At 48.3% G+C, this 55,906-nt stretch carries 60 protein-coding genes and 1 pseudogene; 34 read left to right on the forward strand and 27 right to left on the reverse strand.

What is annotated here, in order from left to right; all coding sequences use genetic code 11:
• Positions 1-190: 190 nt before the first annotated feature.
• The gene (locus tag ACKFKH_RS24070) at positions 191-442 is read right to left on the reverse strand and encodes a helix-turn-helix domain-containing protein (RefSeq protein WP_446860905.1); all 252 of its coding nucleotides are present in this window, start codon (positions 440-442) and stop codon (positions 191-193) included.
• Positions 443-532: 90 nt separating this feature from the next.
• On the opposite strand from ACKFKH_RS24070, the gene ACKFKH_RS24075 reads away from it, so the two are divergent.
• Both ACKFKH_RS24075 and ACKFKH_RS24080 read left to right on the forward strand, forming a co-directional pair.
• Positions 533-757 (forward strand): hypothetical protein, encoded by a 225-nt coding sequence (locus ACKFKH_RS24075; RefSeq protein ID WP_446860906.1) that lies wholly within the window; start codon positions 533-535, stop codon positions 755-757.
• A gap of 163 nt (positions 758-920) precedes the next feature.
• A pseudogene (locus tag ACKFKH_RS24080) lies at positions 921-1,032 on the forward strand (S-layer homology domain-containing protein); the annotation flags it as partial.
• A 295-nt stretch (positions 1,033-1,327) separates the two neighbouring features.
• Here the strand turns inward: ACKFKH_RS24080 and ACKFKH_RS24085 are convergent.
• On the reverse strand, positions 1,328-1,669 hold the full coding sequence (locus ACKFKH_RS24085; protein ID WP_446860907.1) for a hypothetical protein: 342 nt from the start codon (positions 1,667-1,669) through the stop codon (positions 1,328-1,330).
• A 3-nt stretch (positions 1,670-1,672) separates the two neighbouring features.
• On the reverse strand, positions 1,673-3,217 hold the full coding sequence (locus ACKFKH_RS24090; protein WP_446860908.1) for a cryptochrome/photolyase family protein: 1,545 nt from the start codon (positions 3,215-3,217) through the stop codon (positions 1,673-1,675).
• A gap of 254 nt (positions 3,218-3,471) precedes the next feature.
• Between ACKFKH_RS24090 and ACKFKH_RS24095 the strand changes: the two genes are divergently transcribed.
• Positions 3,472-3,789, forward strand: a complete 318-nt coding sequence (locus tag ACKFKH_RS24095; protein ID WP_446860909.1) for a hypothetical protein — start codon at positions 3,472-3,474, stop codon at positions 3,787-3,789.
• Between the two features lie 175 nt (positions 3,790-3,964).
• Here ACKFKH_RS24095 and ACKFKH_RS24100 read toward each other — a convergent pair whose 3' ends face one another.
• A complete protein-coding gene (locus ACKFKH_RS24100; protein ID WP_446860910.1) occupies positions 3,965-4,792 on the reverse strand; it encodes an SWIM zinc finger family protein in 828 nt (275 codons plus the stop codon).
• A gap of 222 nt (positions 4,793-5,014) precedes the next feature.
• Between ACKFKH_RS24100 and ACKFKH_RS24105 the strand changes: the two genes are divergently transcribed.
• The 3 genes from ACKFKH_RS24105 to ACKFKH_RS24115 all read left to right on the forward strand — a co-directional run bounded on the left by ACKFKH_RS24105 (position 5,015) and on the right by ACKFKH_RS24115 (position 7,277).
• The gene (locus ACKFKH_RS24105; protein ID WP_446860911.1) at positions 5,015-5,719 is read left to right on the forward strand and encodes a response regulator transcription factor; all 705 of its coding nucleotides are present in this window, start codon (positions 5,015-5,017) and stop codon (positions 5,717-5,719) included.
• A gap of 84 nt (positions 5,720-5,803) precedes the next feature.
• Positions 5,804-6,637 (forward strand): cyanoexosortase A, encoded by an 834-nt coding sequence (gene crtA, locus ACKFKH_RS24110; RefSeq protein WP_446860912.1) that lies wholly within the window; start codon positions 5,804-5,806, stop codon positions 6,635-6,637.
• Positions 6,621-7,277, forward strand: a complete 657-nt coding sequence (locus ACKFKH_RS24115; RefSeq protein WP_446860913.1) for a cyanoexosortase A system-associated protein — start codon at positions 6,621-6,623, stop codon at positions 7,275-7,277. Before crtA ends, ACKFKH_RS24115 begins: the two co-directional genes overlap by 17 nt.
• A 129-nt stretch (positions 7,278-7,406) precedes the next feature.
• Here the strand turns inward: ACKFKH_RS24115 and ACKFKH_RS24120 are convergent, their stop codons facing one another.
• The 5 genes from ACKFKH_RS24120 to ACKFKH_RS24140 all read right to left on the reverse strand — a co-directional run bounded on the left by ACKFKH_RS24120 (position 7,407) and on the right by ACKFKH_RS24140 (position 14,290).
• Entirely contained in the window at positions 7,407-8,447 is a 1,041-nt protein-coding gene (locus ACKFKH_RS24120; RefSeq protein WP_446860914.1) for a PEP-CTERM sorting domain-containing protein, read from the reverse strand.
• Between the two features lie 703 nt (positions 8,448-9,150).
• A complete protein-coding gene (locus tag ACKFKH_RS24125; RefSeq protein WP_446860915.1) occupies positions 9,151-10,158 on the reverse strand; it encodes a zinc-dependent alcohol dehydrogenase family protein in 1,008 nt (335 codons plus the stop codon).
• Between the two features lie 503 nt (positions 10,159-10,661).
• Positions 10,662-11,867, reverse strand: coding sequence for an ABC transporter substrate-binding protein (locus tag ACKFKH_RS24130; protein ID WP_446860916.1), 1,206 nt, complete (start codon positions 11,865-11,867; stop codon positions 10,662-10,664).
• Between the two features lie 524 nt (positions 11,868-12,391).
• Positions 12,392-13,348 (reverse strand): sugar-binding transcriptional regulator, encoded by a 957-nt coding sequence (locus tag ACKFKH_RS24135; RefSeq protein WP_446860917.1) that lies wholly within the window; start codon positions 13,346-13,348, stop codon positions 12,392-12,394.
• Positions 13,349-13,486: 138 nt separating this feature from the next.
• On the reverse strand, positions 13,487-14,290 hold the full coding sequence (locus ACKFKH_RS24140) for an SDR family NAD(P)-dependent oxidoreductase (RefSeq protein WP_446860918.1): 804 nt from the start codon (positions 14,288-14,290) through the stop codon (positions 13,487-13,489).
• A 165-nt stretch (positions 14,291-14,455) separates the two neighbouring features.
• Between ACKFKH_RS24140 and ACKFKH_RS24145 the strand changes: the two genes are divergently transcribed.
• The 6 genes from ACKFKH_RS24145 (at position 14,456) to ACKFKH_RS24170 (ending at position 21,020) form a co-directional block, all read left to right on the forward strand.
• Positions 14,456-15,814, forward strand: a complete 1,359-nt coding sequence (locus ACKFKH_RS24145; protein ID WP_446860919.1) for an ABC transporter substrate-binding protein — start codon at positions 14,456-14,458, stop codon at positions 15,812-15,814.
• 377 nt (positions 15,815-16,191) lie between these two features.
• Positions 16,192-17,100, forward strand: a complete 909-nt coding sequence (locus ACKFKH_RS24150) for a carbohydrate ABC transporter permease (RefSeq protein WP_446860920.1) — start codon at positions 16,192-16,194, stop codon at positions 17,098-17,100.
• 31 nt (positions 17,101-17,131) lie between these two features.
• A complete protein-coding gene (locus ACKFKH_RS24155; RefSeq protein WP_446860921.1) occupies positions 17,132-17,953 on the forward strand; it encodes a carbohydrate ABC transporter permease in 822 nt (273 codons plus the stop codon).
• A 122-nt stretch (positions 17,954-18,075) separates the two neighbouring features.
• Positions 18,076-19,179: an ABC transporter ATP-binding protein gene (locus ACKFKH_RS24160; protein ID WP_446860922.1), complete on the forward strand. Its 1,104-nt coding sequence runs from the start codon at positions 18,076-18,078 to the stop codon at positions 19,177-19,179.
• A gap of 8 nt (positions 19,180-19,187) precedes the next feature.
• Positions 19,188-20,708 carry a mannitol dehydrogenase family protein gene (locus tag ACKFKH_RS24165; RefSeq protein ID WP_446860923.1) on the forward strand — a complete coding sequence of 507 codons (1,521 nt, stop codon included), beginning with the start codon at positions 19,188-19,190 and terminating at the stop codon, positions 20,706-20,708.
• Positions 20,709-20,720: 12 nt separating this feature from the next.
• A complete protein-coding gene (locus ACKFKH_RS24170; protein ID WP_446860924.1) occupies positions 20,721-21,020 on the forward strand; it encodes an FGGY family carbohydrate kinase in 300 nt (99 codons plus the stop codon).
• A 190-nt stretch (positions 21,021-21,210) separates the two neighbouring features.
• Here ACKFKH_RS24170 and ACKFKH_RS24175 read toward each other — a convergent pair whose 3' ends face one another.
• Positions 21,211-22,431, reverse strand: a complete 1,221-nt coding sequence (locus ACKFKH_RS24175; RefSeq protein WP_446860925.1) for a saccharopine dehydrogenase family protein — start codon at positions 22,429-22,431, stop codon at positions 21,211-21,213.
• Positions 22,432-22,960: 529 nt separating this feature from the next.
• On the opposite strand from ACKFKH_RS24175, the gene ACKFKH_RS24180 reads away from it, so the two are divergent.
• From ACKFKH_RS24180 to ACKFKH_RS24190, 3 genes are all read left to right on the forward strand, one after another.
• A complete protein-coding gene (locus ACKFKH_RS24180; RefSeq protein ID WP_446860926.1) occupies positions 22,961-23,311 on the forward strand; it encodes a YkgJ family cysteine cluster protein in 351 nt (116 codons plus the stop codon).
• Between the two features lie 65 nt (positions 23,312-23,376).
• Positions 23,377-23,772, forward strand: coding sequence for a TMEM165/GDT1 family protein (locus ACKFKH_RS24185; protein WP_446860927.1), 396 nt, complete (start codon positions 23,377-23,379; stop codon positions 23,770-23,772).
• A 24-nt stretch (positions 23,773-23,796) separates the two neighbouring features.
• Positions 23,797-24,090 carry a TMEM165/GDT1 family protein gene (locus tag ACKFKH_RS24190; protein WP_446860928.1) on the forward strand — a complete coding sequence of 98 codons (294 nt, stop codon included), beginning with the start codon at positions 23,797-23,799 and terminating at the stop codon, positions 24,088-24,090.
• An 83-nt stretch (positions 24,091-24,173) separates the two neighbouring features.
• Here ACKFKH_RS24190 and ACKFKH_RS24195 read toward each other — a convergent pair whose 3' ends face one another.
• On the reverse strand, positions 24,174-24,692 hold the full coding sequence (locus ACKFKH_RS24195; RefSeq protein WP_446860929.1) for a DUF4149 domain-containing protein: 519 nt from the start codon (positions 24,690-24,692) through the stop codon (positions 24,174-24,176).
• Positions 24,693-25,256: 564 nt separating this feature from the next.
• On the opposite strand from ACKFKH_RS24195, the gene ACKFKH_RS24200 reads away from it, so the two are divergent.
• Positions 25,257-25,841 (forward strand): DUF2808 domain-containing protein, encoded by a 585-nt coding sequence (locus ACKFKH_RS24200; protein ID WP_446860930.1) that lies wholly within the window; start codon positions 25,257-25,259, stop codon positions 25,839-25,841.
• A 13-nt stretch (positions 25,842-25,854) separates the two neighbouring features.
• Here ACKFKH_RS24200 and ACKFKH_RS24205 read toward each other — a convergent pair whose 3' ends face one another.
• From ACKFKH_RS24205 to ACKFKH_RS24220, 4 genes are all read right to left on the reverse strand, one after another.
• Complete coding sequence (locus ACKFKH_RS24205; protein ID WP_446860931.1) at positions 25,855-26,208, reverse strand: phenylpyruvate tautomerase MIF-related protein; 354 nt, start codon at positions 26,206-26,208, stop codon at positions 25,855-25,857.
• Between the two features lie 75 nt (positions 26,209-26,283).
• Entirely contained in the window at positions 26,284-26,763 is a 480-nt protein-coding gene (locus tag ACKFKH_RS24210) for a flavin reductase family protein (RefSeq protein ID WP_446860932.1), read from the reverse strand.
• 197 nt (positions 26,764-26,960) lie between these two features.
• The gene (locus ACKFKH_RS24215; protein WP_446860933.1) at positions 26,961-27,080 is read right to left on the reverse strand and encodes a photosystem II protein Y; all 120 of its coding nucleotides are present in this window, start codon (positions 27,078-27,080) and stop codon (positions 26,961-26,963) included.
• 70 nt (positions 27,081-27,150) lie between these two features.
• Positions 27,151-27,714, reverse strand: coding sequence for a gamma carbonic anhydrase family protein (locus ACKFKH_RS24220; protein ID WP_446860934.1), 564 nt, complete (start codon positions 27,712-27,714; stop codon positions 27,151-27,153).
• A 91-nt stretch (positions 27,715-27,805) separates the two neighbouring features.
• On the opposite strand from ACKFKH_RS24220, the gene ACKFKH_RS24225 reads away from it, so the two are divergent.
• The 3 genes from ACKFKH_RS24225 (at position 27,806) to ACKFKH_RS24235 (ending at position 30,226) form a co-directional block, all read left to right on the forward strand.
• Complete coding sequence (locus tag ACKFKH_RS24225) at positions 27,806-28,315, forward strand: TIGR02652 family protein (RefSeq protein WP_446860935.1); 510 nt, start codon at positions 27,806-27,808, stop codon at positions 28,313-28,315.
• Between the two features lie 95 nt (positions 28,316-28,410).
• A complete protein-coding gene (locus ACKFKH_RS24230; RefSeq protein ID WP_446860936.1) occupies positions 28,411-28,815 on the forward strand; it encodes a VOC family protein in 405 nt (134 codons plus the stop codon).
• Between the two features lie 22 nt (positions 28,816-28,837).
• Positions 28,838-30,226, forward strand: coding sequence for an AAA family ATPase (locus ACKFKH_RS24235; protein WP_446860937.1), 1,389 nt, complete (start codon positions 28,838-28,840; stop codon positions 30,224-30,226).
• 8 nt (positions 30,227-30,234) lie between these two features.
• Here the strand turns inward: ACKFKH_RS24235 and ACKFKH_RS24240 are convergent, their stop codons facing one another.
• Positions 30,235-30,591, reverse strand: a complete 357-nt coding sequence (locus tag ACKFKH_RS24240) for a hypothetical protein (RefSeq protein ID WP_446860938.1) — start codon at positions 30,589-30,591, stop codon at positions 30,235-30,237.
• A gap of 104 nt (positions 30,592-30,695) precedes the next feature.
• On the opposite strand from ACKFKH_RS24240, the gene ACKFKH_RS24245 reads away from it, so the two are divergent.
• Complete coding sequence (locus ACKFKH_RS24245; protein WP_446860939.1) at positions 30,696-31,871, forward strand: AI-2E family transporter; 1,176 nt, start codon at positions 30,696-30,698, stop codon at positions 31,869-31,871.
• Between the two features lie 43 nt (positions 31,872-31,914).
• Here ACKFKH_RS24245 and ACKFKH_RS24250 read toward each other — a convergent pair whose 3' ends face one another.
• From ACKFKH_RS24250 to ACKFKH_RS24265, 4 genes are all read right to left on the reverse strand, one after another.
• Positions 31,915-32,574 (reverse strand): peptidase, encoded by a 660-nt coding sequence (locus tag ACKFKH_RS24250; protein WP_446860940.1) that lies wholly within the window; start codon positions 32,572-32,574, stop codon positions 31,915-31,917.
• A 92-nt stretch (positions 32,575-32,666) separates the two neighbouring features.
• Positions 32,667-32,900 (reverse strand): preprotein translocase subunit SecG, encoded by a 234-nt coding sequence (secG, locus tag ACKFKH_RS24255; protein ID WP_446860941.1) that lies wholly within the window; start codon positions 32,898-32,900, stop codon positions 32,667-32,669.
• A gap of 35 nt (positions 32,901-32,935) precedes the next feature.
• Complete coding sequence (gpmI, locus tag ACKFKH_RS24260) at positions 32,936-34,534, reverse strand: 2,3-bisphosphoglycerate-independent phosphoglycerate mutase (protein WP_446860942.1); 1,599 nt, start codon at positions 34,532-34,534, stop codon at positions 32,936-32,938.
• A 225-nt stretch (positions 34,535-34,759) separates the two neighbouring features.
• On the reverse strand, positions 34,760-36,478 hold the full coding sequence (locus ACKFKH_RS24265; protein WP_446860943.1) for an ABC-F family ATP-binding cassette domain-containing protein: 1,719 nt from the start codon (positions 36,476-36,478) through the stop codon (positions 34,760-34,762).
• 171 nt (positions 36,479-36,649) lie between these two features.
• On the opposite strand from ACKFKH_RS24265, the gene hisIE reads away from it, so the two are divergent.
• Positions 36,650-37,297, forward strand: coding sequence for a bifunctional phosphoribosyl-AMP cyclohydrolase/phosphoribosyl-ATP diphosphatase HisIE (gene hisIE, locus ACKFKH_RS24270; RefSeq protein ID WP_446860944.1), 648 nt, complete (start codon positions 36,650-36,652; stop codon positions 37,295-37,297).
• A 283-nt stretch (positions 37,298-37,580) separates the two neighbouring features.
• On the opposite strand, the gene ACKFKH_RS24275 is transcribed toward hisIE, so the two are convergent.
• Together ACKFKH_RS24275 and ACKFKH_RS24280 are read right to left on the reverse strand one after the other, a co-directional pair.
• The gene (locus ACKFKH_RS24275) at positions 37,581-38,357 is read right to left on the reverse strand and encodes a hypothetical protein (RefSeq protein WP_446860945.1); all 777 of its coding nucleotides are present in this window, start codon (positions 38,355-38,357) and stop codon (positions 37,581-37,583) included.
• Between the two features lie 195 nt (positions 38,358-38,552).
• Positions 38,553-39,092, reverse strand: coding sequence for a DUF1415 family protein (locus tag ACKFKH_RS24280; RefSeq protein WP_446860946.1), 540 nt, complete (start codon positions 39,090-39,092; stop codon positions 38,553-38,555).
• A 360-nt stretch (positions 39,093-39,452) separates the two neighbouring features.
• On the opposite strand from ACKFKH_RS24280, the gene polA reads away from it, so the two are divergent.
• Together polA and ACKFKH_RS24290 are read left to right on the forward strand one after the other, a co-directional pair.
• On the forward strand, positions 39,453-42,356 hold the full coding sequence (gene polA, locus ACKFKH_RS24285; RefSeq protein WP_446860947.1) for a DNA polymerase I: 2,904 nt from the start codon (positions 39,453-39,455) through the stop codon (positions 42,354-42,356).
• 93 nt (positions 42,357-42,449) lie between these two features.
• Positions 42,450-43,277 (forward strand): class I SAM-dependent methyltransferase, encoded by an 828-nt coding sequence (locus ACKFKH_RS24290; RefSeq protein WP_446860948.1) that lies wholly within the window; start codon positions 42,450-42,452, stop codon positions 43,275-43,277.
• Here the strand turns inward: ACKFKH_RS24290 and ACKFKH_RS24295 are convergent, their stop codons facing one another.
• Positions 43,278-43,622 (reverse strand): hypothetical protein, encoded by a 345-nt coding sequence (locus ACKFKH_RS24295; RefSeq protein WP_446860949.1) that lies wholly within the window; start codon positions 43,620-43,622, stop codon positions 43,278-43,280.
• A gap of 24 nt (positions 43,623-43,646) precedes the next feature.
• Between ACKFKH_RS24295 and ACKFKH_RS24300 the strand changes: the two genes are divergently transcribed.
• Together ACKFKH_RS24300 and ACKFKH_RS24305 are read left to right on the forward strand one after the other, a co-directional pair.
• Positions 43,647-44,435, forward strand: a complete 789-nt coding sequence (locus tag ACKFKH_RS24300) for an ABC transporter ATP-binding protein (protein WP_446860950.1) — start codon at positions 43,647-43,649, stop codon at positions 44,433-44,435.
• Between the two features lie 4 nt (positions 44,436-44,439).
• A complete protein-coding gene (locus ACKFKH_RS24305; RefSeq protein WP_446860951.1) occupies positions 44,440-45,156 on the forward strand; it encodes an ABC transporter ATP-binding protein in 717 nt (238 codons plus the stop codon).
• Positions 45,157-45,246: 90 nt separating this feature from the next.
• Here ACKFKH_RS24305 and ACKFKH_RS24310 read toward each other — a convergent pair whose 3' ends face one another.
• Positions 45,247-45,405, reverse strand: coding sequence for a hypothetical protein (locus ACKFKH_RS24310; protein WP_446860952.1), 159 nt, complete (start codon positions 45,403-45,405; stop codon positions 45,247-45,249).
• Between the two features lie 336 nt (positions 45,406-45,741).
• Here ACKFKH_RS24310 and ACKFKH_RS24315 point away from each other — a divergent pair, with 336 nt between their 5' ends.
• Both ACKFKH_RS24315 and ACKFKH_RS24320 read left to right on the forward strand, forming a co-directional pair.
• Positions 45,742-46,224: a hypothetical protein gene (locus ACKFKH_RS24315; RefSeq protein ID WP_446860953.1), complete on the forward strand. Its 483-nt coding sequence runs from the start codon at positions 45,742-45,744 to the stop codon at positions 46,222-46,224.
• A gap of 291 nt (positions 46,225-46,515) precedes the next feature.
• Positions 46,516-47,250 carry a hypothetical protein gene (locus ACKFKH_RS24320; RefSeq protein ID WP_446860954.1) on the forward strand — a complete coding sequence of 245 codons (735 nt, stop codon included), beginning with the start codon at positions 46,516-46,518 and terminating at the stop codon, positions 47,248-47,250.
• Between the two features lie 193 nt (positions 47,251-47,443).
• Here ACKFKH_RS24320 and ACKFKH_RS24325 read toward each other — a convergent pair whose 3' ends face one another.
• Positions 47,444-48,898 carry a hypothetical protein gene (locus tag ACKFKH_RS24325; RefSeq protein ID WP_446860955.1) on the reverse strand — a complete coding sequence of 485 codons (1,455 nt, stop codon included), beginning with the start codon at positions 48,896-48,898 and terminating at the stop codon, positions 47,444-47,446.
• A gap of 213 nt (positions 48,899-49,111) precedes the next feature.
• On the opposite strand from ACKFKH_RS24325, the gene ACKFKH_RS24330 reads away from it, so the two are divergent.
• The 3 genes from ACKFKH_RS24330 to ACKFKH_RS24340 all read left to right on the forward strand — a co-directional run bounded on the left by ACKFKH_RS24330 (position 49,112) and on the right by ACKFKH_RS24340 (position 51,639).
• Positions 49,112-50,122, forward strand: coding sequence for a WD40 repeat domain-containing protein (locus ACKFKH_RS24330; protein WP_446860956.1), 1,011 nt, complete (start codon positions 49,112-49,114; stop codon positions 50,120-50,122).
• 194 nt (positions 50,123-50,316) lie between these two features.
• On the forward strand, positions 50,317-51,018 hold the full coding sequence (locus ACKFKH_RS24335; protein ID WP_446860957.1) for a DUF4230 domain-containing protein: 702 nt from the start codon (positions 50,317-50,319) through the stop codon (positions 51,016-51,018).
• Between the two features lie 441 nt (positions 51,019-51,459).
• Positions 51,460-51,639: a replication restart DNA helicase PriA gene (locus ACKFKH_RS24340; RefSeq protein ID WP_446860958.1), complete on the forward strand. Its 180-nt coding sequence runs from the start codon at positions 51,460-51,462 to the stop codon at positions 51,637-51,639.
• A gap of 81 nt (positions 51,640-51,720) precedes the next feature.
• Here ACKFKH_RS24340 and ACKFKH_RS24345 read toward each other — a convergent pair whose 3' ends face one another.
• The gene (locus ACKFKH_RS24345; protein ID WP_446860959.1) at positions 51,721-52,356 is read right to left on the reverse strand and encodes a 2OG-Fe(II) oxygenase; all 636 of its coding nucleotides are present in this window, start codon (positions 52,354-52,356) and stop codon (positions 51,721-51,723) included.
• A 187-nt stretch (positions 52,357-52,543) separates the two neighbouring features.
• On the opposite strand from ACKFKH_RS24345, the gene ACKFKH_RS24350 reads away from it, so the two are divergent.
• From ACKFKH_RS24350 to ACKFKH_RS24360, 3 genes are all read left to right on the forward strand, one after another.
• Positions 52,544-52,849 (forward strand): RNA recognition motif domain-containing protein, encoded by a 306-nt coding sequence (locus tag ACKFKH_RS24350; RefSeq protein ID WP_446860960.1) that lies wholly within the window; start codon positions 52,544-52,546, stop codon positions 52,847-52,849.
• Between the two features lie 144 nt (positions 52,850-52,993).
• Complete coding sequence (gene rpsU / locus ACKFKH_RS24355; protein WP_446860961.1) at positions 52,994-53,182, forward strand: 30S ribosomal protein S21; 189 nt, start codon at positions 52,994-52,996, stop codon at positions 53,180-53,182.
• Between the two features lie 77 nt (positions 53,183-53,259).
• Positions 53,260-53,634 (forward strand): pentapeptide repeat-containing protein, encoded by a 375-nt coding sequence (locus tag ACKFKH_RS24360; protein ID WP_446860962.1) that lies wholly within the window; start codon positions 53,260-53,262, stop codon positions 53,632-53,634.
• 84 nt (positions 53,635-53,718) lie between these two features.
• Here ACKFKH_RS24360 and rlmN read toward each other — a convergent pair whose 3' ends face one another.
• Positions 53,719-54,765 carry a 23S rRNA (adenine(2503)-C(2))-methyltransferase RlmN gene (gene rlmN / locus ACKFKH_RS24365; protein WP_446860963.1) on the reverse strand — a complete coding sequence of 349 codons (1,047 nt, stop codon included), beginning with the start codon at positions 54,763-54,765 and terminating at the stop codon, positions 53,719-53,721.
• Positions 54,766-54,909: 144 nt separating this feature from the next.
• Between rlmN and ACKFKH_RS24370 the strand changes: the two genes are divergently transcribed.
• A complete protein-coding gene (locus ACKFKH_RS24370; protein ID WP_446860964.1) occupies positions 54,910-55,656 on the forward strand; it encodes an ABC transporter ATP-binding protein in 747 nt (248 codons plus the stop codon).
• Positions 55,657-55,906: the final 250 nt, after the last annotated feature.

Below are 55,906 nucleotides of genomic sequence, written 5' to 3' on the forward strand. Positions count from 1 at the left end.
GACTTCAAACGAAGCGAGAGAATGACTCGTGCATCACCCTCTCAACTTACCTTGATATAGTAAAGATAATAGGCGGAACCACATTCATCTTCGTGGGAGTTACGATCGCCAAATTAAAATATGAGATTATAACTGCAAAAACTTGAGCGATCGTCCCCTTGAGATGAAGAGCATCCCCTCTTCAAAACCATCACTCTTCTTCATCTTCCACAATCTCGCCTAAGTAAAGCCTGACAAATTCTTTTGCTGCGGTAGGATTCATTGCTTTGAGAGCTTTAACAATTTCTACGATCGTGTCTGAAGTCGGTTCTCTCTGCTCATGAAACCATTTGAATACAGCAGAACGATCGATTCCTAGAGCAACTGCCAGCCGATTTTGACTGATGTTGTAAGTTGCTAATACTTTCTTTAGCGCCTGACTTGCCCTTCCCATGCACTTCATCGTGTCAGAGGATGATCCGGCAGTAAATGTTGTCTGATCAGACCACGACGTGACATGTTGTCCATATCAACCACATCTAAGGTAAATCATATGGCTGAAGAATTTATTGACGATCGCATTCCTTCCCCCATTCGTCAGCGCGATCGTGAGACGGTCAGAATTATCATTGTGGGGTCTCGTCGGGGCATTACCAATGTGATTCACACGCTGTATGCACACGAGTTTGCTCAGATTCATGAATGGAGCAACCCGGAGCCTGAAATCAATAGTGGCAAGCTGATGAGCGTGATGACTCGATATTTGCATCTGGAGTAGACGACGATCGCTCAAATCCCTCGATACAATGGCAAAACAGATGGCAAAAAAGGTGAGGGAATTTGAGATGAAGAATCTACTGCATAGCTCAATTTTGGTGGCGATCGTCACCCTTTTCAATCCGTTGGGAGCCTCTGCACAAAACTTGCCCAAACCTGAATCAGGCTGTCTGAGCGGCTACCCGGATGGCACTTATCGGGGCGATCGTCCCCTGACTCGGAATGAGTTTGCTGCTGGAATGAATGCTTGTCTCGATCGCGTCGATCGTTTGATCCAAATTAATCGAGAAGGCTTGGCAACGAGAGCAGATTTTGAGGCGTTGATCCAACGTCAGCGACAATTGAATGAAGAATTGAAAGTGTTGAACGATCGTGTCTTAGAGCAACCATCTCCAGCAAAGTAACAAGTTGTCTACACGGGGAGAGATTTGATCAAGATTGTTTTCCGTCTGTAGACTCATCAGGAGTTCACTCTTCAGAACAGGACTTTCACAGTTTAGGATTGTTAACTTATAAGTATACAAAGCGCGTCCGGGTGGCGTTCTTGATATCTCCTCTTTCTAAAATGCGTCTAGCTAAACCCTGAGTCTTGTGGTGATGACTTGGGGTTTTTAATTTTGCCTCGCCATTTTAAGCTGTTTTGATTGAGTTGTTGAAGGTATTCGTCGGGTTGAGAAATGATCGATTCAGCAAGAGCGATCGCTCCTTCCAACTGTTTTTGAGTGAGTTGTTTGTAGGCTGGCTCTTTGCCTTGCTTAAGAACTTCATACCAACAGCAACCCAGCAGATTATCTAACACAATGCGCTGAAAACAATGGTTAAACTTTACAGGAAATTGTCGGGTTTTGGCGAGTTCTGGAAGCGTTTGATTGGTTAATTGTAGATAGCGATGTCGCAGGTGATCAAGATTCATCTCTTAAGGTGTGGAAGGCAGACGATATTCAGTTTGTTGATGCTCTCTGCGCCATTGGTCGGCTTTTTGACGAATTAATTCTCGTTCTTCATCTGACAGCTTGGTTAGATTAAAAAGGATTTGCCCCATGCGGTTGTTGTGCTTGAGCTTGTCATGGTGACGATCGAGAAAGTCCCAGTAAAAGAAGTTGAAGGGGCAGGCGTTTTCCCCGGTGCGATCGCGGCGATCGTAGCTGCATTTTTTACAGTAGTCGCTCATATTATTAATGTAGTTTGCAGAAGCAGCGTAAGGCTTAGAGGCCATCATCCCGCCGTCGGCAAACTGGCCCATTCCGATTACATTGGTCTGCATGACCCAATCGTAGCCATCGATAAAAGCAGTGTGAAACCAATCCTGCACTTCTTGAGGAGAAATCCCGGCAATCATCGCAAAATTGCTCAACACCATCAATCTCTGAATGTGATGCGCGTAGCCAATTTCTTTGACCTGATTGATGACTTGATGGAGACAATTCATCTTCGTTTCGCCCGTCCAATAAAAGGCAGGTAAAGGCTGATTATGATTGAAGAAATTGCGGCTTGGGTAATCTTCTCCCATGTGCAGATAGATGCCATGCATGTATTCTCGCCAGCCTAGAATTTGCCGCACAAATCCTTCGATGCTGTTCAATTCCCAGACATCTTGATTTTGATAAAATGCTTTCTCTGCGGCTTCCAAAACTTCCAAAGGATGCAGCAATCCAATGTTTAGATAAGGAGACAGCATCGCGTGCCACATGGTTTGTTCTCCTGTGACCATTGCATCTTGATAAGGGCCAAAAGCCGACAAGCGAGTTTGAATAAAAAACTCCAGCACTTGAAGCGCTTGCTTACGAGTCACGCCCCAACGAAACGGCTCGATCGACCAATAGTTTTGGCTCTCTTTTAGCTCAGGAGACTGCTTAACCCAATCGATCACTTCTTGAGTGATGGCATCTGGCTCAAACCAAATCGCTTCGGGTAAATTGAGTTTTCCTTTGGGTGGCTTGCGGTTTTCTTTGTCAAAGTTCCATCGACCGCCGATCGGCTGATCCCCCTCCATCAATACGTTGAATCTGCGCCGTCCCTCGCGATAAAAATCCTCCATAATTAGCCGTTTGCGCGATTTTGCCCAATCGAGAAAGTCCTGATCTTGCCAGATAAATCGATTGCTGGGGGTCAGCGTCACTTCACAGGGCAGATCAAGCTGTTGAATGAGATTGGCGAACGGGCGATCGGTAGGAGTCATCACCCGCAATTCTGTAATCTGATGCTGCTCAATCCAGGCTAAAAGCGGCGTTTTGAAGTCTACAGAGGTTTTGTAGGTGACATCCCAGCCTGTTTCGCGCAGTTCTTGAGCAAAATGGCGCATTGCTGACCAGACCAACACCAATTTTTGCAAATGATAAGGCAATTCTTGACCGTGGTTGAGCGATTCAATGAAAATTACCCGCTCTGGACGATCGCAGCTTTTTAGCGCCGACTGCCCTGCCCAAAGCTGATCCCCCAAAACCCAAACGCCGATCGTCATAGTCACGCTTTCCCTATACGAATCTGAACTATAGTGTCATTGTTGTAATCTCACAAGCTGAAATACGTCTGTCTGGAGATGCAAACTGTTCCCGATTGATCATGACAGAGCAATGATTTTTTACTAACCTTGACAACAAAGATGGATACGGGCAGCGACAAAAACAGAATTGGTAAGTTAACCAGCTTTTAAACGGATAAAACATGATTCATTGATTAGAATGAAACTGTTATGTCACATCAGTCAGTCAAATTATGGTGGTCGCAAAAAGTAGAAGATCGAACGCAGCGATTAAAGTTGAAACAACAGAAATCGATCAAGTTGGCGCACTGTTAGCCGATTTGCCAGAGCGCGAAAAAACAGAGGTTCCTCTACGTGATGCGATCGAGGAACTGCAAGACTCCCTACGAGCCTCTCTGAACAAAGGCTACAGTTATGAAGAACTTACCAAAATTCTTAATGACAGTGGAATTTCCATTAGCGCCTCAACGCTGAAGCGCTATTTGTCGATCGTTCAGAAGAAGCCCGCCACAGGAGGAAAAACCAGAGCCAAACGGACTCCTAAATCTTAGATTAAGTTTAGACGACTAATATCAGACACAAAATTTTGTGAGGGCAGGTTTCGTCAGGGTTGCTGTCAATTTAGCCAATTCTGAGCAAGCTTGCCTTTTTTATTAAAGCCCTTGGTCATCGCGGCAGAGGCGCTACCTCTCTAACAAAGGCGGTGGGCAGAATTCTCTCAAGATTCTATTCCTCGTCGTCTGTCGTCATGGCAATTTGCACCGCTTTTTGGCTGACCGTCTCATAAACCGTCGTGAGATACTCCATTGCAGTTTTAGTCGAAGCTTGATTAGGCGGATCAGACTTGAGGGGAATTGTTCCCAAAACGGTCAACACCGTCTCGCTGGTGGGCGGAGGCGTAATCACGATCAGAGAAGGTTCGAGTTGTTCGTGGTATTGCCAAAAGCGATCGAGGTTCAGAGGGGTCGCTGCTCGAAGGGTTGGTGTGTCTGACGGCTCGATCGCAATGGGATCACTCCCCATGCCGCGAATTTGACGTAAGGCTTCGATAATTTGCTCTTTGGTGCGGCCGCGTAGCTGAAACAGAACAAACGGATCTTCACTAAAGCGATCGCCCAGCAGGTAGTAAACGGCTCCAATATGCTTACAGGGATTGGCAGGATCAGGGCAAGAACAGCGACTGTGAATATCAAATTTATTAAATGGAAACAAACTCAGCCCATTTGCAGTGAAGACTTCTTCAATATTTTGGGGCATTTCTCCAGCCAGCAGCTTTGCCGAGAAGATTGCCCGTTCTGCCATCGACTCAACCACATAGCTCCATTGTTCATCGCTAAACGGGTCGAGAGAGAGAGAAACTTTGTAGGGTTCTGGGGCCGTCCCCTGCACGTTGGCAGACACTTTTGCGCCCTGGAAGTCAATCCCCAAAACGTTTCCTTCTCTGGCGTAGGTGCGGGCGCGAGCTAATCGACGAGTCCACCCAAAGGATTCGAGTACATCAATCCAGCGCTGGGCCCACCATTCGCGACTCGGTTGAGAATAAGCGTCTGTCATGAGACTGGAGTGTGTAGAGGATGAATTGTATTATAGGTGTGAATGATGGGTGTGAACTTAAAGGGGCTGGCGAGTACAGTTCGCTTCGCAAGTGCATTCGGCAATGCGGCTAACAGAACAAACCCTGCCTTAGCAGGTTAAGACGCTTTCAAAGGAACTTACATTCACGCTATAGCTGTCTTAATTGAGTCGTGAGATGATTGGGCAAGTCGAGATAGCTGGGTGGGCTACTCGATCATTGCTAACCGTCTTGTTGCTTGGGTTATGGTGCAAATTTTGCTGGCTGAGGATGATGAGTTGTTTCGTCTGGGGTTGCGAATGCGGCTACAACAAGAGAATGGATTGGAAATTGTCGCCGAGGCAGAAGATGGAGAGACGGCGGTTGAGTTGACCCGATCGCAAAAGATTGACCTTGTATTATTAGATGTTGGCTTGCCAGGAATTGGCGGCATCGAAGCCTGTCGTCAAATCAAACAGCAGCAGCCTCAATTGCCAATTTTGGTGCTAACGTCTCGCTCCGAAAAGGATTTGATTGCTCGATTGATTACGGCTGGCGCACATGGCTACTGCTTAAAGGGACTCGCCGCTGAGAAATTGATTTTGGCAGTGCGATCGGTAGCCGCAGGCGCTTCGTGGTGGGATCAGACGGCCACAACCGAGATTCAAGCCGTCTTTCAACAGGATGCGGGCTACACAATACCGACCGTTGCGAGCAATCCTCTGACCCGGCGAGAGCAAGAAATCCTCGGATTCGTCGCAGTTGGGAAATCAAATCAAGAGATTGCTGAAATTTTGGTTATCTCACCTGGCACGGTGCGGGTTCACGTCCACGCGATTTTGCATAAGTTAGATGTCCGCGATCGCAACCAGGCCGCCGTCTTCGCAATTCAAAACCATCTGCTTGCCGCTGAGTTTCTACCCAAATAATCTCTCCCAAATAATCTCTCTTCAGAAACACGACAAACCTTAAAAAACTTCATAGGGTTAGATCCTGTGAGTTTGAGGACGATCGTGAATCTGCTCAAAAACGCTAAATTTTGGCTACTTGGAATCGCGGCCACTCTGACCGTCCTTCAGTTACAGCTTGCGTGGCGCAGTGGTCACAAAGAGCTAATCGAGCCGAGTTTTTTGTGCTGGGTGGCGGTGTGGTTTTTGGTGTGGCGTCACCGTTCTAGTTTGAGATTGGAAAGTGGAACAGCGGCGACCAGTGTGGGACTTTTGCTGATCGTCTGGGTGTTGATCAGAAGTGCTGCTGTGGTGGAATATGATGCCTTTTTGCGTTTCTCGCCGTTTGTTTCAGCGTTGGGGTTAGCGTTGTTGGCTTCTGGGTTTGGCGTTAGACAGTATTGGCGAGAGTTGTTGATTTTGGGGTTTGTTGCGATTCCATCGACGAGTTTGTTGTCTACGATCGACCTTTCTCCTTTGACGGCCGAGTTTGCGACTAGCGTTCTCTGGTATTTGGGCTATCCGGTCATGCAGCAGGGAGTTAATATTGTGCTGCCGACGGGTGTTGTAGAAGTTTATGAAGGCTGTTCGGGTTCTCAGTTAATTTTGCAGTTATTAACGCTGACGTTCCTGTTTTTGGTTGTATTTCCCAGTCGTCTGATTTCAAAGCTGTTGATTCCATTAATTGCTGTGTTGATTGGATTCGTGGTAAACGGTATTCGAGTCGCAATCATGGCAGTATTATTTGCAAATTCTAATCGCCCTGCCTTTGACTATTGGCATATTGGTGCAGGGTCGCAGATCTTCTCAATCATCGCGGTCATATTACTGGGAGTTTTTTGTTATTTTTTACCGTTTGAGACAGAGTGGGAAATCGAAGCGGATGCAGAAGAAATTTAGAATTGGACTGCTGGCGGCCACATTGACCAGCGCTTTGTGTGTATTGGGAAAAACGATCGTAGCGCCTGCCCAAGAAGTTGATACGGTTGCCACGATCGCGCTGCCCGCCAAAGTCACACTTCCGGGTTGGCAATTTCTCGCCAGCTATCCCTTGATTGTCAATCCCCAAAGTCCCGGTTTGACCTCACCCGTCACCGAGCAAACGATCGCAGGTCGTGCGTATCAATATGCTCAAAATGGAGTACCCCTCACCATTGAGATGCGCTATTTTGTCAACTCTTATACCCATGTGCCGTCTGCGATCGAAGAAAGTTCTCTCACCTCTACCCAACCGCTGTTAACGATTCGTCAGCGCAACGGTTTTTATGCGTTGTTTAGCCGACAAAACCGCACCCATCTGAGTGCCTGTATTCCCGTTTATGGTGAAAGTACGGTGAGCGATCGCCAGTTTATTCAAAATCAAAATCGGGTTGAAGTTTTATCCAAGCGATCGCTTCCCTGGTTACTGGGTCAGGCTGCTTTGCGCGATCGGCAGTGTCTCTGGGCAACGTTATCGATTCCTTCTACAGCGTCACCTGAGCAATTAGAGGCGGCCTGGGATAATTGGTATCCCTTATGGCGCGGCAGTTTGAGAGACTGAAGACGTTAGACAAGAGACATTGGTTGCTCTGTTTCAGTAGGCTTCTGCCCCCTAAATCCCCCACGAGTAGGGGACTTTGAAGGGAGTCAAAGTTCGGCGATCGGCGGGTCAATTCACGATCGACTGAAGCTATTTATTTGATTTCTTCTGACGCTGGCGCGCTCTTCTTTTTTGCATTAGAGCAGCAATTCCGATCGCTGTTCCAGATCCTAAAATCGTCAAGGGTTCAGGAATGGGTTCGCCTTCGGGAGTGGTCGGAGGCCCGATCGTCGGAGGCGGAAACAGTGGTTGACCGGGAGGAGCGATCGTTTGTGGAGGATTAGAGTCATTGTTGTCGTCGTCGTCACCGCCTGTCAAAAGCGCCACCCCAGCCCCCACACCCAGCAGACCTAACCCGACAGCCGTTCCTGGAAAAGGAGGCGCACCGCCGCCCGTAATTGGAGGAGTCGTCCCCCCCGCTGGAGGCACTTGCCCTGTCACAGGCGGAATTCCTGCACCGGGAGGCGTTTCGGCAGATGGAACCGGAGGCGGCAACGCACTTCCACCACAGGCTGTATCTCGCATTCGCACAATAAAGTCGTCAAAGTCACGATCTTGTTGCGCTCTCGTTCTGACAAGGGCTGACCCGGTATCATCCCACGCGAGAATCATGCCACCGTCTGCACAAAGATTAGTCGGATTGCCCGTAAAAGTGACCTGACGCTCTTTGTTGGGGTTCATCGTGTCTTCGGAGTAGACCGTCCCGGTGGGGCGACCGTTAAAACTCGACTCTAGATAGAACACGTATCGAGTATTGGGTCGAAAGGTGAGGCGGCCCAGCGGTTTGATCACGGTTGCTTGTGCTGTGCCCAAAAAGTCGCGCTCTGTGTTGAAGTCGTTAACTCGAGTCGAGGGTCGCTCTACCGGAGCAGGACTGTCGGCAGGTTTGACCTCGATCAAGAGCGGAGTTTTCTCGTTGGTTTCCAGATTGATCACGCCAAATGTAGACTGATAGGCCCCATGAGATTCTACAAAGTCGGACTCGATCGTGGTTTCTCGATTAAATTGCACGCCTCCATTTCCGATCGACAGATCGGCGGCTTGAGCTTGAGCCAATAAGTTTGTAGCAAGCCAGCCCAGAGCAACGCCACAGGCTAAAACCTTTGAATGGTGACGACGAGGTACTTGCATGGATAGATGAGGGCTATTTTGTGAACGATCGAGAAACTCTTTCGCCTGGTGAGAAGGGCGCTTTGACGAGACATTCAGGAGGGGAGTATCTTTTGACACGACTTTTGGCACAATAGTAAATCAAACGCTACAAAGAACCTTTAGAGAACAGGAATGAATCACTTTTACTCAAGAAGATGTCATTACCAAGTTGTCCTTTAAGGGGACACTACGACGAACAACAAAATGATGTCTTTGTTTCTGCTCAGTGTAAAAATGTTCAAAACAACAAAACATCACCCGATCGAGACATCATATCGAGGCGAATCTCATTCTTATGGGATACGTCAATAAAGCGAATCCAATTCAACAAGCTTTTGGGATGGAAATCGTACCGCTAGTGAAACGCTAGAGATTTATATCCTCACCTTGATGGATGATTTTAGATGGATTAAGTTTAGGAATTTGTTGGCGACGATCGACGAATCGGAAAGCGTGCAGTAAAAGATTTCATCAGGCTTCTTTAAGAAATCAACTTTGTGTTGCTAGAACTGATGTACATTCGGTCAAGTTCTTTCACTTTGTTGTTTGGCGCTTTTGCCCCCAACTTCGCAATTTTGGCAGACTTTAGAATGAGCGTTCTGGTTCAAAGTTCCTTACGGGCGGGAATTTGGAGACTGTTTCTAGCTAAAAAATTGTGGTGAGAGACTCAATTGGATTCACGTTAAAATTGCAAGCAAATCTTGCCGAAGTGTGCGCCACTTTCTAGATACTGCAATGCTTCACGAGCTTCGGTAAAGGGAAAGACCCGATCGACAACTGGACGAATTTTGTGTAGCGCGATCGCTCGATTCATCTCTGCAAACATCTCCCACGAACCAACATAAATTCCTCTAACTTGAATACTTTTAGTGAAAATCGGCCGCAAATTTGTGCCTAAGTCTGCTCCTGATAGCACTCCGATCAAGCTAATGTTTCCTCCAATTTTGGCGGCTTGCAGCGATTTGGGTAACGTCCCGGCTCCTCCAACTTCGACTATATGATCGACCCCTTCGCCATTTGTCAGCCGATACACTTCTGCATCCCAGTTGGGCGTTGTTTTGTAGTTGATTCCCTCATGGGCACCCAGTTGACGCGCTCTAGCTAACTTCTCGTCGCTGCTAGAGGTCAAAATAATTCGTGCCCCCGCAAGTTTGGCAAACTGCAACGCAAAGATAGATACGCCGCCCGTCCCTTGCAGCAATACCGTATCTCCCGCCTTTAGACCGCTTCTCATCAGAGCATTCCATGCCGTCACAGCCGCACAAGGAAGCGTCGCCGCTTCGAGATCTGAAAGATGATCAGGCACCGCAATCACTCCGGCTTGAGGCAGCACTCCATATTCTGCTAACAGCCCATCTCCAGGACTTCCCAGCGTCGATCGCAACCCTGCCTTAGTAGGAGCGCCCGATCGCCATTGCTGAAAAAAGGTACTGGCAACCCGATCGCCGACTTTGACTTGAGTTACTTGCTCCCCGATCGCTACCACTTCACCGACTCCATCCGACAGCGGAATCAACGGCAACGCTTGTTTGGGATTGTAGCGACCCTGAACGACCATCAAATCGCGATAGTTGAGCGAGGCAGCCTTGAGACGCAGCAGCACTTGGTCAGGAGCAGGTTGGGGAGTGGGTCGATCGACAACTTGCAGCGCGTCTAACCCAAAGGAATTTTGAATCGCGATCGCTTTCATGGTGTGGCCTATTGAAGGGGCAGTCTTTCAGAATTTTAAAGGATTGCAACCTCCACGAATTGCAGTTGTCCTCTAACCTGATTGACGGACAAATCTCTCCTGGCTTCGTAGAACCTCGCGGAGCGTCATCGCTAAACTCACTCTAAAAGGGTAACGCAGCAGCAGCGCTCTAAGAATTTTGTCCGTCAATCTGCTTCAAACCTGAAATTTTCTTGTTCAGAACACGATCGTTCCGGTTTGAAATCGAAATGTTCCGGTTTGAAATGCGATCGTTCCGGTTTGAAATCGAAATGTTCCGGTTTGAAATGCGATCGTTCCGGTTTGAAATCGAAACGTTGAGGCTGGCGAATAGAATTCGCGCCTAAAAGAACAAAGTCTGCCTTCGCAGACTAGACCTCTCTAAAGGTTTGTTAATCCGCGAAGGCGGATTTTGTTCTCGTAGCTGCGGTTTTAACCGCCAAGCAAAAAGTTTTGTCAGTCAACCAACTAAGCGCCAGAAAGGGCTACTTCAAAAATGCAAACTTGCCGTTGTTGCCATCAGCATCCATCTTAATTTGAGCAACGTAGAATTCTTTTTGCACAATGTCTCCCTCTGGCGTAAAAGAAATGGCTCCGATCGGCGTTTCGTACTGTCCTTTGAGCAGCGTTTGGTTGAGAGCGACCCGCAGATCAGGAAGCGCCTTTTGAGAAACTTTGGTTTGAGCGTCGATCGTTTTCAAGGCCTCCACATAGACCTGAATTGCTGTAAAGGCTTGAGCGCTAAACTGGGGCGGTTCTTTTTTAAACTGGGCTTGATACGCCGATCGAAAGGCTTTATTCACCTCACCGGGATGCTCTGGACTATAAGCCTGGGCAATCAAAATGCCATCACAGAGCGCCTTACAGACAGGCAAGATATTCGATGTGTTAAGACCATTGCCGCCAATAATCAGACCTTTGTAGCCCAATTCTCGCAGTTGACGCACCAGATTACCACCGTCGGCCGCCAGTCCAGAAACGATTACCAGGTCAGGCTTTGCGTTGATGCCCGCAGTGGCTTGAGACTGAAAATCGGTGTCCGCCGTCTGAAACTTTTGCACCGTAACCAACTCTAACTTTTGGTCTTTGACCGTCTGCTGAAAGATCTCAGTTTCTGACTTACTAAAAGCATCATTTTGAGCATAAAATACCGCCACTCGTTTGATCTGCGGATTGATTTTTAGAGCCGCTCTGACTGAATTGGGTGCCACGATCGAAACCGGAGCCGACACCCGTGAGACAAACTCCCCAATCTGCGGAATGCCCTTTGCCGTATTCGAGGGCCCCAAAACCGGAACTTTGGCTCGATCGGCGATCGGATCAGCACTAAAGGCCTGTTGAGACAGCGTAGGGCCGACAATTGCGACCACTTTATCTCTTGTCAACAGCGTCTGAAACGCATTGATAGCGCCCGCTTCGTCCCCCGCCGTATCCTGAAACACCAGCCGAATCGGGGTGCCATTCACGCCGCCTTTATCGTTGAAGTACTTCTCAGCAATTTTTGCTCCTGCCACTTGTTCTTGCCCCAACAGGGCGACATTACTGGTTTGAGCGACAGCAACTCCGATCGGGATTCCGCTAGAATTGCCGCCCGAATTGCTCCCAGAATTGCTCGTCGAAGCTGTACTACAAGCTGACAATAAAATCGTAAAAACCAACAAAACCCAGGTTCGAGCAAAATTTGATTTCATAAACACAAATCAGAATTGAGAGTCATAGTTTGATCTACCACAAATTGGGCAGCCACACTGAGCAATTACGGTTTGCAGGTTTGAGCGCGATTTTTGGGGTTGCTCAACAATAGTACAAACTCGCTACCCAATTCCCTAATGCTGGGGGCTTTCAAACTCAACGATCGCATGACTATGCTGTTTGAGTTGTGAGAATTCGGCGATTCGTGATTAGTGGTTAGGTATAAACCAATGGCTAAGAACTAATGACTAGCAACCCGCTATTTGAAGATTCTTACAACAGATTTAGAATTGCGATAGCAATCCCAAGTCACTCGTGAAATACAGCATTGATCGTGCCCCCTAAATCCCCCAACTTTGGGAACTTTGAGCCGAGAGACTTCCTAGATTTCAAGAGACATTCCCCAGTTTCAAAGTCCCCCAGACTGGGGGATTTAGGGGGCTGAAACCGACTGGAACGGAGCGACAAAAATCTGTTCATGACTCATTTAGAATTGCGATATTCAGATTCCGCAATGCCAAATTTAAGAACTGGCAAGAATGGCTTGTGCTGCACTATCGTCAGTAATTAATCCACTAATCAGCTTGCCGTGGAGAGCCGCGAGAATCGACTCAGACTTTTTTGCGCCTCCCGCAACCCCAATTACCAGCCGTTGAGTCGGTTGTTCTAAAGGAACTCCAGCCACTCGACTATTGGTGCCACCGCAGATTAGAGTTCCGTTGCGATCGTAGGCCCAGCCCGCGATTTCTCCGACTGCGCCCAATTCAATCAGTTCGGTGACTTCTGCATCATTGATAAATCCATCTTGATGAAGCGGCGCATTCCAGACAATCTGACCCACCCCGACAAAGGTCGCTTTTGCTTGCTCGGCTAATCGCTTTACCGTGAGAAATGAGTGCTGCGTTTGTAACAGATCTCGCTCTTTTAGGTTGGTCGCAACAACTGGAGTCGGGACAGGGTAAGCCTGAGAACCCACCCGATCGGATAAGTGAATCACCACCTCATGACGGCCCGCCCGCCCCGCGTGGGACATATTGCCCAAAATCGAGACAATCTTATGCTGAGGTTGGTTCATCGGGGGAATTTGCTCAACCATCGATCGCAGCGTCCGCCCCGTTGAGAAAGCCAGAATCGTTGGTGTTTTGGCCACTAGATAAGCTTCTAAATGAGTCGCCGCACAGACCGCAATCCCGTTGAAGGTGTCGATCGCCCCGTCACTGGGGACAACTTCACACACCAACAGCCCAAACTGATCTCGAATCGCCTCCGCCAGCGCAATACACTCACTCAACGGATGATCAAGCCGAAACTTGATGAGTTTTTCGCTAACGGCCAGAGCAACTAATCGCTGTGCCATCTGTCGAGAAACGTTTAGCTTGGTAGCGATCTGTTCCTGGGTGTTTTCCCCAATGTAGTAGAGCCAGGCAGCATGAGCCGCAAGATCTAACTTACGATCGTAGCGATCGGACGACTCTCGCATTGTTCACCTTCCAACAACATTTTCCAAAGTGAGGCTCTATCAACAGGAGCTACCTTGTTCTTTGTTAAATATACGCCCAAAGGCTGATTTATTGCTCAAAGATTCAATTAGCTCATCTTTGAAGGCGTTTGAGCAAACTTACGATATTCCCCCTGTGATCTCCAGATTAAAGCCTGTGATATAACTAGCCTCCTGACTCATCAAAAAGGCAACGCCATTGGCGACTTCTTCCAGGCTTCCTAGTCGGCGCATTGGTACAGAGGCAATCATCTGCTGTTCTACCACTTTGGGGTCAGGATCAAAGTACTGCGAATTGGTAGCCGCCTGCAACTCTGCTTGGCGAGTCCACATATAGCCAGGGCCAATCAGCGCAGGTGAGATGGCATTGACGCGAATGTGATGAGGCGCAAGATCTTTGGCGGCTGTTTGCGTCATGCCGATCACAGCAAACTTTGAAGCTCCATAAGCCAGCATGTTGGGCGGGCCAACCACTCCGGCATAGCTTGCAGTATTAACGATCGCTCCTCCACCCGTTTCTTTCAAGCACTGTGCCGCAGTTTTGAGCACGTAGTAGACCCCAATGATGTTAATGTCAACCACCTTTTGAAAGTCAGCATCGGGATACTCATCGGTCTTGGCAAACACGCCCTGATAGCCTGCATTGTTGAACACATAGTCTAGTTGTCCAAACTGTTCTATCGCTGCCGCAAACGCCTGACGAACATTGTCTGGGTCAGTGACATTGCAGGTCAGGGTTGTGATTTTGGTGTTGTAGTGTTTTAGTTCGGTGGCGACTTCTGCCATTTTTGTCGCATTGAGATCAAGTAGGACGATGTTTGCTTGATTGGCAGCAAACCGATGGGCAGTTGCTCGTCCAATGTCTCCAGCGCCCCCAGTGATCAAGATTGTTTTATTAGAGAAATTGTAGGTTGCAGTCGTCATCTTTGAGTTCCTTTTTTCAACTTATAAACATATGTTTCAATTGCTTTCTGACTTCTCATCTGGCAACTAAATCTGGCTATGATTCTATTATTGAGCAATTGTTCAGTAGTTGAGCAAAAAATAAAACTTGTAATTCGGTTTTTATTACATAGGAGACATATGATTGTGACGCGGCAATTCCGCTTCGCCAAATTGTTGGCAATGTTTTTTGTGGGTGTTTTGCTAGTTCAGCTTCATGCCTGTTCGGGGGGAGGCGGGTCACAAGCTAATCGAAAAAGCACCGTCACGATCGCCACCGTTAATAACAATGACATGGTGATCATGCAGGAGCTTTCAAAAGAGTTTGAAAACGCCAATCCTGATACACAGCTTAAATGGGTAGTCCTCGAAGAAAACGTATTGCGTCAGCGCGTTACCAACGACATCGCCAACAAAGGTGGACAATTTGACGTGATGACGATCGGCACCTATGAAGCGCCAATTTGGGCAAAACAAGGCTGGCTCAAACCCCTGGACAATCTCCCTGCTGACTATGATGTGAATGATCTTCTTCCTCCGGTAAAGCAAGCGCTTTCTAGTGACGGCAAACTCTATGCACTGCCTTTCTATGCTGAGAGTTCGATGTTGTATTACCGCAAGGATCTGTTTCAAAAAGCAGGAATTACCGTTCCTGAACAACCCACTTACGCTCAAGTCAGAGAATGGGCAGGCAAAGTTCACGATCCAAACAATGGAGTATATGGGGTCTGTTTGCGCGGGAAACCAGGTTGGGGAGAGAACATGGGATTCTTCACCACATTAGTTAATACGTTTGGTGGACAGTGGTTTGATATTAACTGGAAACCAACGATCGACAGTCCAAATTGGAAAACTGCGCTGAACTACTATGTTGATCTACTCACCCAATATGGGCCGCCAGGTGCAAGCTCTAACGGATTTAACGAAAACTTAGCTCTCTTCTCGACAGGTAAGTGTGGGATGTGGGTTGATGCAACAGTGGCAGCCGGAAAGTTATCAAACCCCAAAGAATCGCAAGTAGCGAATACAGTTGGCTTTGCACGGGCCCCGATCGCCAGCTATCCAAATGGCTCAAATTGGTTGTGGGCCTGGTCGTTGGCAATTCCTTCTACAACCAAATCTCCTGATGCGGCTCAGAAGTTTGTGACCTGGGCTACTTCCAAGCCCTATGTGCAGCTAGTTGCTGAGCGTCGAGGTTGGATTGCGGCACCTCCTGGCACTCGGAAGTCTACTTATGAAAATCCGAACTACCAGAAGGCGGCACCCTTTGCCCCGATCGTGCTGCGATCAATTGAGTCAGCCGATCCGAGCAAACCTACCGTCAATCCAGTTCCTTACACAGGCATTCAGTTTGTCGCGATTCCTGAATTTCAAGCGATCGGCACTCAAGTCGGACAAACGATCGCCTCTGCACTAACCAAACAGGTTTCGGTCGATCAGGCGCTCCAACAAGCCCAAAGTAGTACCGAAGAAACAATGAAACGCGCAGGTTACATCAAGGCTTAGTCTCTGCTCCTCCCTGGCTCCTCTCGCAGGGGTTGGGGAGGTTTTCTAATGAAACTCGTAGGGAAAGGACATTAGACCAGAGACATTAGACCAGAGATTAAAAAGAATACCTAACGATTAACGTTAGCTTCGCAAGAGCAGTTGGAGGGCATTCATAATTCGTGCAGGAGTCCAACGGCCAGAGTCTAAAGTCCAACGTCCAAAACCCCTCCTGGCGTTGCTGAATCAGGGGGTGTGCCCCAAAGCGGCGGGAAACCCAAGGTTCAAAGTCTCCCAATTTTGGGAGATTTAGGGGGCGAAAAGATGGACACTTTCCACGCATTCATCCCTCCAATCAGCAACGCCCTCCTCCCCATCCCAACAGAAAGCTTCAACCTATGTCCTCTACTTTGGCTGTCAAGCCTCATCATAAACACACCGCTACTAAGCGACAGATTTCAACACTTCCGCTTGTTGCGCCGTCGGTCTTTGTTTTGCTGCTCTGGATGATTGTGCCGTTGGTGATGACGGTTTGGTTTTCACTCCAGCGCTACAACTTGCTCAACACCGCAAACAATCGCTTTGCAGGACTCGAAAATTTTACGTCTCTATTGAGCAATCCAGCTTTGTGGATCTCGATCGTCAATACGCTGGTGCTGGTTGGCTCAGTGTTGGGGATTACGATCAGTCTGGGTACGCTCCTCGCCGTGTTGTTTAATCAAGACTTTTTTGGGCGTGGCATTGCTCGAATTTTGGCGATTTCACCTTTCTTTGTGATGCCAACCGTCAGCGCTCTAATCTGGAAGAATTTGCTGATGCACCCGGTGAATGGATTGTTTGCCTACGTGACGCGATCGCTAGGGTTAGGAGCGATCGATTGGTTTGCAGACTATCCAATGCTGTCGGTGATTCTCATTGTCTCGTGGGAATGGCTGCCGTTTGCGCTGCTGATTTTACTAACTGCGATTCAATCCTTAGATGACGAGCAAATCGAAGCCGCCCGAATGGATGGTGCCAAAGCGATCGCACTGTTTCGGTACATTACGCTGCCCCATTTGGGACGAGCGATCGCTGTCGTCGCCATGATCGAAACCATCTTTTTTCTAACCATTTTTGCAGAGATCTTTGTGACGACCTCTGGCGGGCCGGGACTCGCCACAACTAACCTGGCTTACTTTATCTACTTAAGAGCCTTGTTTGAGTTTGATGTTGGCAGTGCCTCAGCCGCCGGACTCATTGCAGTCGTCTTAGCCAACATTGTCGCCATCTTCCTCATGCGTCTAGTCTCTCGCAACCTGGACGTTTGATAGACGTTTAATAACCCTTATCCCTCGTCCCATGACTCGAAAACTTTCTCATCGCATCTTCATCACCTTACTAGGCTGGTTAGCGGCAGGTCTATTGTTCTTCCCAATCTTCTGGATGGTTCTCACTAGCTTTAAGACCGAAGCCGCCGCCGTTTCTATTCCCCCACAGCTATTCTTTCAGCCCACGATCGAGAACTATGTTTCCATTCAGGATCGATCCAACTATTTCGCATTTGCTCTGAATAGTGTGGTCATTTCTGTCTTATCGACGTTGTTAGCGTTAGCGCTTGCGGTTCCTGCGGCGTATGCGATGGCGTTCTTTCCGACCAAACGGACAAGAGGAACGTTGCTGTGGATGCTTTCCACCAAGATGTTGCCCTCAGTGGGGGTGCTAGTCCCCATCTACCTGCTGTTTCGCAACTCTGGACTACTGGATACGCGCATCGGCTTAACGTTGATTTATGCCCTGATCAACCTTCCGATCGTCGTTTGGATGATCTATACCTTTTTCAAAGACGTTCCTAAAGAGATTCTCGAAGCCGATCGTATGGATGGAGCCAACATTAAACAAGAATTTTTTCATGTATTGTTGCCGTTGGCACTACCCGGAATTGCTTCGACGGGCTTACTTTCCATTATTCTGTCCTGGAATGAAGCTTTCTGGAGTCTCAATCTAACTACCACGAATGCGGCTCCTTTGACGGCGTTTATTGCTTCGTTTTCGAGTCCTCAAGGCTTGTTTTGGGCACAGCTTTCGGCTGCTTCATCAATGGCGATCGCACCCATTTTGATCTTTGGTTGGCTCAGTCAACGACAACTTGTTCGAGGTCTAACCTTTGGTGCAGTCAAGTAGAGTCGAACTAAGAATCTTGTCCAAAAGTCTACCAGAATTGGCAGGCAAAAGACTTAAACAACGCAGCAAAGAGACTAGCTCTAATTCACCCATTCAATAACTATTCACAACTATCCTTTTTTATGGCAACCGTCACACTGAGAAATCTTCGCAAACAGTTTGTAGGGACTGAGATAATCAAAGGGATTGATCTCGACATAGACGATCGTGAGTTTGTTGTATTTGTTGGCCCGTCAGGCTGTGGTAAGTCAACATTACTACGAATGATTGCCGGCCTCGAAGAAATCACATCGGGCGATCTGCTAATTGATGGACAACTCGCCAACGATGTATCGCCAGCCGAACGCGGACTCGCAATGGTGTTTCAAACCTATGCGCTTTATCCACACATGAGCGTTGCCGACAACATGGCGTTTAGCCTTCGGTTAGCAGGCGTTCCTAAAGCGCAGCGCGATCAGCGAACCCGTGATGTCGCCCGCATTCTACAACTCGAACCGCTGTTAAATCGCAAGCCTAGAGAACTATCGGGTGGACAACGCCAACGAGTCGCGATCGGGCGGGCCCTGGTGCGAAATCCTAAAGTATTTTTGTTTGACGAACCCCTATCTAACTTAGATGCCGCCCTGCGGGTACAGACACGAATTGAGTTAGCCCGACTCCATGACAGTCTGCAAGCTACGATGATTTACGTGACTCACGATCAGACGGAAGCGATGACCCTCGCAGATAAGATTGTTGTCTTGCAAAATGGAACGGTCGAACAAGTCGGAGCACCGATGGATCTCTACCATCATCCCCAAAATCTATTTGTTGCGGGCTTTATCGGCTCCCCCAAAATGAACTTTCTGCCCGTCACCGTCACAGCCGTCAATGATGTAGAAACAACGGTGAAACTTCCGACTCAAGCAACCGTGACTGTTTCTATCCAGCCTGGACTGTCTGTAGGCGATACTGCAACGCTAGGAATTCGCCCCGAACATCTCCGGTTGGGGTCAAGTGGTACATTAGAAGGTGAAGTGGTGGTGGTTGAGCAGTTAGGTGGAGAAACTTATCTCTATGTTCAGATTACGGGTGGAGATAGCTTAGTCGTGCGAACGGATGGTGCTAACAATAGTCGAGTCCACGATCGCGTTTCTATTAACCTTGACGGTAATTTTTGCCATCTGTTTGATAGCCAAGGAAAAACTGTTTCCAACAATCGTCGCCGTTCTCTATTGCATTCATAATCCTTTTCATGAGTAACCTTCGCACAGATTCTACGATCGAGCTAAATCAATCCGCTTTGTCTCGTTTATCAGATGCCGTTCAGATTCCTCGTTACGATCGCCACCTTCTCAAAAATGGAATCATTCACATTGGCGTAGGTGGATTTGTAAGAGCGCATTTAGCGTTGTATCTCGATAATTATTTTCATGAAACTTCTGACTTTAATTGGGGAATCTGTGGCGTAGGGCTACTTGAGCAAGATCGTCGAATGCGAGATGCTCTAAAGCTGCAAGACTGTCTGTATACCCTGATCGAACGATCACCCAACGACGATCGCGCCCGCATTATTGGATCAATCGATCGCTATCTGTTTGCGCCGCCAGATCCCCAAGCTGTCATTGCAGCCCTGGCCGCTCCTAGCTGTCGAATTGTCACCCTCACCGTGACCGAAAACGGCTACTACTACAACGAAGGCAATGGTGAATTAGACGTAGAACACCCGACCATTCAACACGACTTACAGCACCCCAATCGACCGATCGGAACCTACGGAGTTTTAGCCGCCGCCCTCGACCAACGCCGGAAACAAGGATTAGCGCCCTTCACCGTTCAGTCTTGCGACAACCTACAGGGCAATGGCACTATCACTCGAAAAATGCTGACTGCCTTTGCAGAACTTCGCAATCCAGCTCTCGGAAAATGGCTCTCAGAACAAGGTGCATTTCCTAATAGTATGGTCGATCGCATTACGCCCGCGACAACGGATGCCGATCGTACCCTGGTTGCCCAACAGTTTGGCATTCAAGACAGCTTTCCGGTTGTTGCAGAACCCTTTATTCAATGGGTGATTGAGGATCAGTTCTGTGCAGGCAGACCCAATTTAGAAGCCGTTGGCGCTCAATTTACAAGCGATGTACATCCGTATGAATTGATCAAAATTCGACTTCTCAATGCCAGCCATATGCTAATTGGCTATCTTGGCTCGCTGTTAGGCTACACCTATGTCCATGAAGTGATGGCTGATCCGCAGTGCAGGCAAGCAGTCATGGCGCTCATGGAAGAAGTAACTCCCACGCTACAACCCGTCGCAGGCATGAATTTGACGGACTATAAAAAGACGCTAATCGAACGCTTTGAAAACCCCAAAATTCGCGATCGACTCCCTCGCCTCTGTCTGAATAGTTCTGCTAAAAACCCCAAATTTTTACTCGGTTCATTGCGCGACAAACTTCAGCAAGGCGGCTCGATCGACTATCTAAGTCTGACGATCGCAGCCTGGTTTCGCTGTCTAATCGGACAAGACGAACAGGGAACCGTGATTGCGATCGAAGATCCCTTATCCGATGTTCTCGCCCTCAGAGCCTCTCAGAGTAAAACCGACCCCCGCCCGCTACTCAGCCTGATCGAAATTTTTGGCCACGACCTCCCCCAATCCACCCGCTTTGTCGAAGCCACCACCAACACCCTACACCAGCTTTCCAACCTGGGAGTCAGAGCAACGCTAACCCAGCTTTTTCAAGGGAACCAGGGACAGAATCCACGTTTGTAGACTTAGTAGACCGTGAAAGACAAACTTTGCCCGATCATACTTGGCTTAGACTTGGGAACCAGTGGAGTGCGCGTAGTCGCGGTAGAGGCTCAAGGCTACCTCATTGCTCAGTCCAGCCACGCCTACCCCCTTGCTACCCCTCGCCCCAGTTGGACAGAACAAAACCCCACCGACTGGGTACAAGCCAGCATCGCAGCACTACAAGACATCGCCCTCCAGTTGCCCAATGCCGAAATTGTAGCGTTAGGTTTATATGATGAGAGGTTCGATCGCTATCAACAAAGCTATTACGCCCTCAAGACCGACCCTTAAAGCAATGTGAATTCGATGAAACTTTTTCACTGCATTATTAGCGTCTTTTGCCACCCAAGCTGCCAATTCTAGGAGACTTTAAGATTAGAATTCTAGCAGAGTGAGCATTGTCCACGAAAGCCATAATTCAAAGCATCGACCAAGGGTAGTAGCTATCAAAAGCGCTAGAAATTTACTAACTAGAAATCTACTAGACAGTTTGAGTCTCCAGAGTCATTCCAGCCTGACGTAATCGCTCTGCCAGAATGTCACCTAATCCCGTTGCTGGCGTGAGAATTCCACCCCTCGCCTGACCGCCTGGTAGTTCATCAGCTTGTAGAGCCAGACATAAAGCAGACTCACAGAGAAACTTGACCGTCGCCCGATTGCCCGGATCTCCCTGGTCACGAACAAACCCCCAAACCTTGCGCCCATCTGGTGCAGTGCCTACCAGTTCACAAGAAAACCAGCCTTCATTCATCGTTTGCTCAGACGGCCCACTCCCCGGTGTTGGCAAAAAAGGTTGAAGGAGCGATCGTAGTTGGGGTTGTTGCAACAGACCCGTAACGACAGCAAATCCTGCGGTCGCACTAGCTGCTTTTAGCCATGCCAAAGGTTCATCAAACTTGAGATACTCCTGATAGGTAAAGCCACTTCCATAGGATTGTTGCCACTCATCAAACAGGGCACAACTACGACGCACAATTCGAGTATTGACCGGGCCCATAAAGAAGGGAGCAACCCAAGTGTTGAGATCGGCGCTGTAAGAAGGTGCGTCTGGGTCTTGGTTGCGATCGAGGTCACTTTGAGAATGTTGAGTAGACGGATTTAGCAAAAAAGGATCACGAAACTGCGCTGCATGAGGAGAATCATACAAATTAAAGCCAGATGCCAGCGTCCCTCCATTTAACCCGCCCTCAGCCTGAAAGTAAGCATTCACATTCTGACAAGGCATTCCCCATTCTCGTTGCAGGTGACGCACGACTAGATAGCTCCCTAAGTCAGACGGAACAGAATCAAACCCACAGCAAGGAATAATCCGAGTCCCGTCAGAGGCGGCTTGAGTGTGGTAGCGATCGACGAGTTCCCTAACCCAGGGCGTTTCTCCAGTAATGTCCACATAATGAGTTTTTAACCGAACACAGGCATCCACAAGCGTATTGCCATAGAGCGCAAACGGCCCAGCCGTCGTCAACAGCACCCGCGTTTGGGCGATGATCGCATCCACCGCCTGCTGATCCTGACTATCTGCAACCAGAACATCCACCGCCGCGCCAACTTCATTGCTGACCGCTTCTAACTTCTGGCGGTTTCGTCCTGCAATCGCCCAACGAACGTGCTGAGGAGCGTGTTGAGCAAAGTACTGAACGGTCTGCTTGCCCACAAACCCACTAGCCCCATAGAGAACCACATCATAGAGACGATCGGACATCAAACAATACTCCTGAGCAACACAGCGACACCCTCTACTCTAACTAAACCTGAAGGATCTAAATGTCTCCACGGTTTCTACCTCAAACTAGGCTGCGACAAATCGAGCAAAAGCGTTTTTTCTTTCAACCTGAATCAGTCCTAGCAGTATGAGGCAGAAGAATTAGACTTCCTGCACGAATCATATAGCAATCCTAAATAAGTCATGAACAGATTTTTGTCGCTCCGTTCCAGTCCGCTTCGCCCCCTAAATCCCCCAGTCTGGGGGACTTTGAAACTGGGGAATGTCTCTTGAAATCTAGGAAGTCTCTCGGCTCAAAGTCCCCCAACTTTGGGGGATTTAGGGGGCACGATCAATGCTGCATTTCACGAGTGATTTAGGATTGCTATAGATGCCCTCCGACTGCTCTTGCGGAGCTAACATTAATCGCCAGGTATTCTGAATAACGAAGCGAAGACCTGATCGAATTGATGCCCTTTTAGCCTCTCATCTGGTTAGACTGATAGACTGAGCAAATAAACTTACTATCATGGCTACCTGGATCTGCGTCAAACAATGCGGTGCTTGCTGTCACCTCGACCCCACCGATCGCCCCGAACTGCCCGATTACCTTTCACCTCCCGAACTCGACCTCTACCTGAGTATGGTTGGCGAAGACGGCTGGTGCATCAACTACGACCAGATCAATCGCGAATGTCAGATCTATGAAAAGCGACCTCGGTTTTGTCGCGTCGAGTCTGAAACCTTTCAGCAAATGTATGGCGTTGAGCCAGAAGAACTGAATAGCTTTGCGATCGACTGTTGTCGCCAGCAGATTGAGGGCGTGTATGGCGATCGCAGTCTAGAAATGGTGCGATTTGATCAAGCTGTCGGAATTTGAAGAAAGATTGCCAATCAGAGAGAAGTCCTGGATAATGAAAGAAATGTGAAAACCAAAATGCAGCTATGGCGCTTACAGAACTCTCGATTGCTCAGTTGGCTGAGTCTGATTTAGAAGCTGATCAGGTGATTGCGACGGCAGTTGTCGTTTCTCAACCCGACCTCAGTCAAGCCTCAAAGTGGAGTTTCTGGAGCGTTTTTGGTTCCACGTTCGTCACAATTTTTCTAGCAGAATTGGGCGACAAGACACAAATCGCCACCCTGTTGATGAGCGCCGAATCTCACGCGCCCTGGGTTGTTTTTGCAGGTTCGGCCACGGCTTTGATTGCCACCAGCTTGATCGGGGTTCTGATTGGTCGCTGGCTTTGCACTCGCCTCTCCCCCAAAACATTAGAGAAAGCAACAGGCACGCTTTTACTCTTCATTTCTTTGTTGCTGCTGCTCGACGTGATTCAACCGTAGCCCTCTATTTTTGAGATTCGCTTTATGGACTGGCACCTTTTAGGTTTAAGCTTTATCACCGTTTTTTTGGCAGAGTTAGGCGATAAGAGTCAACTAGCAGCGATCGCCCTCAGTGGTAGCAACTGCAAGTATCCCAAAGCGGTTTTCTTAGGGACGATCGCTGCTCTCATTCTGGCCAGCTTGATTGGGGTGATGGTCGGTGAAGGAACGGCTCAAGTGCTGCCTGCTCGTCTCGCCAAGGCGATCGCTGCTTTTGGGTTTGCCGTTTTAGCCATTCGTTTACTGTGGTTTAACCGCGAGTCAGAAGAAACGCCCTAACACTCAGTGAAGAAACGCCATAATAAAAGCCCCCAGCGAACCGGAGGCAATTTGGAGTTTCACCGCATTCTGTTGTACCAAACTTATCTGAGTGCTTCGGAAGGACGATCAAGCGTCCAGCCCAAAAGCACGCCTCCCGCTACAAACTTGATCATTTCCAAAATCCAATAGCTGATGTGAAGTTGATTCATCCCGTCGGGGGTCGCGATCGACGACTCAAACAAGTCGAGTTGTATCCCTAAAGCCCCCATTTCTGGCGTGATGAAGTAGGTGCAGATCATCGCCGACGACAGTAGCAAAAGTGATAACAACACACTGGTTCGTTTGCTGTTTGCAGTCATTTTGCGCTGCACAAGTACGCCCGTCACCACTAGCGCTGCACAGAGCAATTCGATTCGATTAAAGATCCAAAAAATCCCATAGCCTGCGGGGACAAAATCAGGCTGAGACATCATTCCTGAAGCGTAGAGACTCGGCATTATCACCAAATCCAAGAACAGGCTGGCACCCAACCAAAACGCCAAAGTTAAGGTCAAGATCTTGTGCCATGCGACAGATTGGGAGGAAGCAGGTCTGAAATCAACCTTAGAACTAACCGTCATAAAAGCCTCTATTTCATGTCTCATTTGTAGGCTAACAAAAATCTGTTTGAAACTGGGACAATCCACAAGAAACTTAGTAAAAGAACGGCTCTTCTTTTTGGGTTAAAAGATTAGCTTTAAAAGCAATAAACCTGACGGAAGAGTGTCAGGTCTACTACAAAAATATTGGAGAGCCAGGTACATTACTAAGTGTGTGCTTTCTGCAACTCAAAAGGTCTGAAAATAATTTCAATCCCTCCTGATCAACGATCGTACAAACTAGATAAGAACAGTAGCCAACATGTACTTCTTGAGAGTTGCAGTTGCTTTGGGAAGGAGACACGTCCCAAAAAGCGGTTGGTTAGAGAGACTGAAGTGATGTCTCTTTGTGTCTGTATAAACAGTAGCATCCACGATTTGGGAAATTGGCGATCGTGAATGGATAAAAATCCAATTTAATAGAAGTTAATATTTGCTTAAACTGCGACACAAAGCAGTCCAAAAAGCGATCGCTTAGACTAAAAACAGCACTTCTAGACCAATCACTTTCCCAAAATTACAATTAAACAAACCTTAAAATCAGTCATGCTCAAACGTCTTGCCCTGTCGATCGCAGCCACCATTATTTCGTCTATCGGAGCCAATCTGGGAGACGCGACCCAACCTGCTCAAGCTGTCCAATTGGCTGATGGCACGGTTTACTTTACATCGCCCCCTCGACTGGTCGGAGCCTCTACCACATTTAACTCAGTGCAAGCGTGGTCAGCCACTTATTACTTCACGATGAATTTGCTGGAGAATGCAGGCGAGCCGTTACAGCGCGTCACCATTGCCCAGGACGAGGGCACCGACACCATCCGATTTGACCCCAAGCGAATTGAAGCCTTTGAAGGAGAACGAAACCATTTGGGCGCAAAAATTCCCCTTCAGGCAACGGTTGATCGCAAAGCTCGATCGGTTTCCATCACCTTCGATCCGCCTGTGGCACCGGGAAGACTGGTGACGATCGCCCTATCCCCCGACCAAAATCCCCTCTATGGCGGCGTTTATCTGTTTGGCGTGACGGCCTTTCCAACTGGAGAAAAGTCCCACGGTCAGTTTCTAGGCTTTGGGCGACTGCACTTCTACGAAAGCGGCCCCAGTTTTTTTAGAGGCTCAATTTTCCATTAAGGTAAGGGCTGACTTACCCAAATGTTGTGCCATTCCAGCCCCACATTGCACCCTTGGCATCAGTAAACTCGATGTAGATCCGATCGATCGCCACGCCCAACCCCTCATTCACTTGCTGACAAAACTCCTGGCTCATCAGCTTTACCTGCGCGGCACTCATCGAACCAATGCTCTTAATTTCGATATAGCAAGCTGGATCGGTCGTGCCCGCAAAGGTCATCGCGACACTGGGTTCGAATACCGTCATCACGTAAGATTCGGGCTTTCCAGTTTGTTTGGCGAGACTGGCAGAAAGCGTTTTGAGTAGAGTGGCGATCGTCGTGGGATTGGGAGAGGCGATCGAAGTCTGAACTTTGATAAACGGCATAAGCAAAGGATGAGGGATGAATACATGTCAATAATACAGATCTCTTCACCCGTTCATTCCATTGCTAACCCATTGCTAACCGCCGTACTGCCAGCCTGTGCTTTCGAGTCGTAGCGGGTCGCCTTCTCGATGAATGCCTGCGGCAATCACTTCGCCTACAAAAACAGTGTGATCGCCTTTATCCACCATGCCTACAACTTGACATTCGACATAGCCCAGCGAGTCTGAAATAATCGGGCAGCCCGTTTCACCGAGATAAAAATCAACATCCTCAAACTTATTGCCGACTCGACGCTGAGGCTTAAAAAACTTTTGCGCCATTTCTTTCTGACCCGCTTCGAGAATACTCAGGGCAAAAACGCCACTCGATCGAATCATCGCATTAGAGCCAGAATCCTGCTTAACACAATTGACCACCAGCGGCGGCGTAAAAGAAGCCTGCATCACCCAGCTTGCTGTAAAACCATTCACCTCTTCTCCGTCCTTCACACCACACACATACAGCCCGTGGGGGATTTTGCGGAGCATGGTCTTTTTAGCCTGTTCATCCAACATCGAGTCACCTAATTGAAGTCTCTAAAATTAAGCTTAACAAGCTAGAAATCCTGGAGATCATTATTTTTTACGTGGGGCAACCCCTTGCGGGTAAGGAGATTGCAATCCATCTCATAAAACAAATCCGGCTCTCCCTAATTTCAGAAAAGTCGGATCTGTCAATAATCTGTCAACAATCTAACCGTAAGCGAATCTGACTATTTGGCCAAGAAAGCTTGCACTTGCTTGATGGCGGCAGGAAGAATTCGAGAAATTGCCCAGCCTCCAGCAGCCAAAATCGGAAACAAAACAATCAATACACGAAAGTCGAAATCCATAACCGTGTTCTCTCTAAAGGCTTTGTTATCTTTCAGTTGTACCGCATTTGGGTACGTTTTCAAAGTACTTTCATTTTTGTGAAGCTGACTGATGAAAGCCTAGATCGCTCCCTTTTCCAGCGTGAACTAAAGCCAGCTTTTCGTACTGTTGAGCATGTTCGATCAGATGAGTAACTTCAGCCTCAGACAGATCGCGCAATGGTTTGGCAGGCACGCCGACGACAAGCGATCGCGCCGCTACATCCTTCGTCACCACTGACCCTGCCCCAATGATGCTCCCTGCTCCGACGCGCACCCCATCTAAGACGATCGCTCCAATCCCAATCAAACTACCTCGCTCGACATAGGCACTGTGAATGACTGCCCGATGGCCCACCGTTACGTAATCTTCCAAAACCGTCGGTTTGCCCGGATCTCCATGTAAAATTGCACCGTCTTGAATATTAGTGCTGGCTCCAATCACAATGCGTTCGACATCGCCCCGGACGATCGCGCCATACCAGATACTTGCCCCTGCGGCCACTTCTACCTGACCGATCACAGTCGCATTGGGGGCGACAAAAGCCGCTTGAGAGAGATCGGGAGGCGACCAATAAGATGGGGTAAATCGAAAAGATTGGTTGAAGTTATTCACAGTTCGGCAGAATGGGGCTAGAGGAGGAAACTTCCCTAGTTATAATAATTTCACGCTTCTCCATGCACAATTACATGATCGCTTGCACTTCATGACCAGCCCAGGTTTTCAATATCCAATTTTTGGCCCAGAGATTCAGTGCCCTCACTGTCGTCAGACAATCCCGGCGTTGACTCTGACAGACACCTATCTGTGCCAGCGTCATGGTGCATTTGAGTCAGACCCCAAAACAGGCGAACTCATTCATCTTCAGTCTGGACGACACTGGCGACTGTGGAAAGATGAGTGGTACCGACAACACACCCACCCAGATGGGATTCGATTTGAGATCCATGAGGCCCTCGATCGTCTTTACACTCAGGGCTACCGAGCCACACGAGTCATCATCGCCCAGCGCTACAAGGAGCTAATCAGCACTTATCTAGAGCGCAGCACTCCCTGGCGTGGCCAAAACGATGCTCAAAAACCCCGTCTCTATGGTCTCCCGGTTGAGTTTAGCCCCGATCCCAAAGAAGAACCGTGTTGGGATGTCATCAATTTTGACTTAGAAAAAGAACCCGGTGCCCCTGTCCGCTATCCCTACTTTCGACTCTTTGAATAAAACTATTTGAATGAAACTCAGAGGGATTCAGCGATCGAGGACGAAAACCAAACTTAAAGTTCCTCCCTCCTCCCTCCCCCCTCCTCCCTTTTCTTATGCATCACGTTTCGATTCGGACGGCTGATATCTTTCGGGCGATCGCTTTCTACGAGCGTTTAGGGTTCACCGTGCAGGAGCGATTTACGACGGGCTATACGCTGGCCTGCTGGATGGAAGGACTCGGCCGCATTGAGTTGATCCAGATTCCTGAGCCGCACCCTGCTCCCGATGCCTTTGGAGACGAGCATTATGTAGGCTACTATCATCTCTCGTTTGACTTGAGCGAAATCACGGATAGTTTGCCCGATTGGTTAGAGAGTTTAAAGCAGCAGGACGATTCTTTGAAGGTGCTTTTGGAGCCGACCCAGCAAATGATTGGAGATCGGGTCTACGAAGTCGCCTTTATCGCGGATGCGGATAGCTTGCCTCTAGAATTGATTCGTGAAATGAAATCGCCCTGAGTCGCTCTTCATCAAAACTTCCATGCCCGAACCTTTCTCAGACAATTGGACGTATCTCAAAGTAGAACTAAGTTGGCTAGAACGGTTGCTTTTATTAGCTGTGACACGACAAAAAAAGGAGGCTAAGGAAGTCGATCGAATCGCTCAAACTCGCGCCGATCGAGCCACGGCTCACTGGTGGAAAGGCATGGTCAGCCTGGATGGACTGGTCGCTTACGAGTCGCCTGTGCCCCAAAAAGTAGAGTCCTCCGAAGCGCCCAAAGGCAACTACCAGCAGCAAATTGAGGCGAGAGTCAAAGCGAGTCAGCAGCAGGGCATCATTTTGGCGTTACCAACTCTGTGCGATCGACTCAATCTAACCCCGTTTGAGAAGAATCTGATTTTGATGGCGATCGCGCCAGAAGTGCATCGTCGGTATGCTCAGTTGTATGAATATTTGCAGGGAAAAGACGGCACTCACGCCAATCTTCCCAGTGTTGATCTGGCGTTGCGGTTGTTTTGTCGAAAAGATGACGAGTGGAAAGCAGCGCGATCGTCTCTCACAAATTGCAGTCCATTAATTCAGCATCGATTGGTAGAACTGGTTTTCTCGCAAGAAGCGCCGTTGTTAAATCGACTGATCAAACTATCAGATTCATTAGTGAATTTTTTGCTGTGCGATCGTCCCACTCTGTCAGATTTAGATCAACTATTAAATTCAAAAGCCCACACTTCACACCTCACGCCTCACGCCTCACATCCTCACACTTTCTCAGATCTGGTTTTGCCAGATTCTCTAATCGAAACGCTGCAAAATTTTTGTTTTCAAATGAAGTTTTCTTCACAAGTCGAAGCCTGGGAATTTGGGTCATGTAAAGGAATTTTGGCTCTGATGTTAGGCGCTAAAGGAACTGGAAAAACGATCGCTGCTAAAACGATCGCCCACACTTTACAAACTCCTTTAACATCCGTCAACTTATTAGAAATCACTCACCATACTGAATTACTTACAGAAATCTTGACCGAATCGCCCAAAATTCTACTCATCAAGTCGGCTCACATCTGGTTAGGAAGACAGTCGCCCCTAACTCGATCAGAAGTGCATCAATTTCTTAAAGCACGGCAAGAACCCCAATACTTAACATTCATGACTGTTGAGAGAATGCCTGCAATTCAACAAGCCTGGAAACCGCTCTCAATTTTGCAATTTCCATTTCCTGATGCGAAAGCACGATCGCGCCTTTGGCACCAAGCTTTTTCCTCAAAAGTTCCGCTTAGTGACGATATTGATTGGGATTTTTTAGCAAACAAATTCCCCTTAACAGGTGGAGAAATTCAAACGATGGCCCGATCGGCTGCTGTTTGGGCGATCGCCGACTCTTCAGACTCCAAGATTGGAATGCGACACTTGCTCAAAGCGCTAGAAAAATAACTAAACTTTTACGGGAGCCTTCCCACTCGTCCCAATAGCGGAAGCTCGATCGCTTTACGTTTCCACAAGCGCACCATCAGCCACAAATTCACCAAAAAATAGCCCGATGTCAGAAGGCTACCCGTGACCAATAGCGGCAACTGCAACGATTCAGACGTGCTTGTCCCAAAACCGACCAAAAAATAAGCCACCAACCAGCCCAGCGCCAATTTGATCACCAACCGACTCAACGATCGCTCCTGTCTCGTTCCTTGATGTCGATAAAGCGTCCACAGAGCCGGAAAAAAACCAAACACAGGCAGCAGATACAAAAACAGCTTGAGGTGTTGAATGTCGTCGTTTTCAAAGGAATCAGGATCGCGCATAGCCAAAAGTCAGAATTAGGGAGGATGAGCCAGAGTGTGAAGGAGAGGGATAATAAACGTAAGGTTGATGTGAATCGATCGCTACTGTTATTTTTGGCTGCAACATGCACAAAAGCAACAAGCTGCTCAATTGGTGGAACGAAATTACTCCGGTGGCCCGTGTGGTCACGATCGCGCTTACAGCCCCGCTTTTGGTCTTAAATGCCTGGGCTTTCTCATCGATATTTGACTACTTCCACTCGTTAATTGTCATCTTGATCGCGGCATCCCTGCTGACTTTTTTGCTCAATTATCCGGTGGGGTTGATGCAGCAGCATGGGGCAACGCGCGGACGGGCGGCGATCGTCGTCTTTCTGTTTGCGTTGTCGGTGCTGTTGGGGTTGGGCGTGACGCTGGTGCCTCTGGCGATCGAGCAGGCTCAACAACTCGTCGTCCGGTTGCCAGAATGGATCGACTCTGGTCAAAGACAGCTAGTTTTGCTCAACGACCAGCTTGAGGGGGCAGGGTTTCCGATCAATTTGGATATTTTGGCAGAACAGATCAACGATCGCCTCAAAAGTTCGCTACAAGGTCTGACCTCAGAAGTCTTAAATCTGGCCGTCTTTACGGTAACCAGTTTGCTAGATGTGTTGCTAACGCTGGTCTTGACGTTTTATCTCTTGCAGCACAGCGACCAACTTTGGGCCAGCCTGGTGGAATGGTTGCCCGCTAAGATTCGTCAGCCCTTTTCTGAAACGTTGCGCCTTAGCTTTCAAAACTTCTTTTTTGGGCAGTTGATCTCCGCAACGATGATGGGGTCTGCGCTGACGATCATTTTTCTGTTTTTACGGGTGCCCTTTGGCTTGCTGTTTGGGCTGACGATCGGCACAATGGCGCTTGTTCCTTTTGGCGGCTCTGTTGGAATTGCCCTGGTCACCTTGTTGGTGGCGCTGCGTGACATTGGAGTGGGCGTTGAAGTGCTAATTTCTGCGCTAATCGTCCAACAAATTGTCGAAAACCTGATTGCACCCAGAATTATTGGCAGTGTGACGGGGCTAAATCCGGTCTGGGTATTTTTGGCAATTCTTACAGGAGCGAGGGTTGGCGGACTGCTAGGAGTTGTGATTGCGGTGCCGACTGCGGTTGTGATCAAAAGTGCATTGGTTGCCCTGCGATCGCCTACCAGTCCCACAAGTCTAATTTTGACTGAACCCCACGCCCCGTCTCAACCCACGATCCTTGAGGACAAACCTGACAAAAGTGTGAAAGACCTGCGATCGGGTCAGCCTGCCGAAGGTTAAAAAGGGTTAGAAGAATAGATATGAGAGTTTGTTACAGCACCCGTTAGCTTTTTCCCGTTTTGGGAATTGGCCAGCCCGATCGCGTCGGTTGTTCATAAACTCGCTTAAGCGTATTCACATCTCTCGGAGAAATCAAAGGCGGATTGCGGACTTGAGAAAAGTACAGGGCATCCGTTTGTAGCGGACTGTGCCCCCAAATTCCCAATGCATGACCCAACTCGTGGCGGGCAGAGGCCAACACATAGTCGATCGCCTGATTTGGCTTGACGATCACCGTACAGCGATGCGCCAAGATGGCCGAAGAATTAGAAATCTGCTTTGTGTACAGTTCATATCTCGTCTCAGCCGATCGCGCACGAGCCGCACGAAGATTTTGAGACCGTAAAGGAATGGACGATCGCAACACTTGAATATCTGCCTGATCTGGTTCGCTCACGGTTTGCAACGGCAAAAATACAGTCCACTCTTGAATCGCCGTTTGTACCGCTTTTACCCAGGCTTGGGCCCGCTTGTCTCCATCCGTGACAGGTTCGATATAAACCGCGATCGGAAACTGTGACCAAACCAAATACTCTGGCTGAGTCTTCTGAATCTGATCAAAATAGTCGCCCTGAGACCGATCGCCCTGTTGCGCCAGCGTTCTTGGTAGCGGATGCACTTGAGGCGCGGGCAGCAGATTCGCTTCCAAGGGATTCAGTGCCAAGAGAAGTAGGCACCCCAGACAGCAGAAAATTCCCAGACGCACAACTGCTCTGAGAAATCTGTTGCAGAATTGCCCTTTCCAGACGTTCAAGCCTATTTTCCTAACCAGCCAGCACTGAGGATCACCGTAATTCCGATAAACAAAACGGTGAGAATCCAGGTTGCTCGATTTAAGGTTGTTTCGGCACTCTTGGTACTCGTAAAGAGTTGAGCCTGCCCACCCAAACCACTCAGTCCATCCCCTTTGGGACTATGCAACAGCACGAGGACAATCATCCCCGCCGCACAAAACATCCAAATCGCTTTCAAAACGTAAACTGCTGTCATCGTCACAATTCCACAAAACAACTGATAATTCCAGATTACCTGGCAATCTTCACAGGTGTCCGATTTTTACGAACCTCAAACCCGGCAGACTCGATAATCGATCGCCCCGTCATCTCAGAAGGTTGATCCAGCCTGAGAATGTCGAGAATCGTGGGGGCGATATCTGCCAGACGACCATCTTCTCTCAGCGCCACATCCGTCCCGTGTCCCGGAATCTTTAGCCCTTCCCCTTCTACCAGGATAAACGGAACGGGATTTGTCGTGTGCGCCGTCCAGGGGTTTCCTTGCTCGTCCCACATCAGTTCTGCGTTGCCGTGGTCTGCAATGATGATCGCCGTTCCCCCAGCGCGATTGACGTTCTCTAATAGACGACCGAGACATTTATCGACCACTTCTAGAGCGGTCACCGTCGCATCCATTTGTCCTGTGTGACCAACCATATCTGGGTTGGCGTAGTTGATCACAATCAGAGAATAAACTTTCTTTTCAACGGCGGCGACGGCCACATCGGTTACAGCCTCGGCAGACATTGCGGGGGCACTGTCGTAGGTCAACACCATCGGACTCGGCACCAACTCTCGATCTTCACCCGGAAAAGGGTCTTCTAGTCCGCCGTTAAAAAAGTAAGTAACGTGGGCGTATTTTTCAGTCTCCGCAGTACGAAGCTGGCGCAATCCGTGTTGAGAAATCACTTCACCGAGAATATTATTCAAATTTTGCGGCTCAAAGGCCACCAAAACAGGGAAATGGGGATCGTACTGGGTGAATGTGGCAAACGAGAGCGGTTGAATCTGTTGACGATCGAAGCTATTAAATTTGGGATCGACAAAGGCCTGAGTGAGTTGGCGGGCCCGATCGGGGCGAAAGTTAAAAAAGATCACGCCGTCTCCCGCTTCTAGTGCGCCAGGGGCAATGCGGGTGGGCAATACAAATTCATCCGTTTTGCCTGCGTCGTAGGAAGCTTGCAGTACTTCCATAGCAGAACGCCCATCGCCAGAGCCGTCCTGGGTGATCGTGTCATAGGCGAGTTGTACCCGATCCCAGCGGCGATCGCGATCCATTGCATAATAACGACCGCTGAGCGTTGAGATCTGTCCGATGCCGATACGAGCGATCGCGGCTTCAATCTGACCGACCGCCTCCAATCCATCGTGAGGCTGGGTGTCTCGCCCGTCGGTAATCACATGCAGGCAGACTGTTTGAATGTTTTGTGCTTTAGCCAATTCAAGTAGCCCAAACAGATGAGTCAAATGAGAATGTACGCCTCCCTCAGAACACAAGCCCACCAGATGTAGCTTGCCGTTACTCTGCCGCACGTCTTCACAAACCTTGACTAACTTAGGATTTTTGAGCAGCGTACCATCTTCGACCGCATCTGAGATTCGTACCAGTTCTTGAGGTACGACTCGACCCGCCCCGATATTGAGATGTCCCACTTCTGAGTTGCCCATTTGACCATCCGGCAGCCCAACATCTTTGCCAGAAGTCCGAATCAACGTGTGAGGGTAGACTTCCCACAAGCTGTTCATCACGGGTGTGTTAGCGGCAGCAATGGCGTTCCCGTCTTTGTCTTCGCGATAACCCCAGCCGTCTAAAATAATTAGCACTACAGGAGAGACAGGCACCTGCGCCATAGTTGAACGCCCTTCCACTAAATATTTCTCCGCAAATGATACCACTGCAACTGAGACCCTTTAACGCCCAAACTCCCGACAAAGTTAATCTGTTTGAGGAGTAAAGAGTGGGTTAAGAAGGCGACAAGGATTGAACCCAATCGCTCAAGGCAATCTTAGCAATCAGTAATAAATGGTTAAATTACAGACTGTCTGTTTTGTTTAACCTCTACCTTTGTACTTAGATCAGCGAGCCTTTTGCGTTTTCTTTGCCTTTTCTTTCTCTTTCTGTTTTTCTCGCTTAGATTCCACTTTTGCGGTTTTTTCGGCTTCGATCGCCATTAGTTTATTTTTCTCTTTTTCTTCAGCAATTTTATCGAGATAGTAGTGATAATCTCCCCGATAAAGACGCAGTTCTCCGTCTCGAATTTCGACGACTTTATTGACGGTTTGTGAGATGAAATAGCGATCGTGCGACACAATAATCACGCTGCCATCGTAGTTTTGAATCGCCTCTTCGAGCATCTCTTTGGCAGGAATATCAAGGTGGTTGGTCGGTTCATCTAAGATCAATAAATTGGCGGGACGCAACAGCATTTTTGCCAACGCAAGTCGGGCTTTTTCGCCCCCGCTGAGAGATTCTACTTTTTTGAACACGGTGTCTCCACTAAAGAGAAATCGACCCAACAGCGTCCGCACTTCTTCATTCGTCCACTTCGGAACTTCGTCGTGAATGGTTTCGACAACGGTTCTTTGTAAGTCGAGGGCTTCGGCTTGATTTTGCTCAAAATAGCTGGGCAAAACGTTATGATCCCCTAACTTAATGCTGCCGTCGCTGGGGTTTTCCATACCCATAATTAAGTGCAGCAAGGTCGATTTTCCGGCTCCGTTGGGCCCCAAAATGGCAATGCGATCGCCCCGCTCGATCAGCAACTCAGCCCCCAAAAACAAAATCTTTTCGCCGTAGGTATGCACGAGATCCTTGATGATCACCACTTCTCGACCACTACGAGGAGCCGGAGGAAAGCGAAAATGCAGCGATCGCACATCTGAATCAGGTGCCTCAATCCGCTCAATCTTGTCTAACTGTTTCTCACGGCTCTTGGCTTGAGTACTGCGGGTGGCACTGGCCCGAAAGCGATCGACAAAGGTTTGCTGTTTTTCTAATTCTTTTTGCTGCCGCTCAAAGGCGCTCATTTGGGCATCCCGCAGTTCGGCTTTTTGGGCTAAGTAGGCGGAATAGTTACCGAGATAGGTGGTAGATACGCCGCGCTCAGTTTCGACAATTTGGGTGCAGAGGCGATCGAGAAATTCCCGGTCATGGGAGACGATTACCATCGGGGTAGACAAGCCTTTGAGGTAAGTTTCGAGCCACTCGATCGTTTCTAAATCTAAATGGTTGGTCGGTTCATCCAAGAGCAGCAGATCGGGTTTTTGCAGAAGAATTTTGCCCAAACTCATTCGCATTTGCCAACCGCCACTAAAGGCACTGACTAAGCGATCGCCGTCTTCGCTCTCAAACCCCAGTTCCGGCATAATTTTCTCAATGCGAGACTCTAAGCCGTAGCCGTCTAAGGCTTCAAACCGTCGCTGTAGCTTGTCCATTTTGTGGATCAGCTTATCTAATTCTTCTGGGTCAGCCGTCTCCATCGCATGGTGAACTTTGGACAGCGCTTCATGAACGTCGTTGGCTTCTCCAAAGGCTCGCCAAAATTCTTCTCGAACGGTGCGTGTGGGATCGACTTCAAATTCTTGGGTCAGGTAAGCGATGTGTAGACTCGCCGGACGAATCACCTCACCCGTCGTCGGCTCCATTTCGCCTGCAATGATCTTCAGCTGCGTCGATTTGCCAGCCCCATTCACGCCGACCAGACCGACTCGATCGCCGGATTTGACCTCCCAGTTGATATCTTTTAATACTTCGCCAGTGGGATAAATCTTACTGACGTGTTCGAGTCGCAGCATGTTGGGAGGCTCCAGAGGAATCGGTTAGGGATTGTTGCAGGATAAACAAATCGTAACAAGAGATGGAGAGATTGTGAAAATCCTCTTTGCCGTGATCGATCTGAAACGTCCTCAGTCAATGAAACTCGCAAATGATATCGTGAGCAGGTGAATGATTAGTGTCTCTTTGCCATGTCAGCTTCCGAATCTCTTTCCGCACAGTCGATCCCAGTTGAAAAAATTCAGTATGACGATCGGGGTCTGGTTCCTGCGATCGTGCAAGATTATCTCGATGGCACTGTCTTGATGATGGCCTGGATGAATGCGGATTCGCTACAAAAGACCTTAGAGACGGGCGAAACCTGGTTTTGGAGTCGATCGCGCCAGTCATTTTGGAACAAGGGCGCAACGTCGGGACACCTTCAAAAGGTCAAAGCAATTCGGTATGACTGTGACAGCGATGCTTTGTTGGTGACTGTAGAGCAGATTGGTGAGATTGCTTGTCACACAGGAGAGCGCAGTTGTTTTCATCAGGTGAATGGCACGATTACGCCGCCGCCTGCCGATACGCTGTCTCAGGTGTTTGAGGTGATCTGCGATCGTCGGGATCATCCCAGTGAAGGCTCTTACACTCGCAAGCTATTGGATGGCGGCGACAACACAATTCTCAAAAAAATTGGCGAAGAAGCTGCCGAAGTCGTAATGGCTTGTAAAGATGATGATCCCGATGCAATCGCCGGAGAAGCTGCCGACTTGCTCTATCACACATTAGTCGCGATCGCGTATCACAACGTCGATCTCAAAGCCGTCTATCGCAAACTTCAGGAACGCCGCCGATAAGATGACTTGCAATGGAATGAGAATTGAATCAGGTCGTTTACTGCCAAGTTACTTCGCTCCCTAAATCCCCCATTCTGGGGAACTTTGAGATCAAAAAATTCTGGAATTCAAAATGGGTTCGAGCTTCAAAGTCCCCCAAATTTGGGGAATTTAGGGAACTGCAACCCATTGAAACGAAGCCAAAATCAACTGACCAGGCATATTTGGAGAATTTCAGGTTAATAAACTCGCGTTCCTAAGCGGGGAGGGCGATCGTACTGACGTTGAGTTATTCTCCCCTTTCTCAGAACGGTCGGCGAGGGGACGCGCTAAATTTGTTGCGATCGAGCGCAAAGTCTCCATCCACAAACGCCCCGACTTCGGTGCCTGCTTCGTAGGTCATGTTTTTGCCCTTGAATAGCAGTGCCAGTGGGTTGATGATCGCCGCAACTGCAATGATCCCTCCTGACGTACCGCCGCCGCCTTCTTTACTGCCGCGCAGAGCCACCCGTTCGCCGCTGACCAAGGTGACTTCTTTGATGGCGATCTCTAGTTTGCCTTTGCGTCCGAGCATTCCAGAGCGTTTGACATCGGTGACAACACCCTTGGCGCTGGCACCTTTAGCAATCACCACTGCATTGCTGATAATCACATCTTCTGCGACTTCAAACTCGATCGGGTCGTTCTTCTCCGCATTTTTTGAAGAAACGGTTTGCTTAAACTTGAGCTTGATTGGAGTGCCATCGGCCAACCCAAAGGTCAGAGCCGGGATTGCAGAAGCGGGAGGTAAAGGTTGTCGTGTTTGGCTGATCTTCATAACAGGAGTCGCATTGGCTATGCTCGGAAAGTAAGTCGCCATTGCGACAACATCTAACCCAACAAACAGCGCAGACATGACAACAAGAGCCTTCTTCATGGGTATAGTTCCTGAGAGTATGTAGAGATTGAGAAGTTTGGGCAAAGTGCCGATCGAATCGACAAGATCTGCCCCGGCGATCGCAGACCCGATGAGATTTTGTTTGAACCAGAAGCCTACAGCAGACTTGAGAATAATCTCGGTTTTGTGTGCCCCTATAGTCATCACCGTCCAAACTTGCTTTTACGCCAAAAAGCTAACTTTCAGTCAAAAACACTGTCAAGGTTTTCGTGAGAAACGATCGACAGCTTTATGGGTCAGACTAGGTTACAAAAATCGCTTTTTTAACTAAGTACAGAAACATTTAAAGGATCAACAGGGATCAACGCTGCAAACTCCTGTGTAGACCGATCGCAGGACTCAAGGATCTTCTTTTGCAGGAGTCGATCGCGGATAACCCACTGAGTTGAGCGCTTCGGGTGTCCAATTGTCGTAGTAGTGCGTGGTTGCCAATCGAGTCGAGGCTTGCGTGAGTTTGTTGATCGATTGAATGGTCAAATTGAGAAAGGGGTCTTGTCGAGTCCGAACGCCCTGAATGTTAAAAGCATCGTCGGGGTGTCCTCCAAATGCAGTCAAGTCAAGTGGCTGAAGGTGTGTATTCAAACGATCGACTTGTTGTTGAAAGCGGTCAAAACTCGTCACCTGGCAGTCAGGATGGATTAACAGCAAAACGTCATGCTGTCTGGTTTGAGCAAATTGATGAATCATCTGCATCAACGGCGAAGACGACGTGAGATCATCCAATCGAAATCGCTGCACCTGAAAGTCAATTTTGTGGTGCAGCCGGGCCTGCTTGGCAAATGGACAAATCGGCAAACCTCCAAATACGGGATGTGGCTGCTCTAAAACATCCTGCAAATATTGAGTCATCGCAGCAATCACGCTCGCTGTTTCTGGCATTCAGCCTCTCCTCACGGTTGGACTTTGGACTTCGGACTCTGAACCTCGGACATTGGATCTTGGGCGTTGCTGAATCAGGGGGTGTGCCCCAAAGCGGCGGGAACCCCAAGGTTCAAAGTCCCCCAAAATTGGGGATTTAGGGAGCGAAAAGATGGACACTTCCCACAGATTCATCCCTTCAATCAGCAACGCCGGATCTTGGACTTTGGACAGAGCAAATTTTAGTTTAAGGTCTAAGGTTCAATGTGTAATATTTGACCTTCAACGCTCTCTGTTCACCGTCTGACGTCTTCTTCAATCCCCCGATTCCCCCGGACGCTCTTCGCTAAAATAGAATCTGTCCCCTGCCGAGCCTTTCCCTTGACTGCCACTTCTCCCAAAATTGTTCTTGTTGATGGTCACTCCCTGGCCTTTCGCTCTTATTTCGCGTTTGCCAAAGGTCGAGATGGCGGACTTCGGACTTCGACTGGGATTCCGACTAGCGTCTCTTATGGGTTTCTCAAAGCGCTGCTCGAAACGATCGACCTCGAACGCCCCGATTATCTAGCGATCGCCTTCGATTTGGGGGGAGCGACCTTTCGCCACGATGCCGATGATACCTACAAAGCCGGCCGACCCGAAGCGCCCGAAGACTTTATGCCTGACCTGGAAAACCTTCAGGAATTGCTCAAGGCGATGAATCTGCCGATCGTCGTCACGCCGGGATATGAGGCTGATGATGTGATTGGGACGCTGACTCGCAAGGCCAAGCAGGAAGGCTTTCAAGTCAAAATTTTGAGTGGCGATCGCGATCTGTTTCAACTCATCGATCCCGAAGAACAGGTGAAAGTGCTCTATATGAGTACGGTCTACGGCAAGGGAACTCAGCCGCCACGAGAGTTTGGCATCGCGCAGGTTAAAGACAAGTTGGGCGTTTTGCCGTCTCAGGTGGTGGACTTTAAGGCGCTGTGTGGCGACCCGTCGGACAATATTCCCGGCGTAAAAGGGATTGGCGAAAAGACGGCCGTGCAGCTTTTGACGACCTACGGAACGCTGGAAAATGTGTATGCGTCGATCGACGAGATCAAAGGAGCCGTCAAGAAGAAACTGGAAACCGGAATTGAAGACGCTCGACACTCGCAATGGATGGCGCAAATTCATCTCGATGTGCCGTTGGAGATTGATCTCAAATCCTGCCAGCTACACGGGTTTGATGAAGCGGTTGTGTTACCTCTTTTCGAGAAATTAGAGTTCAAATCTTTTCTCAATCGGGTTAAAAAATGGCAACAACAGTTGAGCGGCGAATTTGTGGAAGACAAGCCTGTTGCCGAGCCGGATCAGCCGTCTGCTAATGTTCCTCGATTTGAGAGTGACGATCTGTGGTTCTTTAGCGCCGAAGATACCGAAAATGCCGAAAAGATCGAGGCGGTCACGATTTCACCTCAGATCATTGACACGCCCGAAAAACTGGCTGACCTGATCGAAATTCTGCAAACCTGTACCAATCCAGAAATTCCGGTCGCCTGGGACACTGAGACAAATTCGCTAGAGCCGCGAGATGCTGATTTGGTGGGAATTGGCTGCTGTTGGGCAGATCAGTTTGACTCGGTTGCTTACATTCCTCTGGGGCACACGTCGGGCGGCAATCTCGATAAAACCACGACCCTCGAAGCGCTGCGTCCGATTTTGGAAGGGAGTCAATATCCCAAAGTGTTGCAAAATGCCAAGTTCGATCGCCTTGTTTTGCGCTTTCAGTCTATTCATCTAGAAGGGGTCGTCTTTGACACGATGTTGGCCAGCTATGTGATCAATCCCGAAAGTAGCCACAAACTGAGCGATTTGAGTCAGCGCTATCTCAGTACCCAATCTCAAGACTACGAAGATCTGGTGTCTAAGGGACAAACGATCGCGGATATTCCGGTTTCCAAAGTCGCCATCTATTGCGGATTGGATGTGTATACGACGTTTCATCTCGTGCCAAAGCTGCGATCGGAGCTACAGGCCCTTCCTCAACTGCATCGCTTGTTATTGGAAGTTGAGCAACCGTTAGAACCTGTGTTGGCAGAAACGGAAGCGTGCGGTGTGCGAATTGATCAGGCGTATCTCAAAGAATTCTCGAAAAATCTGGAGCAGGATTTACACAGCCTTGAGCAACGTGCTTATGAGTTTGCGGAGGAGAAATTTAGCCTCGGATCGCCCAAACAACTGAGTGAATTGCTGTTCGATCGCCTGGGACTCGATCGCAAAAAATCACGCAAAATTAAAACAGGCTATTCCACCGATGCGGCAACGCTTGAGAAGCTACAGGGCGACCATCCCGTCGTCGATTTGATTTTAGAACATCGCACGCTCTCAAAGCTGAAATCGACTTATGTAGACGCTTTGCCGACGCTGGTTCGACCCGATACACATCGAGTTCACACAGACTTTAACCAAACGGCGACTTCAACAGGGCGGCTGTCTTCCTCTAATCCCAACCTGCAAAATATTCCCATTCGCACGGCGTTTAGTCGTCAGATTCGCAAGGCGTTTATTCCGCAAGACGGCTGGCTGATGGTGGCGGCAGACTATTCACAAATCGAGTTGAGAATTCTCGCTCACCTGAGTCAAGAACCCGTCCTATTAGAAACTTACCGGAACAATCAAGACGTTCATACGCTGACGGCTCGACTATTGCTCGACAAAGAAGAGATCAGTTCTGAAGAACGCCGTCTTGCAAAAATCATTAACTTCGGGGTAATTTACGGCATGGGTTCTCAGCGGTTTGCACGAGAAGCAGGCGTGTCGCCCTCGGTTGCCAAAGAATTTATCGAACGGTTTAACGATCGCTATTCCCGTGTGTTTGCCTACTTACAACAAATGCAGCGAGAAGCGATCGCCAATGGCTATGTCGAGACGATTTTGGGACGACGACGCTACTTCAGGTTTGCCAGCGAGTCATTACAAAAACTGCGCGGTCGAAAGCCCGATGCGATCGAGTTAAATAAACTTAAACTACGCGATCAGTTTGATGCGGGATTATTACGAGCCGCCGCCAACGCTCCTATTCAAGGCTCCAGTGCTGACATTATCAAGATTGCTATGATCCGCTTGCACGAATTGCTAAAAGATTATGAGGCAAATCTGTTGCTGCAAGTGCATGACGAACTTGTGTTTGAAATCCACCCCGACGACTGGAAAAGCTTAGAGCCTCAGATCAAATCCACAATGGAAGACGCTGTGCAATTAAGTGTGCCGCTATTGGTAGAAATTCGTGCGGGACAAAACTGGATGGAGACGAAATAGCAGAGCGTGGGAATTAACTGTTAGACATTGAACATTAGACATTGAACAGCAGCATTTTAAGCCTCTGTTGGGTCTTTGCCTTTGCAAAATGATATGCAGAAAGATGACGGCGATCGATTAAATAAGGCTCATCAGGTTGGTGAAAGTAATCGAGAAATCTATGGCGATCGTAGCATCGTGCAATATTACACTCAGTTGAATTTGCTCCAGCCTGCCGAACAAATGATTCTAGATTTGCTGAAAGATCAACTGTCAACGATGAAGATGCTAGACATCGGAGTAGGTGGGGGACGTACCACTCAACACTTCTCTCAACTTGTAAGAGACTATGTTGGCATTGACTACTCCACAGAGATGGTTAAAGCTTGCCAAAAACGCTTTTCAGCTTCTCCTCAGTCTTTGAAATTTGAGGTTTGCGATGCTAGAAATATGAGTCAATTTGCAGATAACTCATTTGACTTTATTTTGTTTAGCTTTAATGGAATTGATTATGTTTCACAGAGCGATCGCTTGACAATTTTCCGAGAAGTTAGCAGAGTCGGTAAGCCAGGAGCCTATTTCTTCTTCTCAAGCCACAATCTCAATGGAATTGAACCAGAATTTAATTGGAGAAATCGAATTAAATTCAATCCTTTGGCTACCTATGTCAATCTAGTGATGTTGGCTCTACTACGCTTTTTTAATCGGTCGATCGAGCTTGATCAACTCAAGACTGCGACCCATGCAATCATCAAAGACGAATCTCACAACTTTCGCCTCAATACTTACTACATTAGACCTCAAGCACAGATCACTCAACTAGAAATAGACTTTAGCAATGTGCAAATTTATTCCTGGCAAAGTTGTCTAGAAATTACTTGTGAAACTGAGTTGTCTTCTAATACAGATATGTGGCTTTACTACTTGTGTACAGTTGATTGATCAAGAATTACAGCAGATTTCAGGTTTATATTGTTGCTGGGTCTGCCCCCAATATTCGCAGTATTCTGATAGGGTCGCATCCGGGTGTTGCTCCACGATCAAGGCTAACTGAGCCTCACAGCCTGCTAACTCACGCTTCATCCCTCCCCCTTGCTTCCTTGGGTTGAGATGTCCTTCGACTTGTTGTTTGAGCATCTTCTGCACAAAAGCTTTAGTGACCTCAAATTGAGCCGCTATCTTCCGAACCGAGGAGCCGCCCGCTTGATTGCACAGACTTAAAACCTGCTGTATTTGTGCGAATGCTAGAAAGATTCGTCGATCGCAGGTTGTCGATCTTTGAGACAATCCTTTCAAGGTTAGAATTCACCAATGTCTCACTCTATTGCTGCCCGATCGCCTCATCCAGTTTTACAAGCAAAAGCCTTGACTCGTCGCTTTGGGGGATTAGTCGCGGTTAATCAAGTTTCTTTTAGCGTTAACACAGGCGAAATTTTCGGACTCATTGGCCCCAATGGCGCGGGCAAAACGACGTTGTTTAATCTGGTGACGGGGCTGGTTGAGCCATCTAGTGGACAAATGCTTTATCAAGGAACCGATATTTCTCGCCTGCGACCCCATCAGATCGCCCAAAAAGGAGTGGCCAGAACCTTTCAAAATATTCGCTTATTCTCAGACCTGTCGGCTCTAGAAAATGTCATGATTGCTCGACATATTCACACCCAAAGCGGACTTTTTCGAGGGGTATTGGGGCTGTCACCTGGGCCGCGAGAAGAACAGCAAACGCGATCGCGAGCCAGCGAATTGTTGAATCTAGTCGGACTGAGCGATCGTGCCCAAGAAAAAGCCTGCAATTTTCCCTATGGCGATCAGCGTCGGCTAGAAATCGCCCGTGCTTTGGCGCTAGAACCCTCCGTCTTGCTGCTCGACGAACCTGCTGCGGGAATGAATCCGCCCGAAAAGCAACAGTTGAGTGACTTTATTCGCACGATTCGGGATCAGTTTGATTTGACAATCTTGCTGATCGAGCATCATGTGCCGCTGGTGATGGGGCTGTGCGATCGCATTGCGGTTCTCGATTTTGGGCAACTCATTGCGCTGGGCGATCCGGCGGAGGTCAAGCACGATCCGGCAGTGATCGAGGCTTATCTGGGAGGATGAACGGATGGAAAATCTGCCGCTTTTAGAGATTCAAAACCTGAGCGTTTGGTATGGCGCAATTCAAGCACTGCAAGCGATCGATCTGACCATCTACCCTGGAGAAGTGGTCACGCTACTTGGCGCAAATGGAGCTGGAAAAAGCACCACACTGAGAGCCATTTCGCGCGTCGTCAACCCGCGTCAGGGCAGCATTCTCTATCACCGTCAAGAAATTACGCGGCGGCAGCCTCACGAAGTCGTCAAACTAGGAATTGCTCACAGTCCAGAAGGGCGAAGGGTTTTGACTCGTCAAACGGTGTTGGATAACTTGGAGTTAGGGGCTTATAGTCGAGCCGATCGCCTGGGCATCAAGTCAGACATTGAGCAGCAGTTTTTACAGTTTCCACGATTAGCCGAGCGCAAAAATCAGCTTGCAGGCACCTTGAGCGGCGGAGAACAGCAGATGTTGGCGATCGCTCGTGCCCTGATGAGTCGTCCTAAGCTGTTGCTTTTAGATGAACCGAGTTTAGGATTGGCCCCAGCGATCGTGCGAGAAATTTTCTCTATCATTCAAAACCTAAGAACCACGGGAATGACGATTCTCTTAGTCGAACAAAATGCTAATCTCGCGCTACAAATCGCTGATCGAGGTTATGTGTTAGAAGCTGGCTGCATCACCCTATCAGGGTGCGCTGAAGACTTGTTGAGCAACGATCGCATTAGACAAGCCTACCTGGGATAGTTTTTAGCAGTCGTAAGTTCAACTATCCAGGTAGCCGTCTTTCGGCAGACCTTTCGATTTCAAGCTCGATCGTCCCTCCAAAGCACTCTTTTACTCACCAAAGCACCAGGCGAATCCGATCAAAATTCCCAATCCTGTTAGCCAAAGGGGAACTTTTAGCGCAAAAACAAATTCTAAGGGAACTAGAACCAAAATTTGAGCAAGCGACAATCCTGCCAAGAGAACCACAACTAAACCGACTAAAGGCATCGTTCTTGTTTTGCTGAAGAATGACTTTGATCATAGATCGCATCAAAACACCAAAGGTGTCTGATGATCAGTCAGAGGTCTTTTTAGTTGTAGCAACCCTTCGTTTTTAATGCTCATTTGCTCAAGCTGGTTTAACTCTGAACGCTAAGTAGTTTCTCCGGAGCTATTTTCTACTTTGCGTAGTATTTATATTATTTCTATGTGAAATAAACGCGGATAGAACTGTTAAGAGCAGTAAACTAAAAATAGCTAAGTTCAGAAAAAAGTACGGGCAAAAAGCCCACCTCAATAGACCATTCAAGCAATTTGTAAAACTTTTAGTGTGTGAGATAGTTGATGATGATAAATTTGGCTAAAAATCGATTTAAGTGGAGCAGTATCTTAGCAGGACTCGTTGCTTTGGGAGCCGTTCCTGTTGGGGCACAACCCGCAAATTTTGGCACTCTAACACTCAATTCCGAAACTCGATCGGGAGTTTTGTCAGGCTCTACAGGAGGCTCAACTTCGCTGCCTGCGATCGTCAGCAATCGCGATCGTAATAATAATACATGCCTGGGATTTGCTGACCCCAAACCGGATCACACATTGGTATTACAACAGCCTTTTTCTCGACTGAAGTTGAGTATTAACAATGGAGGAAATGACACCACGATCGTCGTTTCTGGCCCTAATAACACTATCCGCTGTAGCAGTGATTCTGATAGTAAAGATGCCCACCTTGAAGATACGGATTGGCAGCCAGGCACTTATCGAGTTTGGGTCGGCTCGGTCGAATCCGGTAACCGACGCAACTATCGATTAACTGTGCAGGGAAATTAGACCTAAAGCTTGTCGATCATCGCACATCAAGCCCACTCCTCGTCTACTCAAGTAAAGCGGGGATTTCTAGATTGAAGCACTTTTGAAACTCAAGCTAAAATCCCATTGCTTCCCCCAAAAGGCATAGGTTTTGTCGATTGAAACATCTCTTAAAGTAGACTGCCAAAGCATACCTGACGTGACTCTTGATAGAGCGAAAACTAGCTTGAGCACACTACATTCAGATTAAGGAATGAATCAGTTCGTGTAGGTTGATTCTGCCCTCAATCTTTCACTTGTGGAGCGCAAAATATGACTGGGATTTTGGTAGATGCAAGTAGACTAAATCGTTTGACAACTGAGGAGTTAAAAAACGAAATTTTAGCGCTCACACACGACCGAGATGCTGACCCCTTAAACGAGAAAGTTCTGTTTCACAAAAACGAATTGTCTCCTTATTTTGAGGAATTGAGCCAAAGAAATCCTTACCCGATCGCTGCCGAACAAATCCCCGTCGTGTTGGGCGTGTGGACTCCCTACTGGTCAACCATTCCCTTTCATGATGCTTTGCCAGGTCGCATTCACGACGCTTCTTATCAGATTTTTGGCAACCGGGGCTACTATGGCAACATTGCTCGCTATGCGCCAGGTCATCAAGTCAAATTGCTCAATCGATTCTCTTCTTTTCTAGCGGCTTACGACTTTATGGTGCTGCAAAAGTTTGAGGTTAGAGAAGGGGAATGGTACATCCAAAATGTGGGAATCGAGCAGGCTTTCAAACGAAGAGAAGCGCCTTTGACAATCGAGAAAGCTGAAGAGTGGTTTAACACGGTTGTCGAGTCTCGTCTAAGCAATCAAAAAACAGAACTTCCTGAAACGCTGAAGTTAGAAAACTTAGACAAAACCACGGTCAAAAAGTTTGAAAAGACTTACCTGGCAACGCCAAAGTTTGAACATCTTTATGTAGATCACGACTTTCGCCTAGTGAAAACGCAGCGTGAAGCCAAACAAAGACCGTCTTATACGATCGCTATTCGTAGAAAATGAGATATAGCCGTCCTAAATCAGTTGTGAGAATTTTGAAATAGTCCGTTTTTAGTGACTCGCTCTTAGCCATTGATAGAGGGCAGCAACGCCAATTTTCACAACTCAAAAGGGATAGCGATATTCACCAATTTGGATGCAGAATGATCGCTTCAGAAAATAGCTTTGATCTTCTGTGAGGTTCCTTGAGGAAAACTTAGTGATTGCTAATTTTGACGATCGCCCCTTGCTCAGACGGGTATCGACTTTGGCTTGCACTTTTGAGCAGGTTGACTCCTAAAATAAGCACCGTAATAGGAATGCCGATCGACACCAATCCCTTCAAACTGGCGTGCCCTTGTAGTAAGTATTGAGCGCTACTCGAAAGCCCAAACGCCAGACTCGTCAACCCAAACAGGCGAGCAGCAGGAATCAGAGCAGCAATCGTCAACACGATCGAGGCATACCAAGGCATCAACCAGGGCGTAGCGAACAACAACAAAACGAGCGTGACCCAGCCAATATCCTCGGTTAGATGCAGCGGTGTGTCCTCCCAGCGTCGGCAACTTCGCCAAAGTATCCAGGCATAAAACCCCGCAAATCCTGCGAGAGTCACCCGGACAACTCCCAGAAGAATAACCTGCTGTTGGGCAAGCGTCAGCGTTTCAGGAGAAAAAATTCTCACGAGATCTAGCCCAAACTTAGCGATCGTATGCAGCGACGACTGATATTGGCCAGCGACACCCGGATTAAGCAAACTGCTCCAGGCTTGAATTTCAGGAAAGGCAGTTACCGATAACAAGGCGATCAAGACTATTGAGAACACTATTGCGTTAATTAAGGCTTGCCAACGACGCTGACGAATCAAAAAAACAGCTACCAGAGGCATCCAAACTAATGGAATGGTTTTGGAGAGAAAGCCCGCCCACAATGCCACAAAGCTTCCCCAATAGTGCTGTCGCAGCAGACTGACTGCTAACACAATTAGACTCGTAGACACCAAAACATCTACGTGTGCAGAAGCAATCTGCTCCATCAACAATAGGGGGTTGATTAAGTAAGCGATCGTGACTTTATCGCGGCTCAAATTTCCTTGAGAATTCATCGGCAACGATCGCCAAATTAAGTAGCCGTTGAGAATATGAAATCCCAAACAGATCGCTTTGAAGCTGTAAACGCTGAGAATCGGATCGAGCGATAAAACTGCGGCCGATAGTGTAAAAAAGAACTGAGAAACAGGCCCATAGGTCGAAGTTTGTCCCCAATCCACAAAGGGAGACAATTCGGATACAAACACCCCAGCCCTCACCAAAAATGGGTTGGCATGACTCAGATTCATCAGCCCCGCATGGAGGTAAAGATAGACATCATTCCCCAGCGGATAAGCGATAAAAGCAAGTAAAAGAAAAGTGGCTGCCTTTCGCAATAGGGTGAAGAAATGAGAGGGGGCCGTCGATCGCGAGTCGTCAAACAACCAGATTAGATAGAGAACCGCCAGCACAAGATAGGTGCCTCCGATCTCAATTTGGTTGGCCAGGCTCGAAAAAGTCGCAAATTTCTTTCCACCCGCCAAAATGTAGTGAAACTTATCTAACCCCAGATTAACGAGAGCAACGCTCAAATAAGTCGCGCAGAATAAAGCACTCGCCGTCAATATTCCTGCTTTCTTCACGTAGTTTTTTGAATAATTTTATATAAATATAACATTGGCCAAAGTGACATAATCTGACCCGTGACAGAGGCTTATTTTTGCAGCAAATCGGTTAACTTTGGGAAGCGCAAAACGATCGATTACCATTGATGGTTTTTTGAGAAAGCGTCCATCCTCTAGATACGGGGGCGATCGCTCAGATTCAGGTTCTTTTATTGAGAAATACAGACAGACGTGCTTAAAAGACGTGGGTGGCTGATTTTAGGAGTCGTTGCAACGATCGCAGTTTTGACGGTTTCCTATTTCCTGTTGGGTCAAAGTATTGCTGCCCGTCTGCCCCAAAGCGTCTGTGTCTCTGCCTACGAAGCGGGAATTCTCTGTTATCGACAACCTAAACTACTCTTTAGTCAGAAAACCACGGCGATCGCCACCAGTCCCAATGGCAAGCTTTTGGCCAGCACCAGCGAATCGACCATCTATCTATGGGATTTGCAAACCGAACGGTTTACCACGCTCAAAGGGCACAAAGATTGGGTGAGCGCGATCGCGTTTAGTCCCGATGGTCAAATTTTGGCGAGCGCCAGCCTCGATCGCAGCGTCAAGTTGTGGAGCCTCAAAACGGGCGCACTTTTGGCGACCTTCTACACTGGGCGCGTCACTTGTCTCACTTTTAGTCCCGATGGTCGCACACTAGCGACGGGCAGCCGACTTTCTAAATGGGCGGATGGCTCCTATAGTCGGATGGGCGTACAGTTTTGGGATGTAGAAACTCGCCAATGGATCGATAGTCTGGGAGATCAGCCCGTGACCGCGATCGCCTACAGCCCCAACGGAACCCAACTCGCGATCGGAAATCGCAAAACTCAAATCTGGCAGCTAAAAACTCAAAAACTTTTGCACACCCTCAATTCAGGTGATTTGACAGCGCTACTCTTTACCCCTGATGGCGAAGCGTTACTAACAGCCAGCAGTCGCATCAAGCAGTGGGATGTCAGATCGGGAGACCTGACACACACGTTCTCTTCGGGCGCATCTGATCTGGCATTGAGTCCTGATGGCGTGACGCTGGCCACCGGAACGGGTGGAACCGTGCAACTCTGGCAGCTCGACAACGAACAACTCTCTGGTATTCTACGAGGCTCTTGGCACAGTAGCGTATCGGTCGAGTTTGGGCTAGGAGGGCGAACGATCGTCAGTAGTGGCAGTGACGGCATTCGAGTGTGGCGACCCGATGAAGAATTGTGATAGCTAGAAGGCTTTGATTTGGGCTTGGGACTCTGGATATTAAACCAAACAGCCTCAAAGTTTCTAACGTCTTCTAGCGTCCAAGGTCTAGCGTCCATTGCTTAATCTCCACCAAATTCTACATCTCCACTTGACACTAAATCTCAGCCTAAACAGTTACAATGCCCTGTGATTGGCGTAAGAGGCACGAGAGAATGCGGCAAAAAGATCGCCAGAAACGGGGCACTCAAGGATTTGTGCGATTCAAAAATCTGGGGCTGATTGTGGCGGGTAGCCTGCTGGTTGTGGGGACGATGACCGCGATCGGCGTTTTGCGATCAGGCGATCAGTTCTTTAGTAGAGTGGGCACGCTGTTTAGCAATCCTCAGCCTGAGCCGAAGGTAGAAGCGCGATCGGTTGTTATTCAGCAGATTCGAGATGCCAGCGAGTTGACGACCGCGGTCTTCACAATGGAAGCAGTTGTGCCAACACAGCAGGATGCGACAGTGGGCGGCTTTGTAGTGGGGACGACAAAACTTCTCTACATTGCTTACGGAGAGGTGCGGGCGGGCGTAGATTTGAGTGCTTTAAAGCCTGAAGATGTGCAGGTTGTGGGGCAAAGGTTGAAGTTAAGATTACCGCCGCCTCGTGTGTTAGACAGCAAAATTGACGTAAATCGCTCCAAAGTTTACGACTACAACCGGGGAGTTTTGGGGTTGGGGCCGGATGTCGCGCCTGTGCTGCAAGACCTGGCCCAGAAGGAAGCGCTCAAAAAAATTCAGGCGGCGGCTGTGACCGATGGAGTGCTACAACGAGCTAACGATCGAGCAAAACTGGTCGTCACCCAACTGGTCAAAGTGCCAGGAATTCAGGAAGTTGTCATCGAAACTCAGCCGCCAACTTTGAGCGATCGTTAAACTTAATGAGTCAAAAAGTTTACTCAGTTCTGAGCGTATTAACTCTATTTAAGATTTATACACTGAGTAATATTAAAGACTTTTAGATTCTAAAAGTAAGTATTTGTAGGTATTCTTTCCGTTAAAGATTGAGAAATTCTCTAAATAACTGTTTTTTAGTCAGTGGATTCTGAGAAGCGATCATAAGACTATAAATTCGGGGATCACTCTATTGATAGGTGATCCCCAGGATTCTTCAATCTTAAAATTAATATAAACATTGCTGACATAAGGCATAAATACTTATCATAATAAAGAGGTCAACACAGAATAAACTTTCACGAAAGTCGCCTGACTCAGTAGTTTTAGATACATTTTTTGTTTTTGACAATTCAGACGGGTCATTTTTGGGTGAAATCGTCTTTCTCAAGTTCAACTTTTTGAAAATTGCTGAGGTTTAAAATGCAAACGGTACAAACAGTTCGGTGTCCAAATTGTGGCAGTCACGCCGAGCGTCACCACCTCGAAAGTAATCACCTGACCCGTACTCAGTGCCCCACTTGTGATTATTTGATGATCACCTGCGCGAAGACGGGCAAAGTGATCGAGGCTTACGCCCCTGGGATTTATGCGCGGCGGTGAGGGATGAGGGATGAGGGATGAGGGATGAGGGATGAGGGATGAAAGAAAGAGTCCGTCCCTCTGTCTATTGTTCTGAAATGTTTATGGCTCAGACTTCGATCGCTTTGAGATACCAGCAGGCGCTCGCTTTCCCACAACTCTTGACTCCACTGTGAATTCGGGGATTTCTTGCAGTTCGGTATCACTCAAGCAGTACTGTTCGCAAACCAGACTGAGCCGAGTTCCGGTAGATTTGACCGCATTGACCGAGTGAGTTAAGTCGCCCTGAAAATGGACAAGCTGATTGACTTGAGGTTTGATCTGCCCAACTTGTTGCTTGTGATTTCGTAAGATCAATTCTCCGCCCTGCAAGTCTGAAACTACCTGCACATAAAGAACGCTGACGATCGCAGGGGGCAGAATTGTCTTGCAATAAGACCGTAGGGAGCGATCGATATGAGGATCGACCCGTGACCCTTCTTTGAGAAGCAACGGATTGAGATAAAACGCATTGCAATCGGGCTGAAGCGCCAGGTCTAAATAAAGTTTGAAAAAGGGAAACATTCGCTCAACTTTTTCTTTTCCAGACTGTTGAAATACCACAGAAAATCCCTTTGTATTGACAAAATCACGATTCAAATTGTTAAGTGCAAAATAAGGACAAGCTGAAATTTCTCCACGAAGATCATTCAAGTAAGCAACCGGAAAGGCATTGGAGTGTTGGCGATAGTATTTCACAGCAATTCAATCAAGCGTTAAATGACAAAATGAGAGACGTTTACTTTTATTACATCTAGTTTATCAACCGTATGATCCCTAATCTTGTGTTAGATTGTTGGTTAGGAATTATTTTCGGCCGTGTAATCCGTTTTTTAAGCGTTTCTCCGAATCTACTCTCTACATTCACTGATTCTGGAGATACTCCATGTCTATTTACGTTGGTAACCTTTCTTATGAGGTCACTCAAGACGATCTCACGCGGACTTTTGCTGAGTATGGCGATGTCAAACGTGTACAGCTTCCCACCGATCGTGAAACGGGTCGTCTGCGCGGCTTTGCATTTGTAGAAATGGGCACCGAGGCCGAAGAAACCGCAGCGATCGAAGCCCTCGATGGCGCTGAATGGATGGGTCGCGATCTCAAAGTCAACAAAGCCAAACCCCGCGAAGAAAGAGGATCTTCAGGTGGCGGAAGCTGGGGCAACAAAGGTGGTTCTTCTCGTCGTTATTAAGGATTAAGACCAAGAGCACTCTACTCTAAAGTCTTGGGGGTGGACGAAGAGTCTGCCCTTTTTTTATGGAGATGGGAGAGGTTAGATTTCGGATTTTGATTCGTGCCCTCTTACCCGGATCAGCCAACTTAATGAGGAAATCGGATGACCCAAGTGACTCCTGGTGAAAGTGAAGGGATTGAGTCCGTGTTACGCCGATTCAAACGAGAAGTTTCTAAAGCAGGCATCTTTCCAGACATGCGAAAACATCGACATTTTGAGACTCCGATCGAGAAGCGAAAACGCAAAACCCTCGCCATGCACAAACAACGTAAGCGGAAGTTTCGCTATTAGGTGATGGTCAAAAGGGCGGCTCTAAAATCTGATTCGCGAATCAAAATTCATCCTGCATTCCTCATCCCCAATTTCCTATGAATACCAAAGAATTCTTGAGTCGATATCACGCCGGACAACGAGACTTTAAAGACCTGAATTTGATGGCCGCAAATCTGAGAAATCTAAATTTGAGTGGCGTTAATTTGACTGGAGCAAACCTCACCAAAGCAAATTTGACTCGCACCAATTTAAGTCGAGCAAATCTCACAAATGCCATTTTGACCGGGACAAACTTAACCGAAACCAATTTAACTAAGGCAAACTTAACGAATGCTAATTTGAGTGATACCAATCTCAAGGATGCAAACCTAACTCAGGCTCATCTGCGCGGTGCCGTTATGCCAGAGGGTGAAAATTCTATGGTGAGCCAAGTGCAATCTTCCTTAATTGAGGACTCGATCGCCTATTGAGCGTCAGTTCGACAAAGGGGTTTCGCTTCGTTACCAGGCACTTCTGACTTCCAAGCCGCCAATTCTGGGAGACTAGCGACGACTCTAACCGCCCGTCTTGGAGGCTCTCAACTGCCCACAGGCTGCGTCTGCTTCTAATCCACGGGGCCGCCGCACACTCACCGCAACATGTCGATTTTTGAGCGCATTGACGAAGGTTTGGATGCGACGCTGATCCGGTTTTTGATAGTCAACTTCACTGATCGGATTGTAAGGAATCAAATTGACGTGACTCTGGAAGCCTCGAAGGTGATTGGCAAGCTCGATCGCATGGTCTTCGCAGTCATTCAATCCGGCTAACAGAATGTATTCAAACGTGACGCGCCGCCCGGTGATTTTGACATATTCGCGGCATTCGTCGAGGAGCGCTTCTAGCGGATATTGGCGGGCACTGGGAATCAACTGTTCGCGTAGCGCTTGATTGGAGGCATGAAGACTGACAGCAAGGGTCGCTTGCAGGTGATGGTCGGCGAGTCGTTGGATTTTACCGGGAATGCCGACTGTGGAGATGGTGATCAGTCGCTGACCGATGCCAATGTCTTCATTAATCGATTTAACCGCACCCAAAACATTGTCGCTGTTGAGCAACGGTTCGCCCATGCCCATAAATACAACGTTGCTAACTCGCTGCTGAAACACTTCTTGCACCGTCAGCACTTGATCAACAATTTCGTGACGTTCTAGATTGCGCGTAAAGCCGCCCTTGCCCGTCGCACAAAAATCACACGCCATCGGACAGCCCACCTGCGACGACACACAGACCGTCAGCCGCTTCTCAGTCGGGATGCCCACGGTTTCGACAATTTGCCCGTCGCGCAGTTGCAGCAAAAATTTGATCGTGCCGTCAAGCGCCTTTGCCTGATAGTGAATCTTGGAGCGCCCGATCGCATACTCCGCCAAATTTTCGCGCCACTGTTTGGGAAACACAGAAATCTCCGTCAGCGATCGCGCCCCTTTTTGATAAATCCACTGGTGAAGCTGCCGCGATCGATAAGCGGGTTGTTGATGGTGCTGCACCCAATCGGTCAGTTCTGCAAGGGATGCGCCGACTAATGGCTTGTGGCTGACAGATGGCTCAATTTGCTGGATCACGGCGAGATCGAGATAAGGGGAATTCCTATTCTAAGCTGAGATCCGCGATCGACGGCTCCCAAATCGAGATGGACTCAAGAAGGCGCGATCGAACTGACCAAATTTGTTTAAGATTTATGAAGGTTTAATCAGTGGAACGCTAACATGACAGTGAAATCGGGGTCAAAGTCCTCTTCATCATCAGAATTTTCTACGCCCACCGGAGGCGCTCTGGTGCAAATCGAGAATCTCAGCAAAACCTTTCAAGAAGGGGAGATGCAAAGGACGGTTCTCAATCAGGTTAGTTTCACCTTTGAGCCGGGAGAATTTGTGGTGCTGCTGGGTCACAGTGGGAGTGGTAAAAGCACTCTGCTCAACCTGATTAGCGGCATCGATCAGCCGTCGTCAGGAGTTGTCAAAGTGAATGGTGTTTCGGTGACTGAGCTAGACGAACGATCGCGCACTCTTTTACGTCGAGACCAAATCGGCTTTGTGTTTCAATTCTTCAATCTCATTCCGACGCTGACCGTCTTAGAGAATGTAACGCTGCCTCAAGAATTAGCGGGGCGATCGTCGCAGGTCGCTCAACAGTCAGCGATGAAGCTTTTAGAACAGGTCGAACTCGCCGATCGCAAAGACACCTTTCCAGACAAACTTTCTGGTGGACAACAACAGCGGGTGGCGATCGCGCGTGCTTTGGCGCACAGTCCCCTTTTGGTGCTGGCTGACGAACCCACCGGAAACCTCGACGAAGAAACCGGACAGCGCGTTTTAGAGATTCTGCTAGATCTGGTTCGTGCGACCAATAAGACGTTGGTAATGGCCACCCACAATCCTGACATTGCGCGACGAGCCGATCGGGTGCTCAGAGTTCAAGATGGGCAGTTGACAGTCACTCAAGCGGGCGATTAGCTTCGCAAGTTCCTTCAAATAAAACCGCTCACCAAAACGAAGTCTGCCCTCACAGACCAGAAAAGCGCTTTAACTTGGTAGGTTTCGTGCTGATAGCCGCAAATTGATTGAACTTCTGGATTTATTGAATTCACCATCCTGAGAACGACTCTGAGAGAATGCTTTAACCTGCGGAGGCGGATTCTGTTCTAATTGCAAATTCATTCGCCCGGTTTAATTCAATCTTCGACCCTTGTTGAAAATCATCCAT

The sequence above is a fragment of the Phormidesmis sp. 146-20 genome (assembly GCF_052939475.1).

Coding starts and splice junctions, on each gene's coding strand:
- ACKFKH_RS24070 (WP_446860905.1), bottom strand. CDS start 442: ATGAAGTGCATGGGAAGGGCAAGTCAGGCGCTAAAGAAAGTATTAGCA.
- ACKFKH_RS24075 (WP_446860906.1), top strand. CDS start 533: ATGGCTGAAGAATTTATTGACGATCGCATTCCTTCCCCCATTCGTCAG.
- ACKFKH_RS24085 (WP_446860907.1), bottom strand. CDS start 1,669: ATGAATCTTGATCACCTGCGACATCGCTATCTACAATTAACCAATCAA.
- ACKFKH_RS24090 (WP_446860908.1), bottom strand. CDS start 3,217: ATGACGATCGGCGTTTGGGTTTTGGGGGATCAGCTTTGGGCAGGGCAG.
- ACKFKH_RS24095 (WP_446860909.1), top strand. CDS start 3,472: ATGGTGGTCGCAAAAAGTAGAAGATCGAACGCAGCGATTAAAGTTGAA.
- ACKFKH_RS24100 (WP_446860910.1), bottom strand. CDS start 4,792: ATGACAGACGCTTATTCTCAACCGAGTCGCGAATGGTGGGCCCAGCGC.
- ACKFKH_RS24115 (WP_446860913.1), top strand. CDS start 6,621: ATGCAGAAGAAATTTAGAATTGGACTGCTGGCGGCCACATTGACCAGC.
- ACKFKH_RS24120 (WP_446860914.1), bottom strand. CDS start 8,447: ATGCAAGTACCTCGTCGTCACCATTCAAAGGTTTTAGCCTGTGGCGTT.
- ACKFKH_RS24125 (WP_446860915.1), bottom strand. CDS start 10,158: ATGAAAGCGATCGCGATTCAAAATTCCTTTGGGTTAGACGCGCTGCAA.
- ACKFKH_RS24130 (WP_446860916.1), bottom strand. CDS start 11,867: ATGAAATCAAATTTTGCTCGAACCTGGGTTTTGTTGGTTTTTACGATT.
- ACKFKH_RS24135 (WP_446860917.1), bottom strand. CDS start 13,348: ATGCGAGAGTCGTCCGATCGCTACGATCGTAAGTTAGATCTTGCGGCT.
- ACKFKH_RS24140 (WP_446860918.1), bottom strand. CDS start 14,290: ATGACGACTGCAACCTACAATTTCTCTAATAAAACAATCTTGATCACT.
- ACKFKH_RS24150 (WP_446860920.1), top strand. CDS start 16,192: ATGTCCTCTACTTTGGCTGTCAAGCCTCATCATAAACACACCGCTACT.
- ACKFKH_RS24155 (WP_446860921.1), top strand. CDS start 17,132: ATGACTCGAAAACTTTCTCATCGCATCTTCATCACCTTACTAGGCTGG.
- ACKFKH_RS24160 (WP_446860922.1), top strand. CDS start 18,076: ATGGCAACCGTCACACTGAGAAATCTTCGCAAACAGTTTGTAGGGACT.
- ACKFKH_RS24165 (WP_446860923.1), top strand. CDS start 19,188: ATGAGTAACCTTCGCACAGATTCTACGATCGAGCTAAATCAATCCGCT.
- ACKFKH_RS24175 (WP_446860925.1), bottom strand. CDS start 22,431: ATGTCCGATCGTCTCTATGATGTGGTTCTCTATGGGGCTAGTGGGTTT.
- ACKFKH_RS24180 (WP_446860926.1), top strand. CDS start 22,961: ATGGCTACCTGGATCTGCGTCAAACAATGCGGTGCTTGCTGTCACCTC.
- ACKFKH_RS24185 (WP_446860927.1), top strand. CDS start 23,377: ATGGCGCTTACAGAACTCTCGATTGCTCAGTTGGCTGAGTCTGATTTA.
- ACKFKH_RS24190 (WP_446860928.1), top strand. CDS start 23,797: ATGGACTGGCACCTTTTAGGTTTAAGCTTTATCACCGTTTTTTTGGCA.
- ACKFKH_RS24195 (WP_446860929.1), bottom strand. CDS start 24,692: ATGACGGTTAGTTCTAAGGTTGATTTCAGACCTGCTTCCTCCCAATCT.
- ACKFKH_RS24200 (WP_446860930.1), top strand. CDS start 25,257: ATGCTCAAACGTCTTGCCCTGTCGATCGCAGCCACCATTATTTCGTCT.
- ACKFKH_RS24205 (WP_446860931.1), bottom strand. CDS start 26,208: ATGCCGTTTATCAAAGTTCAGACTTCGATCGCCTCTCCCAATCCCACG.
- ACKFKH_RS24210 (WP_446860932.1), bottom strand. CDS start 26,763: ATGTTGGATGAACAGGCTAAAAAGACCATGCTCCGCAAAATCCCCCAC.
- ACKFKH_RS24215 (WP_446860933.1), bottom strand. CDS start 27,080: ATGGATTTCGACTTTCGTGTATTGATTGTTTTGTTTCCGATTTTGGCT.
- ACKFKH_RS24225 (WP_446860935.1), top strand. CDS start 27,806: ATGACCAGCCCAGGTTTTCAATATCCAATTTTTGGCCCAGAGATTCAG.
- ACKFKH_RS24230 (WP_446860936.1), top strand. CDS start 28,411: ATGCATCACGTTTCGATTCGGACGGCTGATATCTTTCGGGCGATCGCT.
- ACKFKH_RS24235 (WP_446860937.1), top strand. CDS start 28,838: ATGCCCGAACCTTTCTCAGACAATTGGACGTATCTCAAAGTAGAACTA.
- ACKFKH_RS24240 (WP_446860938.1), bottom strand. CDS start 30,591: ATGCGCGATCCTGATTCCTTTGAAAACGACGACATTCAACACCTCAAG.
- ACKFKH_RS24245 (WP_446860939.1), top strand. CDS start 30,696: ATGCACAAAAGCAACAAGCTGCTCAATTGGTGGAACGAAATTACTCCG.
- secG (WP_446860941.1), bottom strand. CDS start 32,900: ATGACAGCAGTTTACGTTTTGAAAGCGATTTGGATGTTTTGTGCGGCG.
- gpmI (WP_446860942.1), bottom strand. CDS start 34,534: ATGGCGCAGGTGCCTGTCTCTCCTGTAGTGCTAATTATTTTAGACGGC.
- ACKFKH_RS24265 (WP_446860943.1), bottom strand. CDS start 36,478: ATGCTGCGACTCGAACACGTCAGTAAGATTTATCCCACTGGCGAAGTA.
- hisIE (WP_446860944.1), top strand. CDS start 36,650: ATGTCAGCTTCCGAATCTCTTTCCGCACAGTCGATCCCAGTTGAAAAA.
- ACKFKH_RS24275 (WP_446860945.1), bottom strand. CDS start 38,357: ATGACTATAGGGGCACACAAAACCGAGATTATTCTCAAGTCTGCTGTA.
- ACKFKH_RS24280 (WP_446860946.1), bottom strand. CDS start 39,092: ATGCCAGAAACAGCGAGCGTGATTGCTGCGATGACTCAATATTTGCAG.
- ACKFKH_RS24290 (WP_446860948.1), top strand. CDS start 42,450: ATGCAGAAAGATGACGGCGATCGATTAAATAAGGCTCATCAGGTTGGT.
- ACKFKH_RS24300 (WP_446860950.1), top strand. CDS start 43,647: ATGTCTCACTCTATTGCTGCCCGATCGCCTCATCCAGTTTTACAAGCA.
- ACKFKH_RS24305 (WP_446860951.1), top strand. CDS start 44,440: ATGGAAAATCTGCCGCTTTTAGAGATTCAAAACCTGAGCGTTTGGTAT.
- ACKFKH_RS24310 (WP_446860952.1), bottom strand. CDS start 45,405: ATGCCTTTAGTCGGTTTAGTTGTGGTTCTCTTGGCAGGATTGTCGCTT.
- ACKFKH_RS24315 (WP_446860953.1), top strand. CDS start 45,742: ATGATGATAAATTTGGCTAAAAATCGATTTAAGTGGAGCAGTATCTTA.
- ACKFKH_RS24320 (WP_446860954.1), top strand. CDS start 46,516: ATGACTGGGATTTTGGTAGATGCAAGTAGACTAAATCGTTTGACAACT.
- ACKFKH_RS24335 (WP_446860957.1), top strand. CDS start 50,317: ATGCGGCAAAAAGATCGCCAGAAACGGGGCACTCAAGGATTTGTGCGA.
- ACKFKH_RS24340 (WP_446860958.1), top strand. CDS start 51,460: ATGCAAACGGTACAAACAGTTCGGTGTCCAAATTGTGGCAGTCACGCC.
- ACKFKH_RS24350 (WP_446860960.1), top strand. CDS start 52,544: ATGTCTATTTACGTTGGTAACCTTTCTTATGAGGTCACTCAAGACGAT.
- rpsU (WP_446860961.1), top strand. CDS start 52,994: ATGACCCAAGTGACTCCTGGTGAAAGTGAAGGGATTGAGTCCGTGTTA.
- ACKFKH_RS24360 (WP_446860962.1), top strand. CDS start 53,260: ATGAATACCAAAGAATTCTTGAGTCGATATCACGCCGGACAACGAGAC.
- ACKFKH_RS24370 (WP_446860964.1), top strand. CDS start 54,910: ATGACAGTGAAATCGGGGTCAAAGTCCTCTTCATCATCAGAATTTTCT.